General features: G+C 61.7%; 53 protein-coding genes, 1 tRNA gene and 2 pseudogenes (1 of these 56 running past the window's edge). 35 read left to right on the forward strand and 21 right to left on the reverse strand.

Features of this window, described 5'->3' with window-relative positions:
• The first annotated feature begins 43 nt into the window (after window positions 1-43).
• The 7 genes from POF53_RS08875 (at window position 44) to POF53_RS08905 (ending at window position 7,170) form a co-directional block, all read left to right on the forward strand.
• Window positions 44-988 carry a sugar ABC transporter substrate-binding protein gene (locus POF53_RS08875; protein ID WP_203647253.1) on the forward strand — a complete coding sequence of 315 codons (945 nt, stop codon included), beginning with the start codon at window positions 44-46 and terminating at the stop codon, window positions 986-988.
• A gap of 131 nt (window positions 989-1,119) precedes the next feature.
• Window positions 1,120-2,673 carry a sugar ABC transporter ATP-binding protein gene (locus POF53_RS08880; RefSeq protein WP_498967323.1) on the forward strand — a complete coding sequence of 518 codons (1,554 nt, stop codon included), beginning with the start codon at window positions 1,120-1,122 and terminating at the stop codon, window positions 2,671-2,673.
• On the forward strand, window positions 2,670-3,662 hold the full coding sequence (locus POF53_RS08885) for an ABC transporter permease (RefSeq protein WP_254464796.1): 993 nt from the start codon (window positions 2,670-2,672) through the stop codon (window positions 3,660-3,662). Before POF53_RS08880 ends, POF53_RS08885 begins: the two co-directional genes overlap by 4 nt.
• Before the next feature lie 4 nt (window positions 3,663-3,666).
• On the forward strand, window positions 3,667-4,692 hold the full coding sequence (locus tag POF53_RS08890) for a LacI family DNA-binding transcriptional regulator (RefSeq protein ID WP_203647250.1): 1,026 nt from the start codon (window positions 3,667-3,669) through the stop codon (window positions 4,690-4,692).
• 9 nt (window positions 4,693-4,701) lie between these two features.
• On the forward strand, window positions 4,702-5,610 hold the full coding sequence (gene rbsK, locus POF53_RS08895) for a ribokinase (RefSeq protein ID WP_254464798.1): 909 nt from the start codon (window positions 4,702-4,704) through the stop codon (window positions 5,608-5,610).
• A complete protein-coding gene (gene rbsD, locus POF53_RS08900; RefSeq protein WP_232857150.1) occupies window positions 5,607-6,011 on the forward strand; it encodes a D-ribose pyranase in 405 nt (134 codons plus the stop codon). Before rbsK ends, rbsD begins: the two co-directional genes overlap by 4 nt.
• Before the next feature lie 184 nt (window positions 6,012-6,195).
• Window positions 6,196-7,170, forward strand: coding sequence for a nucleoside hydrolase (locus tag POF53_RS08905; RefSeq protein ID WP_498967327.1), 975 nt, complete (start codon window positions 6,196-6,198; stop codon window positions 7,168-7,170).
• On the opposite strand, the gene POF53_RS08910 is transcribed toward POF53_RS08905, so the two are convergent.
• Complete coding sequence (locus POF53_RS08910) at window positions 7,142-7,354, reverse strand: hypothetical protein (RefSeq protein ID WP_475858170.1); 213 nt, start codon at window positions 7,352-7,354, stop codon at window positions 7,142-7,144. The genes POF53_RS08905 and POF53_RS08910 overlap by 29 nt on opposite strands.
• 287 nt (window positions 7,355-7,641) lie before the next feature.
• Between POF53_RS08910 and POF53_RS08915 the strand changes: the two genes are divergently transcribed.
• Window positions 7,642-7,962: an I78 family peptidase inhibitor gene (locus tag POF53_RS08915; protein WP_186732542.1), complete on the forward strand. Its 321-nt coding sequence runs from the start codon at window positions 7,642-7,644 to the stop codon at window positions 7,960-7,962.
• 210 nt (window positions 7,963-8,172) lie between these two features.
• On the opposite strand, the gene POF53_RS08920 is transcribed toward POF53_RS08915, so the two are convergent.
• Together POF53_RS08920 and POF53_RS08925 are read right to left on the reverse strand one after the other, a co-directional pair.
• Window positions 8,173-8,385, reverse strand: a complete 213-nt coding sequence (locus POF53_RS08920) for a cold-shock protein (RefSeq protein WP_007956027.1) — start codon at window positions 8,383-8,385, stop codon at window positions 8,173-8,175.
• Window positions 8,386-8,548: 163 nt separating this feature from the next.
• Entirely contained in the window at window positions 8,549-8,854 is a 306-nt protein-coding gene (locus POF53_RS08925; protein ID WP_110738971.1) for a hypothetical protein, read from the reverse strand.
• A gap of 333 nt (window positions 8,855-9,187) precedes the next feature.
• Here POF53_RS08925 and thrS point away from each other — a divergent pair, with 333 nt between their 5' ends.
• The 12 genes from thrS (at window position 9,188) to POF53_RS08985 (ending at window position 21,051) form a co-directional block, all read left to right on the forward strand.
• On the forward strand, window positions 9,188-11,110 hold the full coding sequence (gene thrS, locus POF53_RS08930; RefSeq protein WP_232857146.1) for a threonine--tRNA ligase: 1,923 nt from the start codon (window positions 9,188-9,190) through the stop codon (window positions 11,108-11,110).
• Window positions 11,110-11,661, forward strand: a complete 552-nt coding sequence (gene infC / locus POF53_RS08935) for a translation initiation factor IF-3 (RefSeq protein WP_172670897.1) — start codon at window positions 11,110-11,112, stop codon at window positions 11,659-11,661. Before thrS ends, infC begins: the two co-directional genes overlap by 1 nt.
• Window positions 11,662-11,724: 63 nt before the next feature.
• Complete coding sequence (rpmI, locus tag POF53_RS08940; RefSeq protein ID WP_003250667.1) at window positions 11,725-11,919, forward strand: 50S ribosomal protein L35; 195 nt, start codon at window positions 11,725-11,727, stop codon at window positions 11,917-11,919.
• A gap of 27 nt (window positions 11,920-11,946) precedes the next feature.
• Complete coding sequence (rplT, locus tag POF53_RS08945) at window positions 11,947-12,303, forward strand: 50S ribosomal protein L20 (protein ID WP_003250671.1); 357 nt, start codon at window positions 11,947-11,949, stop codon at window positions 12,301-12,303.
• A gap of 111 nt (window positions 12,304-12,414) precedes the next feature.
• Window positions 12,415-13,431 (forward strand): phenylalanine--tRNA ligase subunit alpha, encoded by a 1,017-nt coding sequence (gene pheS, locus POF53_RS08950; protein WP_028691467.1) that lies wholly within the window; start codon window positions 12,415-12,417, stop codon window positions 13,429-13,431.
• A 31-nt stretch (window positions 13,432-13,462) separates the two neighbouring features.
• The gene (gene pheT / locus POF53_RS08955) at window positions 13,463-15,844 is read left to right on the forward strand and encodes a phenylalanine--tRNA ligase subunit beta (protein ID WP_498967333.1); all 2,382 of its coding nucleotides are present in this window, start codon (window positions 13,463-13,465) and stop codon (window positions 15,842-15,844) included.
• A 4-nt stretch (window positions 15,845-15,848) separates the two neighbouring features.
• Window positions 15,849-16,151, forward strand: a complete 303-nt coding sequence (gene ihfA, locus POF53_RS08960) for an integration host factor subunit alpha (protein WP_009394049.1) — start codon at window positions 15,849-15,851, stop codon at window positions 16,149-16,151.
• Window positions 16,132-16,488 (forward strand): MerR family transcriptional regulator, encoded by a 357-nt coding sequence (locus tag POF53_RS08965; RefSeq protein WP_011533210.1) that lies wholly within the window; start codon window positions 16,132-16,134, stop codon window positions 16,486-16,488. The genes ihfA and POF53_RS08965 overlap by 20 nt, the downstream gene beginning before the upstream one ends.
• Window positions 16,489-16,590: 102 nt before the next feature.
• Window positions 16,591-16,667, forward strand: a tRNA-Pro gene (locus POF53_RS08970).
• A gap of 134 nt (window positions 16,668-16,801) precedes the next feature.
• Window positions 16,802-17,833, forward strand: coding sequence for a DNA cytosine methyltransferase (locus POF53_RS08975; RefSeq protein WP_498967336.1), 1,032 nt, complete (start codon window positions 16,802-16,804; stop codon window positions 17,831-17,833).
• A 12-nt stretch (window positions 17,834-17,845) separates the two neighbouring features.
• Window positions 17,846-19,825 (forward strand): ATP-binding protein, encoded by a 1,980-nt coding sequence (locus tag POF53_RS08980; protein ID WP_498967338.1) that lies wholly within the window; start codon window positions 17,846-17,848, stop codon window positions 19,823-19,825.
• A 5-nt stretch (window positions 19,826-19,830) separates the two neighbouring features.
• Window positions 19,831-21,051 (forward strand): PP_RS20740 family protein, encoded by a 1,221-nt coding sequence (locus tag POF53_RS08985; RefSeq protein ID WP_498967340.1) that lies wholly within the window; start codon window positions 19,831-19,833, stop codon window positions 21,049-21,051.
• Window positions 21,052-21,492: 441 nt separating this feature from the next.
• Here the strand turns inward: POF53_RS08985 and POF53_RS08990 are convergent, their stop codons facing one another.
• From POF53_RS08990 to POF53_RS09015, 6 genes and pseudogenes are all read right to left on the reverse strand, one after another.
• Entirely contained in the window at window positions 21,493-22,095 is a 603-nt protein-coding gene (locus POF53_RS08990) for a hypothetical protein (protein WP_498967342.1), read from the reverse strand.
• Window positions 22,096-22,652: 557 nt separating this feature from the next.
• Window positions 22,653-22,901 (reverse strand): annotated as a pseudogene (locus POF53_RS08995) (IS5/IS1182 family transposase); the annotation flags it as partial.
• A 74-nt stretch (window positions 22,902-22,975) separates the two neighbouring features.
• Window positions 22,976-23,305: a DUF3077 domain-containing protein gene (locus POF53_RS09000; protein ID WP_498967344.1), complete on the reverse strand. Its 330-nt coding sequence runs from the start codon at window positions 23,303-23,305 to the stop codon at window positions 22,976-22,978.
• Between the two features lie 72 nt (window positions 23,306-23,377).
• Window positions 23,378-23,620, reverse strand: coding sequence for a hypothetical protein (locus tag POF53_RS09005; protein ID WP_498967346.1), 243 nt, complete (start codon window positions 23,618-23,620; stop codon window positions 23,378-23,380).
• 839 nt (window positions 23,621-24,459) lie between these two features.
• Window positions 24,460-24,849: a hypothetical protein gene (locus POF53_RS09010; RefSeq protein WP_232857137.1), complete on the reverse strand. Its 390-nt coding sequence runs from the start codon at window positions 24,847-24,849 to the stop codon at window positions 24,460-24,462.
• Window positions 24,846-25,409: a hypothetical protein gene (locus tag POF53_RS09015; protein WP_232857136.1), complete on the reverse strand. Its 564-nt coding sequence runs from the start codon at window positions 25,407-25,409 to the stop codon at window positions 24,846-24,848. The genes POF53_RS09010 and POF53_RS09015 overlap by 4 nt, the downstream gene beginning before the upstream one ends.
• Window positions 25,410-25,690: 281 nt before the next feature.
• On the opposite strand from POF53_RS09015, the gene POF53_RS09020 reads away from it, so the two are divergent.
• The 13 genes and pseudogenes from POF53_RS09020 (at window position 25,691) to POF53_RS09080 (ending at window position 39,407) form a co-directional block, all read left to right on the forward strand.
• Window positions 25,691-25,912: an AbrB/MazE/SpoVT family DNA-binding domain-containing protein gene (locus POF53_RS09020; protein WP_498967348.1), complete on the forward strand. Its 222-nt coding sequence runs from the start codon at window positions 25,691-25,693 to the stop codon at window positions 25,910-25,912.
• Window positions 25,913-26,033: 121 nt separating this feature from the next.
• Complete coding sequence (locus POF53_RS09025; RefSeq protein ID WP_232857133.1) at window positions 26,034-26,294, forward strand: helix-turn-helix transcriptional regulator; 261 nt, start codon at window positions 26,034-26,036, stop codon at window positions 26,292-26,294.
• A 2-nt stretch (window positions 26,295-26,296) separates the two neighbouring features.
• Window positions 26,297-27,092: pseudogene (locus POF53_RS09030) on the forward strand (HipA domain-containing protein).
• A gap of 462 nt (window positions 27,093-27,554) precedes the next feature.
• Window positions 27,555-28,787 (forward strand): MFS transporter, encoded by a 1,233-nt coding sequence (locus POF53_RS09035; RefSeq protein WP_498967350.1) that lies wholly within the window; start codon window positions 27,555-27,557, stop codon window positions 28,785-28,787.
• Window positions 28,784-29,779 (forward strand): LLM class oxidoreductase, encoded by a 996-nt coding sequence (locus POF53_RS09040; protein WP_498967352.1) that lies wholly within the window; start codon window positions 28,784-28,786, stop codon window positions 29,777-29,779. The genes POF53_RS09035 and POF53_RS09040 overlap by 4 nt, the downstream gene beginning before the upstream one ends.
• 155 nt (window positions 29,780-29,934) lie before the next feature.
• Window positions 29,935-30,858 carry a LysR family transcriptional regulator gene (locus tag POF53_RS09045; RefSeq protein ID WP_203647229.1) on the forward strand — a complete coding sequence of 308 codons (924 nt, stop codon included), beginning with the start codon at window positions 29,935-29,937 and terminating at the stop codon, window positions 30,856-30,858.
• A gap of 359 nt (window positions 30,859-31,217) precedes the next feature.
• A complete protein-coding gene (locus tag POF53_RS09050) occupies window positions 31,218-32,462 on the forward strand; it encodes an FAD-dependent monooxygenase (protein WP_498967354.1) in 1,245 nt (414 codons plus the stop codon).
• Window positions 32,463-32,498: 36 nt separating this feature from the next.
• Complete coding sequence (locus POF53_RS09055) at window positions 32,499-33,098, forward strand: chorismate--pyruvate lyase family protein (protein WP_232857128.1); 600 nt, start codon at window positions 32,499-32,501, stop codon at window positions 33,096-33,098.
• A gap of 41 nt (window positions 33,099-33,139) precedes the next feature.
• Window positions 33,140-34,558, forward strand: coding sequence for a 3-deoxy-7-phosphoheptulonate synthase class II (locus POF53_RS09060; RefSeq protein WP_203647221.1), 1,419 nt, complete (start codon window positions 33,140-33,142; stop codon window positions 34,556-34,558).
• 57 nt (window positions 34,559-34,615) lie between these two features.
• Entirely contained in the window at window positions 34,616-36,385 is a 1,770-nt protein-coding gene (locus tag POF53_RS09065; protein WP_203647219.1) for an FAD-dependent oxidoreductase, read from the forward strand.
• Window positions 36,382-37,173, forward strand: a complete 792-nt coding sequence (locus tag POF53_RS09070; protein WP_498967357.1) for an SDR family NAD(P)-dependent oxidoreductase — start codon at window positions 36,382-36,384, stop codon at window positions 37,171-37,173. The genes POF53_RS09065 and POF53_RS09070 overlap by 4 nt, the downstream gene beginning before the upstream one ends.
• Before the next feature lie 41 nt (window positions 37,174-37,214).
• Window positions 37,215-38,993, forward strand: a complete 1,779-nt coding sequence (locus POF53_RS09075; RefSeq protein WP_232857127.1) for an FAD-dependent oxidoreductase — start codon at window positions 37,215-37,217, stop codon at window positions 38,991-38,993.
• Window positions 38,994-39,407, forward strand: coding sequence for a hypothetical protein (locus POF53_RS09080; protein ID WP_232857126.1), 414 nt, complete (start codon window positions 38,994-38,996; stop codon window positions 39,405-39,407).
• 64 nt (window positions 39,408-39,471) lie between these two features.
• Here POF53_RS09080 and POF53_RS09085 read toward each other — a convergent pair whose 3' ends face one another.
• From POF53_RS09085 to POF53_RS09120, 8 genes are all read right to left on the reverse strand, one after another.
• Window positions 39,472-40,419 (reverse strand): carbohydrate kinase family protein, encoded by a 948-nt coding sequence (locus tag POF53_RS09085; RefSeq protein ID WP_254464812.1) that lies wholly within the window; start codon window positions 40,417-40,419, stop codon window positions 39,472-39,474.
• A 41-nt stretch (window positions 40,420-40,460) separates the two neighbouring features.
• Window positions 40,461-41,951: a xylulokinase gene (gene xylB / locus POF53_RS09090; RefSeq protein WP_254464813.1), complete on the reverse strand. Its 1,491-nt coding sequence runs from the start codon at window positions 41,949-41,951 to the stop codon at window positions 40,461-40,463.
• A 16-nt stretch (window positions 41,952-41,967) separates the two neighbouring features.
• Window positions 41,968-43,443, reverse strand: a complete 1,476-nt coding sequence (locus POF53_RS09095; protein WP_254464814.1) for a mannitol dehydrogenase family protein — start codon at window positions 43,441-43,443, stop codon at window positions 41,968-41,970.
• Between the two features lie 365 nt (window positions 43,444-43,808).
• Window positions 43,809-44,921 (reverse strand): ABC transporter ATP-binding protein, encoded by a 1,113-nt coding sequence (locus POF53_RS09100; protein WP_232857122.1) that lies wholly within the window; start codon window positions 44,919-44,921, stop codon window positions 43,809-43,811.
• Window positions 44,922-45,101: 180 nt separating this feature from the next.
• Entirely contained in the window at window positions 45,102-45,935 is an 834-nt protein-coding gene (locus POF53_RS09105; protein ID WP_011533227.1) for a carbohydrate ABC transporter permease, read from the reverse strand.
• A gap of 10 nt (window positions 45,936-45,945) precedes the next feature.
• On the reverse strand, window positions 45,946-46,869 hold the full coding sequence (locus tag POF53_RS09110; RefSeq protein WP_203647207.1) for a carbohydrate ABC transporter permease: 924 nt from the start codon (window positions 46,867-46,869) through the stop codon (window positions 45,946-45,948).
• 70 nt (window positions 46,870-46,939) lie between these two features.
• The gene (locus POF53_RS09115; protein WP_254464816.1) at window positions 46,940-48,250 is read right to left on the reverse strand and encodes an ABC transporter substrate-binding protein; all 1,311 of its coding nucleotides are present in this window, start codon (window positions 48,248-48,250) and stop codon (window positions 46,940-46,942) included.
• A gap of 264 nt (window positions 48,251-48,514) precedes the next feature.
• A complete protein-coding gene (locus POF53_RS09120) occupies window positions 48,515-49,420 on the reverse strand; it encodes an AraC family transcriptional regulator (protein ID WP_232857120.1) in 906 nt (301 codons plus the stop codon).
• 408 nt (window positions 49,421-49,828) lie between these two features.
• Between POF53_RS09120 and POF53_RS09125 the strand changes: the two genes are divergently transcribed.
• A complete protein-coding gene (locus POF53_RS09125) occupies window positions 49,829-50,125 on the forward strand; it encodes a DUF3077 domain-containing protein (protein ID WP_203647204.1) in 297 nt (98 codons plus the stop codon).
• A gap of 184 nt (window positions 50,126-50,309) precedes the next feature.
• Here POF53_RS09125 and lpxO read toward each other — a convergent pair whose 3' ends face one another.
• The gene (gene lpxO / locus POF53_RS09130; protein ID WP_028691801.1) at window positions 50,310-51,209 is read right to left on the reverse strand and encodes a lipid A hydroxylase LpxO; all 900 of its coding nucleotides are present in this window, start codon (window positions 51,207-51,209) and stop codon (window positions 50,310-50,312) included.
• A gap of 215 nt (window positions 51,210-51,424) precedes the next feature.
• Between lpxO and thpR the strand changes: the two genes are divergently transcribed.
• Window positions 51,425-51,970 carry an RNA 2',3'-cyclic phosphodiesterase gene (gene thpR, locus POF53_RS09135; RefSeq protein ID WP_254464817.1) on the forward strand — a complete coding sequence of 182 codons (546 nt, stop codon included), beginning with the start codon at window positions 51,425-51,427 and terminating at the stop codon, window positions 51,968-51,970.
• 7 nt (window positions 51,971-51,977) lie between these two features.
• Here the strand turns inward: thpR and POF53_RS09140 are convergent, their stop codons facing one another.
• The 3 genes from POF53_RS09140 to POF53_RS09150 all read right to left on the reverse strand — a co-directional run.
• Window positions 51,978-54,404 (reverse strand): TonB-dependent siderophore receptor, encoded by a 2,427-nt coding sequence (locus POF53_RS09140; protein WP_498967364.1) that lies wholly within the window; start codon window positions 54,402-54,404, stop codon window positions 51,978-51,980.
• A 91-nt stretch (window positions 54,405-54,495) separates the two neighbouring features.
• Window positions 54,496-55,473 carry a FecR family protein gene (locus POF53_RS09145; RefSeq protein WP_254464819.1) on the reverse strand — a complete coding sequence of 326 codons (978 nt, stop codon included), beginning with the start codon at window positions 55,471-55,473 and terminating at the stop codon, window positions 54,496-54,498.
• Window positions 55,470-55,519: the 3' portion of a sigma-70 family RNA polymerase sigma factor gene (locus POF53_RS09150; protein WP_498967366.1), read on the reverse strand. It continues 457 nt past the right edge of the window; the window shows 50 of its 507 coding nt (coding positions 458-507); its start codon lies off the right edge, out of view; its stop codon occupies window positions 55,470-55,472. Before POF53_RS09150 ends, POF53_RS09145 begins: the two co-directional genes overlap by 4 nt.

Below are 55,519 nucleotides of genomic sequence, written 5' to 3' on the forward strand. Positions count from 1 at the left end.
CGTTTGCGATCCGATAAAAACCACAAGATTCGGAGTCATTTCCATGAAACTGCCGTTCCCCGGCCGTCCGCTGGCCCTCGCCGTTTTCTCCTCGCTGGTCTTCTCCCTGTCCACTGCCCACGCCGAGGAAGCGCCCAAGGTCGCCCTGGTGATGAAGTCCCTTGCCAATGAGTTCTTCCGCACCATGGAAGACGGCGCCAAGGCCTACCAGAAAGACCACCCCAACGATTTCACCCTGGTGGCCAACGGCATCAAGGACGAGACCGACACCGGCAACCAGATCCGCATCGTCGAGCAGATGATCGCCACCGGCGCCAAGGCCCTGGTCATCGCCCCGGCCGACTCCAAGGCGCTGGTGCCGGTGATCAAGAAGGCCATGGACGCCGGCATCACCGTGATCAACATCGACAACCGCCTCGACCCCGCCGTGCTCAAGAGCAAGAACATCAGCGTGCCGTTCGTGGGCCCGGACAACCGCAAGGGCGCGCGTGAGGTCGGTGACTACCTGGCCAAGAAGCTTAAGGCCGGTGACCAGGTCGGCATCATCGAAGGCGTGCCGACCACCACCAATGCCCAGCAGCGCACCGCCGGTTTCAAGGACGCCATGCAAGCCGCGCAGATGAAGATCGTCTCGGTGCAATCGGGCAACTGGGAGATCGACAAGGGCAACGCCGTGGCCGCCTCGATGCTCAACGAATACCCCGACCTGAAGGCGCTGCTGGCCGGCAACGACAGCATGGCCCTGGGCGCCGTCTCGGCCGTGCGCGCCGCCGGCAAGACCGGCCAGGTGCAGGTGGTCGGCTACGACAACATCAACGCCATCAAGCCGATGCTCAAGGATGGCCGCGTGCTCGCGACCCTCGACCAGGCGGCCAGCCAGCAGGCGGTGTTCGGCATCCAGGCGGCGCTGAAGATGCTCAAGGGCGAGCAGCCGGGCGTGGATGCCGACAATGTCATCCAGACGCCGGTCGAGCTGATTACCCAGTGATGTTGCGATCCCTGTAGGAGCGGGCTTGCCCCGCGATCACCGGCGTAGCCGGTGCCATGCACCGCGTCGACTGCTTCGCGGGGCAAGCCCGCTCCTACAGGGGTGTTGTGCCAACCTAGGAGAGAATGGCCATGTCAGTACCGGCCAATGAAACCGTGCTAGCCGTCAGCGGCCTGGGCAAGACCTACGCCCAGCCTGTGCTCGGCGACGTCACCCTCGAGCTGCGCGGCGGCGAGGTGCTGGCCCTGACCGGCGAGAACGGCGCGGGCAAGTCGACCCTGTCCAAGCTGATCAGCGGCCTGGAGCTCCCCACCACCGGGCAGATGCTCTATCGCGGCCAGCCCTACAGCCCCGGCAACCGCGCCGAGGCCGAGCGCCTCGGCGTGCGCATGGTGATGCAGGAGCTCAACCTGCTGCCTACCCTGACCGTGGCCGAGAACCTGTTCCTCGACAACCTGCCCAGCCGCCTCGGCTGGGTCAACCAGAAGCGCCTGCGCCAGCTGGCCAGCGCGGCCATGGCCCAAGTCGGCCTGGATGCCATCGACCCGGACACTCCCGTGGGCGAGCTCGGCATCGGCCACCAGCAGATGGTCGAGATCGCCCGCAACCTGATCGGCGACTGCCATGTGCTGATCTTCGACGAACCCACGGCCATGCTCACCGCCCGCGAGGTGGAGCTGCTGTTCACCCAGATCGAGCGCCTGCGCCAGCGCGGCGTGGCCATCGTCTATATTTCCCACCGCCTCGAAGAGCTGCAGCGCGTGGCCCAGCGCATCGCCGTGCTGCGCGACGGCAAGCTGGTGTGCGCCGAGCCGATCCAGCGCTATAACAGCGAGCAACTGGTCAACCTGATGGTCGGCCGCGAGCTGGGCGAGCATATCGACCTCGGCCAGCGCAGCATTGGCGCGCCGCTGCTCAGGGTCGACAAGCTCAGCCGTGGCGACAAGGTGCGCGAAGTGTCGTTCGAGGTCAGGGCAGGGGAGATCTTCGGTATCTCCGGCCTGATCGGCGCCGGGCGTACCGAACTGCTGCGCCTGATCTACGGCGCCGACCGCGCCGACAGCGGCCAGGTCGCCCTCGGCCAGCCGCCGCTGCCGGTGACCATCGATTCGCCCAAGGCCGCGGTCAAGGCCGGCATTGCCCTGATCACCGAGGACCGCAAGGGCGAAGGCCTGCTGCTGACCCAGTCGATCAGCGCCAACATCGCCCTGGGCAACCTCGGCGCCGTGTCTAGCGCCGGCGTGCTCGACCGCGACGCTGAGCGCGAACTGGCCGAGCGCCAGATCGGCGCCATGCGCATCCGCAGCGCCAGCCCCGCCCAGGCCGTGGGCGAGCTGTCCGGCGGCAACCAGCAGAAGGTGGTGATTGGCCGATGGCTGGAGCGCGACTGCCAGGTGCTGCTGTTCGACGAGCCCACCCGTGGCATCGACGTCGGCGCCAAGTTCGACATCTATGGCCTGCTCGCCGAGCAGGCGCGTCAGGGCAAGGCCATCGTCGTGGTGTCCAGCGACCTGCGCGAGCTGATGCTGATCTGCGACCGCATCGCCGTGCTCAGCGCCGGACGCCTGATCGACACCTTCGACCGCGATCATTGGACCCAGGACCAACTGCTTGCCGCCGCCTTCGCCGGCTACCAGAAACGTGATGCCCTGCTGCACGACGCAGCCCCCAGGATGGACGCATGAAAACCACAACAAACATTTCGGGCAGCGCGCCCGTGCGCCGCAGCGGCACCTATTTCGGCCTGGGTACCTACCTGGGCCTGGCCGGCGCCTTGCTGGCGATGATCGTGCTGTTCTCGATGCTGAGCAGCCACTTCCTGTCCTACGCCACCTTCAGCACCCTGGCCAACCAGATCCCCGACCTGATGGTGCTGGCGGTGGGCATGACCTTCATCCTGATCATCGGCGGCATCGACCTGTCGGTGGGCTCGGTGCTGGCCCTGGCCGCCTCGACGGTCAGCGTGGCGATCCTCGGCTGGGGCTGGAGCGTGCTGCCCGCCGCGCTGCTGGGCATGGCCGTGGCGGCGCTGGCCGGCACCGTCACCGGCAGCATCACCGTGGCCTGGCGCATCCCCTCGTTCATCGTCTCGCTGGGCGTGCTGGAGATGGCCCGTGGCCTGGCCTACCAGTTCACCGACTCGCGTACTGCCTACATTGGCGATGCCTTCGCCTGGTTCTCCAACCCCATCGCCTTCGGCATCTCGCCGGCCTTCATCATTGCCTTGCTGGTGATCGTCGCCGCCCAGCTGGTGCTGACCCGCACCGTGTTCGGTCGCTACCTGATCGGCATCGGCACCAACGAAGAGGCCGTGCGCCTGGCTGGCATCGACCCGCGCCCGTACAAGATCCTGGTGTTCGCCCTGATGGGCGTGCTCGCCGGCCTCGCCGCGCTGTTCCAGATATCCCGTCTGGAAGCCGCCGACCCCAACGCCGGCTCCGGCCTCGAGCTACAGGTGATCGCCGCCGTGGTGATCGGCGGCACCAGCCTGATGGGCGGGCGCGGCTCGGTCATCAGCACCTTCTTCGGTGTGCTGATCATCTCGGTATTGGCCGCCGGCCTGGCCCAGATCGGCGCCTCGGAGCCGACCAAACGCATCATCACCGGGGCGGTGATCGTCATCGCCGTGGTACTCGACACTTACCGCAGCCGGCGCGCGAACCGGCGGAACTGAAACCATGGCAACCATCAAAGACGTCGCGGCACTGGCGGGGATTTCCTACACCACCGTGTCCCATGTACTGAACAAGACCCGCCCGGTCAGCGAGCACGTGCGGGTGAAGGTCGAGGCGGCGATCGCCGAGCTCGACTACGTGCCCAGCGCCGTGGCCCGCTCGCTCAAGGCGCGCAGCACCGCCACCATCGGCCTGCTGGTGCCCAACAGCGTCAACCCGTACTTCGCCGAGCTGGCCCGGGGTATCGAGGATGCCTGCGAGCGCAACGGCTACTGCGTGATCCTGTGCAACTCCGACGACAACCCGCAGAAGCAGCGCAGCTACCTGCGCGTGCTGCTGGAAAAGCGCATCGACGGGCTGATCGTCGCCTCGGTGGGCGAGGACCAGGACCTGCTCGACAGCCTCGGCGGCGTGCGCACGCCGATGGTCATCGTCGACCGCGCCCTGGACGGCGTCGAGGCTGACCTGGTGCGCATCGACCACGAGCAGGGCGCCTACCTGGCCACCCGCCACCTGCTGGAGCTGGGCCACCGCGAGATCGCCACCATCGGCGGCCCGGTGGACACCGGTGTCAGCCAGCTGCGCCTGGCCGGTTTCCGCCGGGCGATGGCCGAGGCCGATGTGCGCATCGCCCCAGGCCATGTGCTGCACAGCGACTTCACCAGCCCCGGCGGGCATGCCGCCGCGGCGCGCCTGCTCGATGGCGAGCGGCCCACGGCGATCTTCGCCGGCAACGACATGATCGGCTTCGGCGTGTTGCGCGCCGCCGCCGAACGCAATATCGACGTACCCGGCGAGCTGTCGGTGATCGGCTTCGACGACATCGAGCTGAGCCGCTACGTGTACCCGTCGCTGACCACCGTCGGCCAGTCGATCCGCGAGCTGGGCGAGAGCGCCGCCGGCCTGCTGCTGTCGCGCATCGTCACGCCGCGGCGCGACGGCGCCGCCGAGCAGCGCATCGTCGCCCCGCGCATCGTCTTGCGTGAATCCACCGGGCCGCGCCCGGACCTGTTCAACGATTACCGTTAAGGAATACCCATGAATGCCAAGGTGGTTGTGGTCGGCAGCCTGAACATGGACCTGGTGGCCCGCGCCCAGCGCCTGCCCCGGGGCGGCGAGACCCTGGCCGGCGAAAGTTTCTTCACCGTGCCTGGCGGCAAGGGTGCCAACCAGGCCGTGGCCGCGGCGCGCCTGGGGGCCAGCGTGGCGATGGTCGGTAACGTCGGTGACGATGCCTATGGCCAGCAGCTGCGTCGAGCCCTGGAAGTGGAGGGCATCGACTGCCAGGGCGTTGGTGTGTGCAGTGGCGTCTCCAGTGGCGTGGCGCTGATCGTGGTGGATGCCGCCAGCCAGAACGCCATTGTCATCATCCCGGGCGGCAATGGCCTGCTCGGGCCTGAGTCGGTGCGCCGGTTCGACAGCCTGCTGCAGCAGGCCGAGGTGATCATCTGCCAGTTGGAGGTGCCGACGGCCACCGTGGCCTGGACCCTGGCCCGTGGCCGCGAGCTGGGCAAGAAGGTGATCCTCAACCCGGCGCCGGCCAGCGGCCCACTGCCGGTGGAATGGTTTGCCCACATCGATTACCTGATCCCCAACGAGAGCGAGGCCGAGGCCCTGGCTGGCCTGCCGGTCAACGATCTGGACAGCGCGCGCCGGGCTGGCCGGCGCCTGCGCAGGATGGGTGCGGGCAAGGTGATCGTCACCCTCGGTGCCCAGGGCGCGCTGCTGGTCGATGATGGCGATGGTCGCCACTTTCCGGCGCCGGAGGTCGAAGCGGTGGACACCACGGCGGCCGGCGACACCTTTGTCGGCGGGTTCGCCGCGGGCCTGGCCCGGGGGCTGCCGGAAGAGCAGGCGATCATCGTCGGCCAACGCGCGGCTGCGTTGTCCGTCACCCGCGCCGGTGCCCAGCCGTCGATTCCGTACCTGCGGGAGCTGACGCCATGAAGAAGACGCCACTGTTGAACATCGCCCTGTCGCGCACCATCGCCGGGCTGGGCCACGGTGACATCCTGGTGATCGGTGACGCTGGTTTGCCGGTGCCGCCGGGCGTGGAACTGATCGACCTGGCGCTGACCCCGGGCATCCCGGACTTTGTCAGCGTGCTGCGTGTGGTGCTGAGCGAGATGCAGGTCGAGCGCCATGTGCTGGCCGAAGAGGTGTTCCAGGCTTTGCCGCCGGGGTTGGCCGAGGTCGAGCAGCTGCATGCCGGCGGCGAGCTGGGCCAGCGCCAGGTGCTCAGCCATGCCGATTTCAAGACCCTGTGTCGCCAGGCTCGAGCCGTGGTGCGTACGGGGGAGTGCAAGCCCTATAGCAATATTGCCCTGGTGGCTGGCGTTACCTTTTAGACCGAATGCGAGGGCTTTGCCCTCGATCGCGGCGCAAGGCCGCTCCTACAGAGGGGGCAACCCGGTTCGTGTAGGAGCGGCCTTGTGCCGCGAAAGGGCCGCAAAGCGGCCCCTGTTGAATCCATCCCCTAGCAACAAGGAGTGCTGAATGTCCCTCAAATCCCTGCTCCAAGGAGCCGTCCTCATGTCCGCGCTAGCCGCCACCGCCGTCATGGCCGCGCCCCGCGACCTGATCATCGACACTGACCCCGGCGCCGACGACGTGGTGGCCCTGCTGCTGGCCATGGCCTCGCCCGAGGAACTGAAGATCCGCGCCATCACCACCGTGGCCGGCAACGTGCGCCTGGAAAAGACCTCGCGCAACGCCCGCCTGGCCCGTGAATGGGCCGGCCGCGAAGAAATCCCGGTGTACGCCGGGGCAGGGCGGCCGATGGTACGCGCGCCGATCTACGCCGCCAACGTCCACGGCGAGGAAGGCCTGACCGGCGTCAAGGTCCACGAACCGAAAAAGCCCCTGGCCAACGGCAACGCCGTGCAGTACCTGATCGACACCCTGGGCAGCGCCGAACCCCACAGCATCACCATCGCCATGCTCGGCCCGCAGACCAACCTGGCCCTGGCGCTGATCCAGAAGCCCGAGATCGTCAACGGCATCAAGGAAGTGGTGGTGATGGGCGGTGCCCACTTCAACGGCGGCAACATCACCCCGGCTGCCGAATTCAACCTGTTCGCCGACCCCCACGCCGCCGAGGTGGTGCTGGCCAGCGGCGTCAAGCTGACCTACCTGCCGCTGGACGTCACCCACAAGGTGCTCACCAGCGACGCCCGCCTCAAGCAGCTGGCGGCAGTGAACAACAACGCCAGCAAGCTGGTGGTGGACATCCTCAACGCCTACATCAAGTTCGACATGGACAACTACGGCATGCCCGGCGGCCCGGTGCACGACGCCAGCGTCATTGCCTACCTGCTCAAGCCGGATCTGTTCGAAGGCCGGCAGGTGCACATGGTGGTCGACAGCCGCGAAGGCCCGACCTTCGGCCAGACCGTCGCCGACTGGTACGGCGTGCTCAAGCAACCGGCCAACGTGACGTGGATCAAGGAGGGCAACGCCCAGGGCTTCTTCGACCTGCTCAGCGCCCGCCTGGCTCGATTGAAATAGCCCCCTGCGGCGCGTGGCGCTCGAGCAGCTGCTCGATGAAGCTGCGCGCCGCGTCACCACCGCGGTCGCGCACCAGCAGGTCGACGGCGATCAGCATCAGTTCTTCGGGCGTCCTCGGGCTGTAGGCGCTCTGGCCCTCGTCCCACTTGACCTTGATATCGGCGTCGATGCTGTGGCTGCTCATGGGGCGGTTCTCGCTGGGGCCTGGTGATAGGTCGAATACCGCGTCCTGGCGTTCGAAGGGGAGGCGTTTCGCGCTCCGCTTCTTGCAGTAAATCATGCCTTTGCGTGACGGGACCTGCGACTTAAGCATAAGGAGCGCAGTTGGCCGAACCGACGGTTCGGTGCAAAATCCGGTCACGATTGCCTTTCGCGTCAAGTGGCCGAGTCAGGCAGAATCGTGCGGTTGTGCAACAAATGCCTGGAGGAATTGTCGCATCAGGCAGTTCCCGGATTTATTTAGGAGGATTCATGTTCCGTACCCGCGCTTCCCTGGCGACCTTGCTGGTGGCTTCCGTTCTGGCAGGTTGCAGCACCGGTGGCTCCTCGGGCGGCAGCAGTGCCCAGGCCACCCCGGCCGGCAATGACGGCCGCTGCGAAGCCAGTGGCGCCGACTTCACCATCGGCAAGCTGGCCTCGCCAGAGCTGCTGGAGCAGGCGCGCAAGGCCAGTGGCTCGCAGATGGCGCGCATCCTCAAGCCCCACGACATGATCACCCTGGAATACCGTTCCGAGCGGCTGAACCTGAATGTCGACGACAAGGGTGTGGTTACCCGCGTCAACTGCGGTTGATCCCCCGGCGCTGCCGCCCCCTGTAGGAGCGGCCTTGCGCCGCGAAAGGGCCGCAAAGCGGCCCCAGGTTCTTCGCCACAACACAGATCGCCGGGGCCGCGTTGCGGCCCTTTCGCGGCACGAGGCCGCTCCTACAAAGGTGCTGCGTGATTCTGGCAGGCAATAAAAAACCCGCCACAAGTGGCGGGTTTTTTTGCAGCTATCCGAAAATTACTCCGGACGAACCTGCGCGGCCTGCATGCCCTTCTGGCCTTTTTCGGCTACGAAGGAAACAGTTTGGCCTTCTTTCAGGCTTTTGAAACCGTCGGTTTCGATGGCCTTGAAGTGTACGAACAGGTCGTCGCCGCCGCCTTGAGGAGTGATGAAGCCGAAGCCTTTCTCATCGTTGAACCACTTGACGGTGCCGGTTTGGCGATTGGACATGGGGTGAATCTCCAGAAACATGATTTTTTATCGGGGTGCAATGTCGCGGTAGCTTCAGTAGCACCGACGACACTATAGTCCATTTCTGCGTATCTAGCGCCTTTTACCTTCGCAGGATGTTGATCCAGCGCAAAAGATGCGTGCAATGGCCAGTCAACCCTGCCTATTTTGCGGTGCAGGTGGCCCGTACTGCCTGCTGGGCCTTCTGCATCAGATTGGCGTCAACGCCATCCTCCGCGGTGGTGAGGTCATTGATTTCCTTGTCGGTGAATTTCTCCTTGATCACTTTGGCGCCACATTCGCAGTGCTTCTTCGCCGTCGCCGCGTCCACGCCCTGGCCGCTCGCCACCTGTTGGCATTGAGCCATGTAGGGCGCCTCCTTGCCGGCGGGAAAATTGCCTGCGTTGGCAGCCAGCGGCAGCAGCAGGGCGCTTGCGGCGCAGGCAGCCAGAAGGGACTGAAGTCGCATAACCGAACACTCCTTGGGTAAAGGTCTCATCAAGAGTAGGTTGCTTCAGAAGGTCTGATAGGAAATTTTCTGCACAAGTTCACCCCGGCGGCGTAATTTCCAAATATTTCTGCGACCGGGTGCAACCCGCGTGCTAGCATGCTCGGCTTGCGGCTCGCCACTGGCGGCCTGCAACTTTTACCTTCCAGTCACTCTGGTTCGTCCCTGGCAGGCCGAAAGGTCTCTGCCACTGTGAGGCAGGCTTTCCCGCGGGAAAGGCAGGGCGGATCTTGTACTGGCTCATCCCAACCCACGTGACCTTTGGTAGGGGTCACCACTAGGAGAGGAGGCGCCATGCCCGTTATTACTCTTCCCGATGGCAGTCAACGCACGTTCGACCAGCCGGTATCCGTAGCCGAAGTCGCCGCCTCGATTGGCGCGGGCCTGGCCAAGGCCACCCTGGCCGGCAAGGTCGACGGCAAGCTCGTCGATGCCTGCGACAAGATCGACCACGACGCCACCCTGCAGATCATCACCCCTAAAGATGAAGAGGGACTGGAGATCATCCGTCACTCGTGCGCCCACCTGATCGGCCACGCGGTGAAGCAGCTGTACCCGACCGCCCGCATGGTGATCGGCCCGGTGATCGACGAAGGCTTCTATTACGACATCGCCTACGAGCGTCCCTTCACCCCGGACGACCTCGCCGCCATCGAAAAGCGCATGCAGCAGCTGATCGACACGGACTACGACGTCGTCAAGAAGATGACCCCGCGCGCCGAAGTCATCGACGTGTTCACCCAGCGTGGCGAAGACTACAAGCTGCGCCTGGTCGAGGACATGCCGGATGAACAGGCCATGGGCCTGTACTACCACGAAGAATACGTCGACATGTGCCGTGGCCCGCACGTGCCGAACACCCGTTTCCTCAAAGCGTTCAAGCTGACCAAGCTGAGCGGCGCCTACTGGCGCGGCGACGCCAAGAACGAGCAGCTGCAGCGTGTGTACGGCACCGCCTGGGCCGACAAGAAGCAGCTGGCCGCCTACATCCAGCGCATCGAAGAAGCCGAAAAACGCGACCACCGCAAGATCGGCAAGCAGCTCGACCTGTTCCACCTGCAGGAAGAAGCACCAGGCATGGTGTTCTGGCACGCCAACGGCTGGACCGTGTACCAGGTGCTCGAGCAGTACATGCGCCAGGTCCAGCGTGAAAACGGCTACCAGGAAATCAAGACCCCGCAGGTCGTCGACCGCATCCTCTGGGAGCGTTCCGGCCACTGGTCCAACTACGCCGAGAACATGTTCACCACTTCGTCGGAAAACCGCGACTACGCGGTAAAACCGATGAACTGCCCGTGCCACGTGCAGGTGTTCAACCAGGGCCTGAAGTCGTACCGCGACCTGCCGCTGCGCCTGGCCGAGTTCGGTGCCTGCCACCGTAACGAGCCGTCCGGCGCCCTGCACGGCATCATGCGCGTGCGTGGCTTCGTGCAGGACGACGCGCACATCTTCTGCACCGAAGACCAGGTGAAGAAAGAAGCCGCCGACTTCATCAAGCTGACCCTGGACGTATACAAGGACTTCGGCTTCACCGACGTCGCCATGAAGCTCTCGACCCGCCCCGCCAAGCGCGTGGGCTCCGAAGAGCTGTGGGACCGCGCCGAAGGCGCCCTGGCCGACGCCCTGAACGAGTCGGGCCTGGAGTGGGAATACCAACCGGGCGAGGGCGCGTTCTACGGTCCGAAGATCGAGTTCACCCTGCGCGACTGCCTCGGCCGTAACTGGCAGTGCGGCACCCTGCAGTACGACCCGAACCTGCCTGAGCGCCTGGACGCCAGCTACATCGCCGAAGACAACAGCCGCGTGCGCCCGGTGATGCTGCACCGCGCCATCCTCGGTTCGTTCGAGCGCTTCATCGGCATGCTGATCGAACACTACGCCGGCGTGTTCCCGGCCTGGCTCGCGCCGACCCAGGCGGTGATCATGAACATCACCGACAAGCAGGCCGATTTCGCCCTCGAGGTGGAAAAAGACCTGAACGGTAGCGGATTCCGTGCCAAGTCGGACTTGAGAAATGAGAAGATCGGCTTTAAAATCCGCGAGCATACGTTGCTGCGGGTCCCTTATCTTTTGGTTATAGGGGATCGCGAAGTCGAAACGCAAACCGTCGCTGTGCGCACCCGCGAAGGCGCAGACCTGGGCTCGATGCCCGTCGCGCAGTTCGCTGAGCTGCTGTCGCAAGCGGTTTCCCGGCGTGGTCGCCAAGAATCGGAGTAATGACTATTAAGCGTGAAATGAGAAACGATAAACGAACTGCACCGAAAGCCCCGATCAACGAGAATATCTCGGCACGCGAGGTTCGGTTAATTGGTGCTGACGGCGAGCAGATTGGCATCGTCTCGATTGATGAAGCGCTGCGTATCGCTGATGAAGCGAAGCTGGATCTGGTGGAAATCTCTGCAGACGCGGTACCGCCCGTCTGCAAGGTGATGGACTACGGCAAGCACCTCTTCGAGAAGAAGAAGCAGGCCAACGAAGCCAAGAAGAACCAGAAGCAGATCCAGATCAAAGAAATCAAGTTTCGTCCAGGGACGGAAGAAGGGGATTACCAGGTAAAACTACGCAACCTGGTACGTTTCCTTAGCGATGGGGACAAGGCCAAGATCTCTCTGAGATTCCGCGGCCGTGAGATGGCCCACCAGGAGCTGGGCATGGAGCTGTTGAAGCGGGTCGAAGCTGACCTCGTGGAATACGGCACCGTTGAGCAGCATCCGAAGATGGAAGGACGCCAGCTTATGATGGTCATCGCCCCCAAAAAGAAGAAGTAATCTCCCGGGCACGGCAGGCCTGATGATTATTGTGTAATTTTTATTCGAATGCGGAGTTCCAACATGCCAAAAATGAAAACCAAGAGCGGTGCTGCGAAGCGCTTCCTGAAGACGGCTTCCGGCTTCAAGCACAAGCACGCTTTCAAGAGCCACATCCTGACCAAAATGTCGACCAAGCGTAAGCGTCAACTGCGCGGTGCCAGCCTGCTGCACCCGTCTGACGTGGCAAAAGTCGAGCGCATGCTGCGCGTTCGTTAATTCTGGTTAAGATAGAGGAAGTTACTCATGGCTCGTGTTAAGCGCGGCGTTATCGCTCGTAAGCGTCACAAAAAAATTCTGAAACTGGCTAAAGGTTACTACGGTGCACGTTCGCGCGTATTCCGTGTTGCCAAGCAAGCGGTCATCAAGGCAGGCCAATACGCCTACCGCGACCGTCGCCAGAAGAAGCGTCAGTTCCGCGCACTGTGGATCGCTCGTATCAACGCCGGTGCCCGCACCAACGGTCTGTCGTACAGCCGTCTGATTGCTGGCCTGAAAAAGGCGTCGATCGAAATCGACCGTAAGGTTCTGGCCGATCTGGCAGTGAACGAAAAAGCGGCGTTTGCTGCGATTGTCGAGAAGGCTAAAGCCGTACTGGCTTAAGTACCCACGACAATCATCCGGCGGCGCCTGCGCCGTCGGGTGTAAAACGTCATCGGATAGGGGAAGAGCCTTCAAAAGCTCTTCCCCTATTTTCGTATCTGGAGTCTGTACATGGAAAACCTGGACGCGCTGGTCGCCCAAGCCCTCGAGGCCGTGGAACGCGCTGAAGACATCACTACCCTGGAACAGATCCGGGTTCAATTCCTCGGCAAGAAAGGCGAGCTGACCCAGGTGATGAAGACCCTGGGCAACCTGCCAGCCGAAGAGCGCCCCAAGGTTGGCGCGCTGATCAACGACGCCAAGGAACGCGTCACCGACGTGCTCAACGCACGCAAGGCCGGTTTTGAAGAGGCCGAGCTCAACGCTCGCCTGGCCGCCGAATGCATCGACGTCACCCTGCCAGGCCGTGGCCAGACCACCGGTGGGCTGCACCCGATCACCCGTACTCTCGAGCGCATCGAGCAGTTCTTCACCCACATCGGCTACGGCATCGCCGAAGGCCCCGAGGTCGAAGACGACTACCACAACTTCGAAGCGCTCAACATCCCCGGCCACCACCCGGCCCGGGCGATGCACGACACCTTCTATTTCAACGCCAACATGCTGCTGCGCACCCACACCTCGCCGGTCCAGGTGCGCACCATGGAAAGCACCCAGCCGCCGATCCGCATCGTCTGCCCAGGCCGTGTGTACCGTTGCGACTCGGATATCACCCACTCGCCGATGTTCCACCAGGTCGAAGGCCTGCTGATCGACCGCGGCATCAACTTCGCCGACCTCAAGGGCACCATCGAAGAGTTCCTGCGGGTGTTCTTCGAGAAAGAACTGGCCGTGCGCTTCCGCCCGTCGTTCTTCCCCTTCACCGAGCCTTCCGCCGAAGTCGACATCCAGTGCGTGATGTGTTCCGGCAAAGGCTGCCGCGTCTGCAAGCAGACCGGCTGGCTGGAAGTGATGGGCTGCGGCATGGTCCACCCGAACGTGCTGCGCATGTCCGGCATCGACCCGGAAGAGTTCCAGGGCTTCGCCTTCGGCATGGGCGCCGAGCGCCTGGCCATGCTGCGCTATGGCGTCAACGATTTGCGTCTGTTCTTCGACAACGACCTGCGGTTCTTGGCTCAATTCCGCTAGGCCCAATCGACGCAACTTTCAGGAGAACAGCATGAAATTCAGTGAACAGTGGCTGCGCGGTTGGGTAAACCCGCAAGTCTCCCGTGACGAACTGGTCGCCCGCCTGTCCATGGCCGGCCTCGAAGTCGACAGCGTGACCCCCGCTGCCGGCCAGTTCAGCGGCATCGTGGTGGGCGAGATCCTCACCACCGAACAACACCCGGACGCCGACAAGCTGCGCGTGTGCCAGGTGAGCAACGGCGCAGAGACCTTCCAGGTGGTCTGCGGCGCCCCCAATGCCCGCCCAGGCATCAAGATCCCGTTCGCCATGATCGGCGCCGAACTGCCGGGCGACTTCAAGATCAAGAAGGCCAAGCTGCGCGGCGTCGAGTCGTTCGGCATGCTCTGCTCGGCGGCTGAACTGCAGATCACCGAAGAGAACGACGGCCTGCTGGAACTGGCCGCCGACGCCCCGGTGGGCCAGGACATCCGTCAGTACCTGAACCTCGACGACGCCAGCATCGAGATCGGCCTGACCCCGAACCGTGGCGACTGCCTGTCCCTGGCCGGTCTGGCTCGTGACGTCAGCGCCCTGTACGACGTACCGGTCACCCGCCCGGTGGTGCCGGCCGTACCGGCCGCCCACGACGAAGTGCGTCCGGTCGAAGTCAGCGCCCCGGCCGCCTGCCCACGCTACCTGGGCCGTGTGATCCGCAACGTCGACCTGAGCAAGCCGACCCCGCTGTGGATGGTCGAGCGCCTGCGCCGCAGCGACGTGCGCAGCATCGACGCCGCCGTCGACATCACCAACTACGTGATGCTCGAACTCGGCCAGCCGATGCACGCCTTCGACCTCGCCGAAATCAACGGCGGCATCCGCGTACGCATGGCCGAGGAGGGCGAGAAGCTCGTCCTGCTGGACGGCCAGGAAGTCGCCCTGCGCGCCGACACCCTGGTGATCGCCGACCACACCCGCGCCCTGGCCATTGCCGGCGTGATGGGTGGCGAGCACAGCGGCGTCAACACCGAGAAGACCCGCGACCTGTTCCTCGAGAGCGCCTTCTTCGAGCCGATCTCCGTCGCCGGCAAGGCCCGTTCCTACGGCCTGCACACCGACGCCTCGCACCGCTACGAGCGCGGCGTGGACTCGCAACTGGCCCGCGAAGCCATGGAGCGCGCCACCGCCCTGATCCTCGAGATCGTCGGCGGCGAAGCAGGCCCGGTCGTCGAGACCGTGAGCGAGCAGCACCTGCCGAACATCGCGCCGATCACCCTGCGCGCCGAACGCATCACCCAGATGCTCGGCATGCAGATGGACGCCGCCCAGGTCGAGCAGTTGCTCAACGCCCTGGAGCTGAAAACCAGCGCCAATGGGGCAGGGGAGTGGACTGTCACCGTTCCAAGCCACCGCTTCGACGTCAGCCTGGAAGTCGACCTGATCGAAGAGCTGGCCCGCCTGTACGGCTACAACAACCTGCCGGTGCGCTACCCGCAGGCCCGCCTGGCCCCGCAAGCCCGCCCGGAAACCCGCGGCGAGCTGCCGAACCTGCGCCGCCTGCTGGTCGCCCGCGGCTACCAGGAAGCCATCACCTACAGCTTCATCGACCCGAAACTGTTCGAGCTGTTCACCCCAGGCGTCGAGCCGCTGCTGCTGGCCAACCCCATCTCCAGCGACATGGCCGCCATGCGCGCCTCGCTGTGGCCGGGCCTGGTCAAGGCGATGCAGCACAACCTCAACCGCCAGCAAGACCGCGTGCGCCTGTTCGAAAGCGGCCTGCGCTTCGTCGGCCAGCTCGGTGACCTCAAGCAGCAGCCGATGATCGCCGGCGTCGTCACCGGCAGCCGCCAGCCAGAAGGCTGGGCCAACGGTCGCGACGGCATCGACTTCTTCGACGTCAAAGCCGACGTGGAAGCCCTGCTGGGCTACTCGGGCGCGCTGAGCGACTTTAGCTTCGTCGCCGGCAAGCACCCAGCCCTGCACCCCGGCCAGACCGCCCGCATCGAGCGCGACGGCAAGGAAGTCGGCTACCTCGGCGCCATCCACCCGGAGCTGGCCAAGACCCTCGGCCTCGACCGCTCGGTGTTCGTCTTCGAGCTGGTGCTCGGTGATGTAGTCGAAGGCCGCCTGCCGAAGTTCAGCGAGCTGTCCAAGTTCCCGGAAACCCGCCGTGACCTGGCCTTGATCGCAGGTCGTGATGTCGCTTCGAGCTCGGTGCTTGAAGTAATTCGTGACAATGCAGGCGAATGGCTCACAGACCTCAGGCTGTTTGACGTCTACCAGGGTAAAGGCATTGATCCTGATAGAAAAAGCCTGGCCGTCGGCTTGACCTGGCAACATCCATCGCGCACTCTTAACGACGATGAGGTGAATGAAACCCTGCAGACTATCCTCACCTCGCTTGAACAAAGGTTGAACACCACGTTAAGGAAATAACGGCATGGGTGCTCTGACGAAAGCTGAGATGGCCGAAAGGCTGTACGAGGAGCTGGGGCTTAACAAGCGTGAGGCCAAGGAGCTGGTCGAGCTGTTTTTCGAAGAAATTCGGCACGCGCTTGAAGACAACGAGCAGGTCAAGTTGTCCGGTTTCGGCAACTTCGACCTTCGCGACAAACGCCAGCGGCCGGGCCGCAACCCTAAAACAGGGGAAGAGATCCCGATCACCGCGCGCCGCGTCGTCACCTTTCGTCCAGGGCAGAAGCTGAAAGCCCGGGTAGAGGCCTATGCTGGAACCAAGCCATAACGACGAGCTGCCCCCCATCCCGGGCAAACGCTACTTCACCATCGGTGAAGTCAGCGAGCTCTGTGCGGTAAAACCGCACGTGCTGCGCTACTGGGAGCAGGAATTTCCGCAGCTCAACCCGGTGAAGCGCCGTGGCAACCGGCGGTATTATCAGCGCCAGGACGTGCTGATGATTCGCCAGATCCGCGCTTTGCTGTATGACCAGGGCTTTACCATTGGCGGGGCGCGGTTACGGCTCTCCAGTGATGAGGTCAAGGATGAGTCCAGCCAATACAAGCAGCTGATTCGGCAAATGATTGCGGAGTTGGAGGATGTGTTGGTGGTGCTCAAGAAGTGACCAAAGCCGATGGGTGGAAAATTTTTTTAAAAAAAGCTTCCATTAATCAAAAGGTTAGGGTACATTTCTTCTCGTTCTCGGCAACATTGAGAACCGCCTTGTCGGGGCGTAGCGCAGCCCGGTAGCGCACTTGCATGGGGTGCAAGGGGTCGAGTGTTCGAATCACTCCGTCCCGACCATTATTGAAACGAAAAAGCCCAGTCGGTAACGACTGGGCTTTTTTGTGCTCGGGACAATATATGAAATGCAAAACAGGTAGGTCGGAAGCCTCAAATAATGGTAAAATTCTGAGATTTACCGGTTATTAATTTTCATGGTTCCCAATTCTGTTCTGAATAGCCTGCCGGGCTCTTCAAGTCCTAAACCCAAGCTTATTAGCCTTTTCTGCGGAGCCGGTGGATTAGACCTCGGATTCTCTCAGGCCGGTTTTGATGTTTGTTTTGCTGCAGATTTTGATAAAGCTGCCGTAAAAAGTTACAACAACAACCATGCTGGTGAACTGGGGCATGTAATAGATTTGCTTGAAACATCCCCTAGAGATCTGTGCGACAAGGTGCGATCGGCTTGTGGCAAGAACTCTAATGTCGCGGGACTCATTGGTGGCCCCCCCTGTCAAGGATTTTCACGCGGCAATACGGCTCGGAGTCAAGACGATCCTCGCAACAAGCTTGTATTTAGATATGCTGAGATTGTGAATCTATTCTCAAGTGAATTTGGGATTAAGTTTTTTGTATTTGAGAACGTTCCTGAGATAAAAGCTAAAAAAAATGCTGATCTGCTATCTGAGCTTAGACTAAAACTTTCTGAGAATTTTCATATATTTGAAAAAGAACTAAACTCTAGATTTTTTCAAGTTGCCCAGTCCCGTCGGAGACTATTTATCGTTGGCATACACAAAAGCTTGAACATTTCACAGTTTAGTTTTCCTGAACCCTCAAGTTTGTCTGAGAAAGTGGTTGCGGATGTTATTTCTGGGCTTCCTGCTCCAGCTTTTTATAAAAATAATATATTGCCATCGGAGATCCCATATCATCCCAATCATTGGACCATGACTCCTCGGTCGAAAAGATTCGTCAATGGTGATATGCCTGCCGGAGGAAGATCGTTTATAAAACTTGACTGGTGGAAGCCTAGCAGAACTGTCGCGTATGGAAATAGGGAAATTCACGTTCACCCTGACGGTACGCGTAGAGTAAGTATATATGAAGCGCTACAGCTGCAAGGCTTTCCGAAATCGTATGTTCTTTTAGGCAATCTAAGTGAGCAGGTTCGCCAAGTTTCGAATGCTGTACCTCCGCCTGTGGCAGAGAAAATCGCTAAATCAGTAATGGAACAGATACTGTAAATAGGAGCGCATATGGATAGCTCGAATATAGGTCATGAGCAGAATCGGGACGAAGAAGCTTTAGCTGGTCAGTTGCGAGGAGTTCGTTTTTATGATGCTCCCGTTTCTGCAGTATTAAAAACAAATCAGCGGGTTTTTGCTCGAATAACCGATGGCATTTATAGAGAGCCGGCTTCAGCTCTGCGTGAGCTTATAGCTAATGCTTATGATGCCGATGCGACGGAAGTTAGAATTTATACTGATGCGCCGCGGTTTTCAAAGATCGTTATTCGTGATAACGGGCATGGTTTAGACGGCGACACACTTGCTCATATAATTTGCAATATTGGTGGTAGCCTAAAGCGCACCTCAGGGGGGAAGTCTCATAATGTTACCTCAAGTGATGATAAGCTTTTAAGTCCAGGGCTTCGTCCGTTAATTGGTAAACTCGGAATAGGCCTTTTTTCCGTATCTCAACTCACACACCACATGGTTATTGTCTCTAAGACAAAAGGGGATAATAAAAGGTTGGTGTGTGATATTTTATTACGTCCGCAGGCAGAGGTTGTTGCTGATGTGGATGAGGAAACTTATGTAACCGGTAAGGCTGAGATAACATATGTTCCGGCGGAAGACGTAGACTCCTCAGGGACAGAGATAACCTTGCTTAATGTTCGTCCTTTTGTTCGTGAGAGCTTGCAGTCTAGGATTTTATGGGCTGGTGTTCAATACGGTCGAAAAATTGAATCGGGTGAGATCGAACAAAGTGAAGATGATATCGAGCTGGATGATGAGTTAAAAGATATTCCCAGGGAGCCAGATTTCCATATTGGCGAAATTGATCCCGAAGATGTTAGTAAACTCCTTACCACAGCCAGACTCCCTTGGGATTCTACTGACACACCACTTTCAAAGTTTAAAAAATTAGTTTCGGCTGTTTCTGATTTGACCGCAGATTCCAAGCGCGGAAATGTAAAGCTCAAGGAAAGTTTAGATTCATACTTGAGAATGATCTGGTCTATAAGCTTATCTGTGCCTCTTGACTATATTGATAAGCATCCGTTTTCGGTGACCTCCTCTGATCCAGTGGATGTATACCTGGTTAGTAATGGCGGGCGGGGTAGCGTAGCAGAGAAGGTTGAGATTTCAGAGGGAAAAAGTTTAAGTCAGACTCTTGGGCTGAAAGCGGAAGAAAGACTGTCGGAGCTTCCGTTTTCTGTTTTAGTTGATGATATAGAGTTGCGTAGACCAATTGCTATTGCGGCCTCCAAGTTTTCCACGGATCGTCAGCTTATGTTTGTAGGCAAGGCCTCGCCAGCATTGAATAGTGTGCCTGAAGCTTATCGAGGAGGCGAGCTATCTTTTGAGTACTATATGCTATGGTCTCCAAAAGTAGTCCCTCTTGAGCATAACGGTAGTCTTATACGGATAAATGGGGCAAATGGTACGCTTTTTGATTCGAGTTTCATGGAATATCAAATATCGGAACAAACTCGCTTAAGGCAGCTGACTGGCGAAGTCTTTGCTATCAAAGGTTTGGATTCTGCTTTAAATATTGATAGAGAGTCTTTCAATATCGCTCATCCGCATTATCAGTATTTAAAAAAATGGTTGCACAATACCCTTCGTCAGTTTATGAGCAAGCATAAATCCTTGAATAAGGAAGGTGCGGATCAAAAAAATGCGGAGAAATTTGCGGAGGTTTTGTCTGCTATTGAAAGTATTAGCCTTTCGTTTGAGACCATATCTCAAGTTAAATTTTTGGCCAGCAATGAATCTCCTTCTTTGTTAGACGCACCGTCTACTGTATATATTGCCAAAGATAAAATTATCGAGCTTCGTAAAAGTGCCAGTAAGCTGGAGCGTTCCCGACATGAACTCCATGCTACGAAGCTTGCAGCAGTGGCCCGGATTTTGGAATCGTATGGTCTTTTATCTAGCCTATCTTCTTCGGAAGTTGAGAGGCTGGTAAAAGCGATTAGCGACATTTTTTTGCTTGAGGCTAAGAAATGAATCTCATGGATGATGATTTGGATGTTGATCTAGGGTATGAGAGTGTAGAGCATGCCAAAGTAGTCCTGAAAACAAAATTCTTGCCATGGCATAAACCAAGAAAAGAGTATATTCGAACTAATCAATGGAATTTTTTTGCGAAGAGCTTAGTCAAATCGCTCGGGATCAGTGAGGAAGGTAGGGGGAGGGCGCTAGAGTATCTAAGTTTGCCTGGCGCAGATTTACTAGATGTGCGGTCTTTGTATTCAGTTTGCGCAGGTATGAAAGTTAAGATTAAGTTTAAAGGTCTTAACTTTATTCCTCCGGAAGATCGTGAGTCTATCACTGATCAGCTGATCTCTATCAATGAACTTCGGGGGCTTGAGTATATCGACCCTGCTTCTGATGTTTATCCTGATCACTTAGAACAGCTCGCGAATAACAAGTCTATTGCATATCAGCAAATAATTAATCAATCGTCAACGTACGATGTTGTAAATATTGATTTATGTGGAAGTTTTCTTGAGGCGCCGCCTCAGGATAAACAACTAAATTACTACAAAGCGCTCTATCACCTTCTTCGATACCAAGCTGATCGGCGAACGGAGGATTGGTTGTTTTTCATTACAACGCGCACGAATAAAGACATGGTCCACTCTGATACATTCAGAAAGTTTGTAGAGGTTATGGAGGGGGTCTTTGGGGCTGATAACTCAATTTATGAGAAGTTTAATGAGTTAGGCTTGATTAATGCATCGGCCTTAGATGGGAAGAGAATTATCATTGATAATGTTGATGGTTTATCCTATTCAAACTTGATTAGTGCTGGTATCGGCAAGTGGGTGTTGAGTGCATTAACTGATCATGCGCCAGCACACGATTCAAAAATGCTTAAAACCTATGGATATAATGTCCATTCAAATTCAGATACTCCTTGTGATATGGTTTCATTTGGTTTCTGGTGCAAGCGACTTCCTACTAAGGCGATAGATACTTTTGGTCTCGCTGAAGGTGGGCTCAATCTGAATGTTAGGGAAATATCAGAGGTAGTTAGGGCTTCCCGAACTGTAATCCTGAACTCTGTTTCATCGATGGCAAATGTAGACCATATTCTGAATGATGAGGAAGAGTTTTCTAAAGCTTTGGGTGCCTCTTCCGTTCTTATGAAGTCTGCACGCTATAATATTCAAGAGTACGAAGCTTGGGCTAGAATAGAACATGAGAAAACTAGAGCTAGAGTTGGCTAGATAAATCTTGTTTTCTTGAAAGACCGTGCCAGGCCTCTATGGCCTGGTATGCATTATGATTTGATGCGGGTTTGTGGTTTTCTAATGTTACGTTTATTTGCTTATCTATTCACATGGCTCGCTGGTTTTCACTATGTTTTTATCCTGGGCTAGATGAGAGGCTGGTCGTTTTGGTTGGCACTGAGTCAATAAACCAGTCACCAATATTTCTCTACCGTTAGCCTTCAGTTTGCCTTGCACGACTGATGTGGCTATTGGCTCTACTGTATCGAGATATATCTGTTTTATCTGATCTGTTTTACTTTGATGTCGATCTCTATTAACAGGGGCAAGCCGTTGGTTACTTTTGAAGGCGGAATTAGGCTCCATTGTCTAAGTGGGCTTAAGTGGTTTGTGGTTTGTGGTTTGTGGTTTGATGTGAAGATTTAATGTGGGGTTGAATTAAATGTTCTCATAGTACTCGATTAGCTCCTTGCAGAACTTCTTCCCTGCTTTTTGTGCGCCAAATTGGCCCAGGGCTTTTTTAAGTTTCCAGGTGTTTAGGCCTATTCGATGGTTGTAATCCAAGGTCTGATGGTTTAGCTCAGGTCTTAAATTGTGATAGAAGAATAGTGTTTGATATTCACCTATGTGATTTACAAGAAGCTGTCTGTCAATAGCCCTGGAAACTCCGTAGATTAAAGTCTGATATTCTGTGGTTTTATCTCTCTTGAGACGTTCCATGTCCTTGATGTCAATTACGTTATGCGCACGACTAGCTTGAATATCTCGGCCAAATGAGTGGCCGACATTGTTTCTAAGTTTTCTGAGTCGCTCCAGATCAGAAATGTTGTTTTTTAAAATTTGAGGTGCTTTTCCAAAAATTTTTTCAAACGCAGAAATTCTACTTGCCCAGTCCCCTTTTGTACATGATGTTAACTTATCTTCAAAGTCAAAGGGATGGGCGCCGCCATGCTTTATTATTTCTATGCCATCTATTCTTTTGCTCGCTCCAAACAATACCCCTACGTCAGATTCCAAAGCTAATTTAATTGCGGTTGACATGTACGTTTCGAGATTTGAGCTCATTGCCATGACGGTGTTTAAGTTTATCCAGTTGTCAAAGTCGTTGAATGATTTTGACCACGATTTAACATCTTTGAATGTATGTAGATGCCTGCTGTTTTCGATCGTCAGGTGGGAGGATAGCGGATCTTCCCACTTGGCTGACTTTCCTAGATTTTGGTATGAGTATTTATGAGCCAAAATGTGAGAAATTAACATCCTGCTAAGCTCGGCGTTGTATTTTTGAAATACTTGATGAGGCCATGTCGTATACTCTCGGGAAGACCATCGTTCAAAACATATTTTACTTTGTGGCATTCGTGCCTCAGCGATATCAGGGAAGTTATTTTTGTCTGGATAAAGTTGTCGTGCTTGCGTATGGGACCATAGATGTGGTGCGGATGCAAGTCATCAAATCTCCAGGATGCTCATCTGTATTAAGATGTTTGCACCTAATTTAAGTTGTATGGTGCTCGGCTTCATGTGAGAGGTGGAAATTCCTAAGAATTTTTGATTGTCCAGATTTCCAAGCAATCTCACGGTATTACGGTGCGTTACCTCGGCAAGCCCGGCTTCGGTTTGCGTCCCATGTCACGCAGTGAAATCACAGGCTTTATCTGAATAGAGGCCGTGAGGATTTCGCGCCATAGCCCTTGTCGGCCAGGAGTCAGCTGTGGCCAGCCTCGGTTCGAAAGGGTGTGGACAACGTTCAGCACTCGCTGATCATGGAAGAAATCGCTGGCGTTATCACCTGAAAATATGAAGTGGAACGGGGTGCCACGGGCGTCGCTGAATATGTAAATTTTTCCCGGTCGGCGCCTTCAGAATTAGGCGGCTCGTTTGATCTCCAAAAGCGCTCCGGGAGCGTAAAATATTATCTCTAGTGCGTCATACCTAATTCGGCGTCATCCATTAATGCTTTAGCCAAAGCGCAGAGGTAATGGGAGGCCCAGATTAGCTGCGGTTTTTCTTCCATCAGGCCGTCAATAGTCAAATCACGTGCACATCCCATTAGTTCCGAAGCTTGTTCCCGTGCGTGCTTGCAAGGTATACCAGCTTCGATACGGAATAAAGGGGAGGTCTGTTTTTCACCCTGATAGAATACGGTTTTGCCAACTGTATATTTTGTGTCTTCTGAGGTCACTGTGCGTTCTCCTTGAAAAACTTCTGCATGGACTGGTTTACTCTCAGAAACAGCCAGCTTGCTCATAGTCACTATCCACGAAGTACTGCCGAGAGCTCTGGAGAGTAGGGTAGTCCAAATGGCATTTTTGTTTGGATTTTAATAATGAGTCCTAGGCTCACTAGGCATCTGTAATTGGATCAGCGCAGACTCAAGCAATGCTTTCAGCGCCTCTATCTCATGCATCGAGGTCATCATCAGAATCGACACCGGCGACTTGGGCTGTAATAACAACGCCTGTTGCACAACTGTCTCCGCACACAGTGCATAGTCGGTGGCTTGGATCAGGGTGTCTTCAAGGGTGAGCATATTGTGAGGAGGATCGGGAACGATCTTAAGCATGGTGTGGCTCCTGTCGTGATGGAGCGACCACCAAACGCGGCTAAACGAATAGGTGGCAGCTGTACGCGGGTTAGCCGACCGGGACGTCAGGCACCCGGCGCACCCGAAGGTGCCCCACGTACAGCCGCCATAAAGACGCAGATGTCGATTATTCGGCATTGCACGGCTGTGGTGTCTGACGATGTCGGGCGGCTAAACCCGGTCGTTGAATAGCAACGACATGCCGAGACTAGAGCCCACTTCTGGCGCGTGCAACGGAAAATCAGCGGAGAGAGTATCTTTGGGAAATGGACTACAAGGAAGGGGCTAAATCTGATTTTTTCACAACTCAACACCTTCGATGCCGCTTACCTGTAACGACCTGCAAGCTGAAGTCAAGTCACTAAACTTTGTGGCTCCGCATAAGCCGACGACTCGATAAATTTCACTCGTGACACCAGATATTACGGGGTGGGGTGAGGCGTGTTACAACGTTCGTGCACGAATAATAGGTCTATACCTAATCTTGAACATGTGTTAATTGCCGCATGGGTTGCGTAGGTAAGCATCGCACCGATTGTTCAATGGTTGAGCATCGCCACGCCGGTGCACAAGATCAGTGATCTGGCGATGGTGGAGACTGATCATCTGCCTACGCTGCTGACGGCGGTGCATTACCTCAGTGGCATGGCCAAGGCGTTGGCCCAGGATGTGAATCATGGGTTGATGGTTGGGCGGGGGGCTGAGTAGGGGGAGGGCATCTGGCTGGGGGCTTGGTTGTCTGGGCGGGCGCTATCGCGGGGCAAGCCCGCTCCCACGATCCTGCTCCAATAAGTCCGCTGCCACGTTTCGGCTAGCCGTTATGGCGCCAGGTTCACCCCGTTACAGCGGCCCTTGGTGGAGAAATCGTTGATCTGCCGCGCCTTGTTCACCGACATCAGGATCGTGCAGCCACCAGGATGGGCCACGTCGTCCCAGTAGTTGGTATGGACCATCACGTTACCTTGCATCTCGGCGGTGCTGCCGACCACCTCCTTTTGCACGTAGGTGGTATCGCGGTACCAGCCCAACTGCACCCCTGCGCCGCCGGGCAACGGCTCCATGCGCATGGGCGGGCCGAAGAAGTCGATGGCCTGCTTGGCGTCGCGCCCTTGCCATTGGTTGCCCGCCATCAGCTCCGGCAGGGTCGGGATGCAGCCGGCCAGCGCAGGCAATAACAGGCCAAGGACCAGCAGAGGGCGCGTGTTCATCGTGGGGTGTTCGCCAGCATGTCGTCCAGCTCCTGCACCGCCTGGCTGTTGGCCTGCACGCCGATCAACTGGATGAACATGGCCTGGATGGTGGCGACCATCTTCGCCGCCGGCATCTTGCCGATCGACAGCATCTGGTTGCGCGCGCGGTTGTCGGGGGCGCAGACGAAGGCGAAGGTGCGCTGCAGCCAGTAGTCCTTTGGTGCGACCCAGTCTTTGGCGTTGGTTTTCACATCGCGCACGGCACCGTCAAAGCGACGTATCGCCCGAGCGCTGTCCAGGCGGATCTGGCGCTGTTTGCATTTGACCTGCACTTCATAGGCGGCGAGGGTCGGGAAGGCCGGGTCTTCGAACAGCTGCATGACCTGGGCCGATTGCACGCCACCGGGCTTTTGCACGATGCCGGCGGCATCGGCGACGTAGACCTCGTTGTGCAGGCGTTCGCCTTTGCCGTAGATGATCCAGTAGTCGCCCGAGGCGGGTGCGGCCAGGGCTGGGGTGCTGCAGGTGAGGGCCAGGATGGCCAGCCATTGGCAGAGGGGGGGAAGTTTGTGACCCATGGTGTCCTTTCCTGGTTTTTGTAATCAAGAAGGGACTATACGAGCGCTGGGTGAGTAGGGTCGATTAGGGCGGTTGTGCTAATGGCTAAAGGCCTGCGGCGTTCAGGTGCGGTTTAGAGCAAGCGCCTGTGCCGATCGATCGGCAATGGGTATGTAGTCCCGTTCTGAAACATGTAGCGGTGGGCTTGTGCCTCATTTCCCTCAAGTCATTCTGCTGTACATTCCCTTGGTCAGACCGCACAGGTGGCAGTTGTCGCAGGGGCCGGATTAAGGAGCAAACCATGTCCAAATCAAGGGTGAAAGTGGCTCTTCTAGCCGAGCACGAAGCGCAGGAGACTAAAAAAGCCTTTCTCGAGCTTGTGCACGCTGACATTACCGAGCACCCGGAACGTATCCAGCCCATCCCGGCATCGTTGCTGAATCGGACGGCTCATCTTCGGGCCCGGGCGCAAGCTAATCTTGAGCGTCTCTCTAATATTGTGGCCCCTGAGCTACTAAAGTGAGGATCTCTACAAATTTTGTAGCCTATGTGACACAAAGCTATCTGGATGAGAGGTTGTCGCTATGTGGCTCAAGGGCTACATCATTCGGAGAAACGCTTCTTTTTGATGCCCGGAGCTACAAATGTCCTCTCTCTATGATGTCGCTGAAATGCTTAAAACCGTCCGGCGTGAAGCAAAGCTAAGCCAAGATGCGTTGGCCAGCCGCGCGGGTGTTTCCCGTTCCACAGTGGCGAGGATGGAGACCCTGGCCAAGGGGGACATGAGTGTCTTGGCGCTTGTCCGGCTCCTGGAAGCCGCAGGCTATGACTTGAAGCTGGTGAAGGCTGGTCACGCACGTACGGTCGAGGACATCCTCAAGGACCAACGGTCTGGGGTTGCTTGACCATGATCCTTGACGTCCATGTCCGTTCAAGGCACGTGGCCAAGCTTTATCGGGACCGTGACGAATATGTACTGCACTATCTTCCCGGAACAGCCCGGGAGGACTTTGTCAGCTTGGCCCTGCCTGTTCGTGAAGCGCCTTGGCGCTGGCCCCGTGATTTGTTTCCTTTCTTCCGGCAGAACCTTCCTGAAGGGTATTTGCTGAACGTCATCCGCGAAGCGTTCGGCCCGCTGCTCGATGGTACCGATCTGTCGATGCTGGGCTTGGTGGGGGGTACGTGGCTGGCAGCTATTGACCAACTATGTGGTGCGCAATGCGGACTGCCACTCGAAGAATATTGCGCTGCTTTACACCTCGCTGACTGATGTGGCATTCACGCCAGTCTTTGATCTGGTTACCACGCAAGCCTACCCTCGCTTCGCCAACAATCCGCCTGGACTCTCCGTTGGTGGAAGGCAGACCTGGACACCTGGGCGCTCACTGGAGTCATTTTTCAAAGGTGTTCTGAGCATCTCGCCACGGCAGTACGCGGCGATGATCGAGCAGCTTTGCGAGTCTGCCGTGGAGGTTGGAAAGGAAGTCATCGAAGCGTCGAAAAACGAACCTGCGTGGCGTGAGGTTGCCAAGAACATGGTGCATGCCTGGAACGTCGGCATGGAAGCCTTGCGCAGCCCGAAAGCGGCTCCACATTTTCGAGGTTTGGATGCCGCTATTGCGGGCGCTGGCTTTTCTGGGCCGGGCAGGCCCGAACGCAGCGGTGAGGTGATTGGCCGTTCTGAATTGCTGGGCAAAAGGTGATGCCGCTCGGGGTTGCCGGGTGAGGCTTCAGGCGCATTGCGAAAGATCATGCTCCCCCTAGTGCAATCCACCTGCTCCTATTCCAGCACCCGGCGCAGCCGGGCACCGCGATAGTTGCTGGACAACCCAGCGAGCATCATTCAAGTGCGGGAGACTACCTGTACCGTTTTGCAGCAAGTGGGCTCCAGTGGCCCATCGAGATATCTGATGCGGAACTGAGTCGTCGCCTGTGCCGCCGACAACGCCGGCGCCAAGCGAACAGCGTCTGATACCGCCTCAGGATGGCCGCCCTGTTCGGCTTTGGCTGGGGTGATCGGTCAGCAGGCGCTGCGTGGCTCAGGTTTCCACAAGGGCAAGGGAGATTGTGGAAATTGGGGAAACAATCAGCGGAATAATTACCCGAGATAGGAATTTTTTGCTTTCCTAGACTAGCGCGATCTACCTTGCCTGGATCGCATTGCCATGACACACGCCACTTCGTCTCCCACGTCCGCTTCGGGGGCGCGACACAGCGCCTTCTCTATCACGCTGCTGGCCATCGCCGCCTTCGTGATCGTCACCACCGAATTTCTGATCATCGGGCTGCTGCCGGCACTCGCTCGGGACCTGGACATTTCCATTTCCGCCGCCGGCCAGTTGGTGACGCTGTTCGCCTTTACCGTGATGCTGTTCGGCCCGCCCCTGACTGCCGCCCTGGCCCATTTCGAGCGCAAGCGGCTGTTCATGGTGATCATGCTGATTTTCGCCGCCTCCAACGCCCTGGCGGCCGTGGCACCGAACATCTGGGTGCTGTGCATTGCCCGGTTCATCCCGGCACTGCTGTTGCCGGTGTTCTGGGGCACGGCCAGTGAAACGGCCAGCCAACTGGTTGGCCCCGATCGGGCCGGTCGCGCCGTCGCCCAGGTCTACCTGGGCATCGCTGCGGCCACGCTGTTCGGTATCCCGCTGGGCACGGTGTTCGCCAACCTGATCGGCTGGCGTGGCGCGTTCTGGGGGCTGTCCGCGCTGTCGCTGCTGATGCTGCTGTTGCTGGCGCTGTACATGCCGACCCTGGCCCGTCCGGAGCGCAGCAGCATCGGCCAGCAGATGCGCATCCTGCGCGATGGCCGCTTCATCGGCAACATCGTGCTCTCGGTGGTGGTGTTTACCGCCATGTTCACCGCCTACACCTACCTGGCTGACATGCTCGAACGCCTGGCCGGTATCGCGCCGGTGGCAGTGGGCTGGTGGCTGATGGGCTTTGGTGCCATCGGCCTGGTCGGCAACTGGCTGGGCGGCCACTTCGTCGACCGCAACCCGCTGGGCGCCACGGCGGTGTTCGTGTTGATCCTGGCCGCAGGCATGTCAATGAGCATTCCCCTGGCCGGTTCGTATGTCGGCCTGGCGGTGGCGCTGACCGTCTGGGGCATCGCCTACACCGCGCTGTATCCGGTGTGCCAGGTACGCGTGATGAAAGCCGCCAGCCACGCCCAGGCCCTGGCCGGCACCCTGAACGTCTCTGCCGCCAACGCCGGCATCGGCCTGGGTGCCATCATCGGGGGCTACAGCATCGAGCAGACCGGCCTGGCCAGTCTCGGCTATATCGCCGCCACGATTGCCCTGGCCGCCGCGGTGATCTGCCTGCTGCTGGTGCAGTTCAAGGAGCGCCGCGCCACCGATGCGGGCCTCGAGCGCGCCGGGACGCTGCGCCGATGACCGCGCCGCACACCCTGCCGGCCCACGGCACGCCGGCGTACCCTGGAATGGACGCTGCGTTGGCCGCTCACCCTGCGTATGCCCGGGTGTTCCGCCCGGGACAACTGACCTTCGGCCTGATCGCGCCGCTGGAGGCCTATCCCGACAGTGCCGTTCCGCCGCTGCGCCAGCACCTGCAGCTGGTACAGCATGCCGAGGCCCTGGGCTTTTCCGCCATCTGGTTGCGCGACGTGCCGTTTCACGACCCGGATTTCGGGGACGTCGCCCAGGTCCATGATCCGATGGTCTATGCCGGCTGGCTGGCGGCGCATACCCAGCGCATCGCCATTGGTACTGCCGGGATCATCCTGGCCTTGCGCAACCCGCTGCTGGTCGCCAAGCAGGCCTGCAGTGTCGACCAGCTGCTGCAAGGGCGTTTCCTGCTGGGCTTGTCCACAGGCGACCGACCCAGCGAGTACCCGGCGTTCGGCGTGGACTACCAGCAGCGTGCCGAGCGCTACCGGGATGCCTACCAGATGCTGCAGAGCGTGGTGAGCCAGGACTACCCGGTGCATTACTCGCACTTCCACGGCACGCTGGACGGCACTCTGGACCTGGTCCCCAAACCGGTCACTGGCAGGTTGCCAACGTTGGCCGTGGGTCGCTGCGGTCAGGAGCTTTCCTGGCTGGCCCAGCACACCGATGGCTGGATCTGGCACCAGAGCGATGCCCAGGCCTTGCCCTGGGTCCTCGAGCAATGGCGCGCCTGCCAGGAGCCGGGGCAGTTCAAGCCGTATGGCTACGGCGCGTTCTTCGATCTGGAGCAGGACCCGGGCGCACCCTTGCGAGCGGGGCGGGGGCTGCGTGGCGGACGGCAGGCCCTGCTCGATCTCTGGCTGCGCCAGCGCGAGCAGGGCGTTTCGCACATCGCCCTGAACCTGCGCATCAGTCGACGCCCTGTACAGGCGGTTCTGGATGAACTCGCCGAGCATGTGCTGCCCCAGTTCGCCTGACGAGGAGGGCAGTTCGGTTTCGACCTGTTGCGCTTGCTGCTACCCTGACCGCCGTCACTACGCTGTCCGCCCTCGCAGGGCGGATGGCGAGCCCCTCGCAATCTACGCATGAAGCGTGTGCGCCCATCGCGGGCGCGGCAGTAAAAGGATTTTCAATGAGGCTTACCGAGCACCTCAAAGGCATCGAAGTTTTCGTCACCACTGCGGACGCCGGCAGCTTCACCGCCGCCGCCGCGCAACTCAACCTTTCGACTTCGGCTGTGAGCAAGGGGGTTGCCCGCCTTGAAGGCCGGCTGGGCACCCGACTGTTCGAGCGCACGACCCGCAGCCTTTCCCTGACCGACACGGGCGAGGCCTTCTATCGTACCTGCGCACGTATCCTGGCCGAGCTGGAGGAGGCCGAGACGGTCCTGGCCGCAGAGCGCCAGGAACCGGCCGGACGCCTGCGCATCGATGTGCCGGTGACCTTCGGCAAGCAACATGTGCTGCCGTTGCTGCTGAACTTCACCGAGCACAATCCACGCTTGCGCCTGCATGCCTCGTTCACCGACCGCTTCGTCGATGTGATAGAGGAGGGGATCGACCTGGCGGTGCGCATTGGCAGCGTCGACCAGCTGTCGAACTTGCTGGCGCACCAGCAGATCGGCCAGGAGCGCCTGATCTTCTGCGGGGCGCCGCAGTACCTGCGCCAGCATCTGAACATCCAGCACGGACATGAACTCGACCAGTTCGACTGCGTGATGTATGGCCGCGCCGATGGCAGCGTCAGCCCCTGGATGTTCAGTGGCCCCGATGGCCAGATCGAACGGCGCACCATGAATGGCAGGATCATCGTCGGCAGCGGCGAGGCCCAGGTGCAGGCGGTGAAGGGCGGCTATGGCATATCGCAGCTGGCGACCTGGATGATCCGCGACGAACTGCAGCGCGGTGATCTGGTGGAAATCATGCCGCACCTCTCGACACCCGGGCTGCCGGTACACCTCATCTGGCCACGCAGCCGGCAACTGCTGCCCAAGGTCGACATCATGCTGCGCTTTCTTTCCCGGCATTTGACGCCCTTGTTCCTCGATCATAATTAATTCAATTATTTCATTACTGCCGGCGCCCAGAACTTTAAGTTAGGCCGCTGGCTTTTTTGTGCCCGCCTGTTATCGCTGACTCTTCAGTCACTTTTCCCGCGCCTGCAATTGAGTGTGTGTGCTGCTCATTGCGTTCTCATTTGGTTGTATTTCCAATTGTTGCCTGAAAATTGAAACAGTTTTGTCGTTTCCGCAACGGCCGGCCTGGAAACGCCTAAATTGTGGAAAAATATTCAAAAATCACTGGAATAAACAACTGAAATCAACGCCTTGATTATAAAAAAATGCACATGCTAGGATTCCTGGGAACAAATAGAACAATTCAATACTTAAACTCCATACAGCGCGTAGAGCACGTCATGAATCAAATGATTATTGTCGGCGCGGGGATAGCAGGGCTTACGCTCGCACTCTCACTGCATAAAAAAGGCTTCCGGGTAAAAGTTTACGAGTCGGCAAAAACCATTGAGCCGCTGGGCGTAGGTTTGAACCTTCAGCCCTATGCGATGAAAGTGTTTGCCGAACTTGGCTTGCTGGAAAAGTTGCAGGAAAATGCCGTCACCACCCAGGAGATGGTGTTCTTCAACCGATATGGCCAACGCCTGCACAGCCTGCCGTTGGGGCTGCGCAACGGTCACTCGGTGCCGCAGCTGTCCATTCACCGCGGGGTGCTTCAGCAGACCCTGCTGGACGCCGCCCGCCAACGCCTGGGCGCCGACTTCCTGCTGACCGGGCACACGCTGCGCGATGTCGTCCAGGATGACCAGGGTGTGATCGCAACCTTTTCCCAAGGGCCGCAGGCCCCCCTGGTCCAGGTGCACTGCAGTGCGCTGATCGGTGCGGACGGCGTGCGTTCGCAGGTCTGTCGCAGCCTGTTCGGCGAGCACCTGGCCCCGGTCGACCGGGCCGTGCACATGTGGCGCGGGGTGACGGTGGCGCCGCCGTTCCTGAGCGGTGCCAGCATGGTGCGCATCGGTGTGCCAGCACATGGCAAGCTGGTGATCTACCCCATTCGCGACCAGGTCAACGAACGTGGCGAGCAACTGATCAACTGGGTCGCCGAACTGGACCGTGCGCTGTTCGAGCACGACCCGGAGTTCGCCCCCGACCGCCTCGAGGACCTGGCGCGTTTCTTCGCTTCGCGCAGTTTCGACTGGCTGGACATCCCGCAATTGCTCATGCGCAGCAACCAGCCGATCATCCAGACACCGATGGCCGACCGCGATCCGCTGCCACGCTGGACGGTGGGGCGCATCACCCTGATCGGCGACGCCGCGCACCCCATGGTGCCGGTGGGCTCCAACGGTGCCGGCCAGGCCATTCTCGATGCCCACTGCCTGGCAGAGGCACTGGCCAGCGGCGATTCACTGGAGCAGGCCCTGCAGCAGTACGAGGCCCAGCGCAAACCGCTGACCTCGGCCATCGTGCTCGGCGACCGCCAAGAGCTGCCCGACGCACTGATCCACGAGGCCGACCGGCGTGCGGATGGCCTGCCGTTCGCCGACTTTGACGCCTTGATGAGTTTTGCCGAAGCCCGCCGCCTGGCCTTGCCGGACTATGCCAGCGTGACCCAGACGAACACTCCACGGACTACCTGCGCCTGACCACCGCCTTGCGCGCCTCTTGAAGGGATTCAAGTGATGAACACCGACTCGTGCACCCAGTGGCAGCGTGCGCCCTTGCCCTGGCTTTCCACCGAACAATGCCACTGGCTGTTCCTGCCCGGCTCGCTGACCCTGCACCTCAAGGCGCTGGGCCAATATCGCCTCGAGCTGATCGATCAGTACCCGACCCAGGCCTGCGTCGCCGATGCCCAGGCGTTGGGCATCGCCGCCGGCACCCCGCTGTGGGTGCGCACGGTGCTGATGCGCCTTGATCAACGCCCCTGTGTACTGGCGCGCAGCATCGCTCCGCTCGGTGCCCTCGACCAGGGTTGGGCGGTGCTTGACGGTTACGGCTCCCAGCCTCTGGGCATGATGCTGTATCAGGACCCGGACATCGTCCGAGGGCCGTTCGAATGGGGCGTGCTGGCCCTGGACGAGCCCTTGGGCAGGCTGTCGCGCTGCCTTGACGACAGCGGTCCTTGGCTGGCGCGACGCTCGCTGTTCCACCGTCACGGCGCGCCGCTGCTGATTGCCGAGTGCTTCCTGTCAGGCTTCTGGCACCACGAGGGCCGTGCCCCGTCTCCCGCTGCACGGCCCCTTGCCCGGCCTGCCGGAGCGCTGACGCAACATCTGTGAGTGCAGTGCCTTCGTCCACCCAACTTGAGAGCAGGATCCCCATGGTTTCTCTGAATCTGCAAGACGCTGTTCCTCCTTCGCGCAGCGCAACGGTGCCGTTCACTGCCGATATCGCTGAACCACGCCGTGATCCCGACTGGTCACCGGCGTCGTGGCAACAACGGGTCGCCCTGCAGCAACCCCGCTATGCCGACCGCCAGGCCATGGAGCAGGCCCTGGAGGAGCTCGCCCGGCAGCCGGCGCTGGTCATGGCCGAGGAAGTGGTCCAGCTCAAGCAGGCGCTGGCGCGAGCCCAGGAAGGCAAGCTGTTCCTGCTGCAAGGCGGCGATTGTGCCGAACGCTTCGAGGACTGCACCGGCGCGGCGATACACACGCGCCTGGAACATATGGAGCAAATGGGGCTGCTGCTGACCCATGGCCTGCGTCGCCCGATCATCCGTGTCGGGCGTCTGGCAGGCCAATATGCCAAGCCACGCTCGGCCGACAGCGAATGCATCGATGGCGTCGAACTGCCGGTGTACCGCGGCGATATCGTCAACGGGCACCGTTTCGAAGCCAGTGCGCGCGAACCCGATCCGCAGCGCATGCTGCAGGCCCATGCCCGCTCGGCACTGACCCTGAACCTGGCCCGCGCGCTGATGCGCAAAGGCTTTGCCGACCTGTACCAGCCGTCGCGCTGGGCCTTCGACTGGCTGCGCCAGAGCCCCCGGGCCGATGCCCAGGAACGCTTGCTGGGCTCCCTGCGCGAAGCCTTGCAACTGCTCGAGGCCTTGCGCCAGGAGGGTGGCGGCAGCGAGCCATCGGCGCACCTGCATATCTCCCATGAAGCCCTGCTGCTGCCCTATGAACAGGCACTGACGCACTATGTGCCGTCCCATCATGGCTGGTTCAACCTGTCGACCCACTTCCCGTGGATCGGTGTGCGTACCGCCGACCTCGAGGGGGCCCATGTCGAATACCTGCGCGGCATCGAAAACCCGATCGCGGTCAAGGTTGGTCCGGCAACCGGCAGCGACCAGTTGCTACGCCTGATCGAACGCCTCAATCCGGACGACGAACCTGGCCGTCTCACCCTGATCACCCGCATGGGCGCACAAACCATAGGCAACGCCTTGCCTGCGCTGATCGACGCGGTGCGTCGCGAGGGACGTCGCGTGTTGTGGGTGTGTGACCCGATGCACGGCAATACCTGCAGTCTCGGCAACGGCTACAAGACCCGCTACTTCGAGCACATTCTCGCCGAGCTGGAACAGGCCGCCGAGTTGCATGCCGCCCACGGCAGTCACCTGGGTGGCGTGCATCTGGAGATGTCCGGCGAAGCCGTCACCGAATGCCTGGGCGGCGCGGGCAACCTCACCGAAGCCGACCTGCCGCGCAACTACCGCAGCAGCGTGGATCCACGCCTGAATCGTGAGCAATCGCTGGAACTGGCCCTGCGCCTGGCACAGAAGTTCGCTTGACCACGCCCCTGAAGCCTGTCGCGTGCGGGCAGTGCCCACACGTTCAAGGAAGAGACCATGATTGAAACCGAAGTCCTCGTCATCGGCAGCGGCCCGGCCGGCGCCTCGGCCGCGCTGTTTCTCGCCCGCCACGGTATCCAGACCCTGGTGGTGACCAAATACCCCTGGCTGGCCGATACCCCACGCGCGCACATCATGAACCAGCGCACCATGGAGATCCTCGACGACGCCGGAGTGGTCGAGGAAGCACTGCGCGATGCCGTGCCCAATCACCTGATCGGTGACAGCATCCTCTGCGAGTCGCTGACCGGACGCGAGATCGGACGCATCCGCTCCTGGGGCGCGGCCCCCGAGCGTCTGTCGGAATACCGCCTCACCAGCCCCCACGAAATCTGCGATATCCCGCAGAATTTCCTGGAGCCGGTGCTGGTGGCCAACGCGGTCAAGGCCGGGGCGAAAATCCGTTTCAGCAGCGAGTTCCTCTCGCTCGAGCAGGACGAGGAGGGCGTCACGGCCCAGGTGCTCGACCACCTGACCGGCGAGCAGTTCGCCATTCGCGCCAAGTACCTGATCGGTGCCGATGGCGGCCGCAGTCGTGTGGCCGAAGCCATCGGGCTACCGATGTCCGGCGAGATGGGCCTGGCCGGCAGCATCAACATCCTGTTCAAGGCCGACCTCAGCCGCTACGTCGCCCACCGCCCCAGCGCCCTTTTCTGGATGCTCAACCCGGAAGCCCGTATCGGCGGGCTGGGGGTCGGCCTGCTGCGCATGGTGCGCCCGTGGAATGAATGGCTGTGCGTCTGGAGCTACGACATCAACCAGCCGGCCCCGCGCCTGGGCAATGCCGAAGCGGCGGACATCATTCGCAAGGTCCTGGGGACCGACGATGTCGAGCCGGACATCAGCTCGATTTCCACCTGGACCGTCAACCGCGCCTATGCCACCGAGTACGCCAGCGGGCGGGTGTTCTGTGCCGGCGACTCGGTGCACCGGCATCCACCGAACAACGGCCTGGGCTCGAACACCTCGATCCAGGACGCCTACAACCTGGCCTGGAAGCTTGCTTACGTGCTCAAGGGCATCGCCGCTCCACGCCTGCTTCACAGCTACAGTGATGAGCGTGCGCCGATCGGCCGCCAGATCGTCACCCGGGCGATCCGCAGCATCGGTCAGACCCGTGAGCTGCTGGCGGTGCTCGAGCCGGACGGCCAGCAGGGGCAGTTGGACCTGCAGGCGGTATTCGCTGACGACGTCGGCGGTGCTCAGGTCCGTGAGCGGCTGGCCCAGGCCATCTGGCAGAAGAACTACGAGTTCAACTGTCTCGGCGTCGAAAGCAATCTGCGTTATCGCTCCGCCGCCATCCTCGAAGCGGCCGACGCGCCGCCCGAACCGCTCGACGAGCTGGCGGGCGCCTACCATTCGCAGGTGGTCGCCGGCGCACGCTTCCCCCATGCCTGGGTGACGCGTCGGGGCGAGCGCGTGTCGACCCTGGCCCTGCTGGGCAAGGGCCGCTTCACCCTGATTGCCGGCAGTCAGGCAGGTGCCTGGGTCGAGGCGGCGGGCGAGCTGGCCCGAGCGCGCGGCATACCCCTGCACGGGCTGCGCCTGAGCGCAGCCGACGGCTTCGACGATATCTACTTCGACCTGCGTAACCGCGTGGGCTTCACCGACACCGACCTGGCCCTGGTCCGCCCGGACGGCCATGTCGCCTGGGCCGCCAAGGCCGAAGGGACGCCGCGCCAGGTACTGGCGCAGGTGCTCGAGCAACTCCTGCCCACGGCGCGCACCCACAGCACTCACGAACACCTGCACAAGGAGCTTGCATGAAACTGTTCAGTCAACCCCGCCTGGCCGTCGTCTCCGGATCGAGCAAAGGCATCGGCCTGGCCATTGCCGAGGCACTGTATGCCGAAGGCGTCAACGTGATCATCAATGGCCGTGACGCCGATGCCGTGCATACCGCCATTGCCGGCCTTCGCCAACGCGTCGGCGAGCACCAGGCCGAACTGATCCCGTTCGTTGCGGACCTCAGTCGTGCCGATGCGGTGCAGCGCCTGCACCAGGCGCATCCTCAGGTCGACATCGTGGTCAACAACCTGGGGGTGTACGGAGCCGCCGAGTTCGACGAGATCAGCGACGAGCAATGGCAGGAGATCTTCGACATCAACGTGCTAAGCGGAGTGCGTCTGTCGCGTCAGTACCTGGCCGGCATGAAGCAGCGCAACTGGGGGCGGATCGTGTTCATCAGCAGTGAAAGCGCCATCCAGATTCCCAGGGAAATGATCCACTATGGCATGACCAAGACCGCCCAGCTGGCCATTGCCCGCGGCCTGGCCGAGACCTGCGCCGCCACCGGTGTCACGGTCAACTCCGTGCTGCCCGGACCGACCCTGACCGACGGTGTGCGCGATTTCGTCCAGGGCCTGGGCGGCGGCAACCTGGAAGCCTTCACCGAGGAATACTTCCGCACCCTGCGCCCCAGCTCGCTGATCCAGCGCTTCCAGGAGCCGGCCGAGATCGGCTCGGCGGTGGCCTTCGTCTGCAGCGAGCACGCCGCCTCGATCAATGGATCCGCCCTGCGCGTGGACGGTGGTGTGGTACGCGCCTGCTTCTGATCGCGCTCCCGTCGCAGCTCTCGAATCAAGGAACAACCCGCATGTCCAAGAATGCTTCGCGTATTTCCCGGCGCTCGCTGCTCAAGGCCAGCGCCGCCGGTGCCGCCGTCTCCTCCCTGGGCATGGCCGCCAGCGCCCGGGCGGCCACGCCACAATCCCCGCAGTGGCACGAGGAGTTCGATGTCATCGTCGTCGGCAGTGGTGCCGCCGGTGTCAGCGCCGCACTGTTTGCCCATGAGGCCGGTGCCAAGGTCGTGGTGCTGGAGAAAGCTCCGTTCTTCGGTGGCACCTCGGCCAAGTCGGGCGGCGCCTACTGGATTCCCGACAACTTCCACATGAAGGCCAAGGGACTTGCGGACAGCGAGGCCGCCTGCCTGGCCTACATGGCCCGCTACAGCTACCCCCAGCTGTTCAACCCGGATCACCCCACCCTGGGCATCCCGCAAGCCACGTATGAGCTGATGCGCACCTTCTATCGCGAAGCGTCGCCGACCATCGACAAGCTCGCGCAGATGAATGCGCTGCAGTCGATGCGTTACTCGATCTTCCCGGACGATGTGCCTGACCAGCCCGACTACGGTGACGTCATCGCCGGCTCGGTTGGCCTGCGCGGCCGGGCGCTGGGGCCGAAGCAGCCGGACAACAGTCTCGGCCTGGGAGCGGAGCTCATGCGCCAACTGCGTGGCGCGCTCGACAGCCGCGCAATCCCGGTGCGCCTGGCCAGCAGCGCCGAACGCCTGCTGACCAACGCCCGTGGCGAAGTCATTGGCCTGCAGGTGTCCACCCTGGACGACAACGACGAGCCACGCCAGGTGCTGCTGCGTGCGCGCCGAGGGGTCGTCTTCGGTACGGGCGGCTATACCGCCAACCGCCAGTTGCGCGCCCAGTATCAGGTCAACCCGGTGTTCGGTGGCTGCGGCATCCCCACCTGCACGGGCGATTTCATCCGCATCGGCGGTGCCATCGGTGCACAGCTGGGCAACATGGGTGGCGCCTGGCGTGCCCAGACCCTGCTCGAGGAAGCCATCGCCTTCCCCAGCGTACCTCGGGAAATCTGGGTACCGCCAGGCGACAGCATGATCCTGGTCAACCGCTACGGGCGTCGCGTGGTCAACGAGAAGCGCAACTACCATGACCGCTCGAAGGTTCATTTCACCTGGGACCCAAGCACCGCCAGTTATCCCAACCTGCTGATGTTCATGGTCTACGACCAGCGCACGGCCGACCTGTTTGCCGGTCATCCCCCCATTCCGGCGCCGGGTACCACCGAGCGTTATGTGCTGCGCGGCGAGACTTTCGCCGAGCTGGCCAAGGCCCTCGATGAACGCCTGGCCTCGCTGGCCAGTCACACTGGTGGCTTGCGCCTGGACCCGGGCTTCGCCACGCAGATGAAGGAGACCTTGGCGCGTTTCAACCGCTTCGCCGAGAGCGGCAGCGACGAGGACCACCAGCGCGGCAAGTTCGCCTACGACCGCGACTACATGTATTTCTACCCCAGCCCCCCGCGCAAGGACCCGCGCCACCCGGCCAACGAAAAGGAAAACTTCACCATGTTTCCGCTGGCGGGCAAGGGGCCGTACTACGCGATCATCATGTGCCCGGTGACGCTGGATACCAATGGCGGTCCGGTAATCGACAGCCATGGCCGTGTGCTCGGCTACGATGACCAGCCCATCCCTGGCCTGTATGGTGCCGGCAACTGCATCGCCAGCCCCGCCCACGATACCTATTGGGCGGCGGGGGCGACCCTTGGCACGGCCATGACGTTCGGTCGCCTGGCCGGCGACCACGCGGCCCGCGAACCGATCAGGGAGGCATGAATGGACGGCATCGGCGTTTGCGCGCGGCGTTGGCGCGTGGCATGGCTGTGTGCACTGGTGACGTCTGCCTCGCCGGTGCTGGCCGACGAGGTGCCGAGTTTCAGGAAGACTATCCAGCCCATGCTCGACACCTATTGCGTGTCTTGCCATCTGCAGGGTTCGGCCCCGGAAGATCTGGTGTTGCAGCGCGGTAGCGCCTATCGGCAGCTGGTGGGCATCGCTTCGGTACAAAGCACGCTCAAGCGTGTCGTGCCCGGCGATCCGCAGGCCAGCTATCTGCTGCACAAACTCACAGGCGACCAGTTGTCGGTGGGGGGCAAGGGTGTGGCGATGCCTTTCGGCCAGGCGCAAGCCGACACCCAGCTGATACAGGCCGTGCAGGCCTGGATCGCCAGTGGCGCACCGAACAACTGAGAGCGCTGGCGCTCATGGACAGCCTGGGCGTGCCTCATCGCGGGGCCAGCCCAGGCTGCTGGCATCATGAGCGCATGGGCGGCAGTTCGCGTTCGAAAGGCAGATCCGGGCCTGCCCGTGAGCAGGTGATCGCGGCGGCATGGATCGCGTAGGCGAGGATTGCATCAATGGTTTCATGGGGGAGCTTCGCCACACCGGCCGGGCTGTCTGCACCGAGGCGAGCCAGGTGGGCGAGCACGGCGGCTTGGAAGGTGTCACCGGCGCCAACGGTGTCGTGTACCGGCAATGAGGTATCCGCCGGGCGCTGCCATGAACCCTGTGCGCAATGCACACTGGCACCGTCAGCACCGTGAGTGACAAAAACCAACCGGCAGCGTTCGTTAAGCCAGCCTCGCGCCACATCACGAGTCTCCCGCCCCGGATAGAGCAAGGCGATGTCTTCCTCACTGGCCTTGATCACATGCGCATGGCCGGCAAAAGCCTCCACCTGCCGCCGCCACAGCGCTACATCCGGCTGCGGATCAAGCCGCACATTCGGATCCAGGCTGATCAGCCGCCGGTCCCGCTCGCGCTCTACCAGCGTCATCAGGGTATCGGCCACGGGCTTCACCACCAGGGTGTAGGAGCCCACATGCAACCCCCGCACACGCTCATCCAGCTCCGGCAGATGCGCCAGCGTCACCTGCCGGTCCGCACACCCTTCACCGCGAAACTGATACTGCGCCGAGCCATTGGCATCCAGCCCGACCATGGCCAGGGTGGTCGGTGCATCGCTGGTCACCACGTAGCGGCAGTCCACCCGTTCCTCGTCCAGCACCCGGCGTAGCCGGGCACCGAGGTAGTCGCTGGACAACCCGCCAAACAACGCCGACGCCACGCCCAACCGGCGCAGGCCGACGGCCACGTTGAACGGCGATCCGCCGGCAATCGCGGTAAACCCCAGCTCGCTGCTGCGGCTGCTGTTTTCCACGCTGAAGACATCGAACAGGGCCTCGCCACACACCAGGTACATGCAGTTCTCCAGAACGAAAGATTAGGGAAGGATACCCGCACTCAGCGTGCAGGCAGTTGCTCCCGATAGCGTTGATAGGCGGCCTCGTACTCGGCCTGTTGCGCCGGGCGGGGCAGGGTTCGGGTGCTTTCGTCGAGGGCGACGCAGCGTTTGCACAGGGTTTCGAGGCTGTCGCCCTGGCCCAGTTGGCGACCGAGGCTCCAGGCGGCCTGGATCGCGGCGCCCAGGGCGGCGGCTTCGGTCTGTTGGGGGCATACCACCGGCAGGCCCAGCAGGTCGGCCAGTGTCTGGCGCCACAGCGGGCTTTTCGCCGCGCCGCCGACCAGGCGGATTTCGCTGCCTGGCAGGCCGCTGGCGCGCAGCAGGTCGAGGCCGTAACGCAGGCTGAAGCAGGTGCCTTCGAGCACGGCGCGGCAGAGGTTGGCGCGGGTCAGGTTGGCGCTGGTCATGCCGTGCAGGCTGGCCGTGGCTTCGGGCAAGGCGGGCACGCGTTCGCCGTCGAAGAAGGGCAGCATCAGCAGGCCGTCGGCGCCGATCGGGGCTTGGGTGGCGAGGGCGCTGAAACGGTCGAGGTCGAGCTCCAGCAGGTCGCGCACCAGGGCGCAGGCGCTGGTGAGGTTCATGGTGCAGATCAACGGCAGCCAGCCGCCGCTGGAGGCGCAGAAGGTCGCGACTTCGCCCTGGGCGCTGACGTGGGGCTGGTCGGCGTAGGCGGCCAGGGTGCCGGAGGTGCCGAGGCTCAGGGTGATCATGCCGGGGGCGATATTGCCGGTGCCGATGGCGCCGAGCATGTTGTCGCCGCCGCCCGTGGCCACCCAGGTCTGTGGGCTCAGGCCGAGTGCAGTGGCGATCTGTTCGCGCAGGGTGCCGATGCAATCGCCTGATTCGACCAGCTCAGGTAGCGCCGCCAAAAGACGCTCGCCGGGCTCGATGTGCTGAAGGACATCGGGCGCCCAGGTTCTTTGGCGCACATCGTAGTAGCCGGTGCCGGAGGCGTCGCCGGGCTCCGTGCAGGCACGACCGGTCAGCCAGTAATTCAGGTAGTCGTGGGGCAGCAGGACATGGGCGAGGCGGGCGAACAGCTCGGGGTGTTTGCGCTTGGTCCACAGTAATTTGGACAGGGTATAGCCCGGCGCGATCACCAACCCGAGGCGTTCGAGCGAGCCTTGGGCGCCGCCGAGGGCATCGAGCAGTGTCTGGTTCTCGGGCGCGCTCTCGGTGTCGCACCAGAGCTTGGCCGGGCGCAGCACCTGGCCCTGGGCGTCGAGCATCACCAGGCCGTGCTGCTGGCCGGACACCGCCAGTGCGCGGATCGCCTGGCCATCCACACGGGCTTCTCGCAAGGCAGCGGACACCGCCCCACGCAGGGCCTCCAGCCAGTCGGCGGGGGCCTGCTCGCGCCTGCCATCGCGGCCTTGGGGCGGCGCATGGGCGGCGCTGCCCAGGCCGAGCACCTGGCCGTTGCCGGCGTCCAGCGCCAGGACCTTGGTGCCCTGGGTGCCGCAGTCGATGCCGAGGAACAATCCGTCCATTTCGAAACACTCCGTATCAGTCACCGAGGACCTGGCGCAGGGTTTCACCCACGCCGACTTCGCGCAAGCTGTCGTACAGGCGCTCGAAGGCGCTGACAAAAGCCTTGGACGCAGGGATGGCGCTACCGAAGATCGCCTCGTCGCCCAGTACCCGGGCGGCCAGGCCGTCGCGCTGCACCACCCGGGCCTGGCAGTCGGCGGCGCGGGGGTCGGGGATGCTGTAGCGGTTGCCGTGCTCGTCTTCGCCGCGCAGGTACAGGGCCCAGGCGGCCACCACCAGGGCCACGCGCTCCAGCGGCTTGCCGTCGGCGATCAGGCGGTTGGCGGTGGGCACGATGAACTTGGGGAACTTCGACGAGCCGTCGGAGCACACGCGCTCCAGCTGGTCGGCGATGGCGCGGTTGGCGAAGCGTTCGCCGAGGCTTTGCTTGTAGCGCTCAAGATCAATGCCGGGCACCGGGGCCAGTTGCGGGGTTACGTCCTGGTCCATGAAGGTGCGCATGTAGCGGCGCAGCAGCGGGTCGGCGAGGGTTTCGTGGACGAAACGGTAGCCTTGCAGGAAGCCCAGGTAGGTGAGGGCCAGGTGGCTGCCATTGAGCAGCTTGATCTTCATCTCTTCATAGGGGGTGACGTCGCGGGTGAACTGCACGCCGACCTTTTCCCAGGCCGGGCGACCGGCGACGAAGTTATCTTCCACCACCCATTGCAGAAAAGGCTCGCACACCACCGGCCAGGCATCGTCGACGCCGTGGCGCTCGCGCAGTTGCTGGCAGTGGGCGGGGCTGGTCATCGGGGTGATGCGGTCGACCATGGCGTTGGGGAAGCTGACGTGGCTGGCGATCCAGTCGGCCAGGTCGGGGTCGAGGCGCTGGGCGAAGGCCAACAGGGCCTTGCGGGCGACGTCGCCGTTGTGCGGGAGGTTGTCGCAGGACATTACGGTGAACGGGCCGGTGCCAGATTCGCGGCGGCGGCGCAGGGCTTCGCAGAGGTAGCCGAACACGCTTTGCGGGGATTGCGGGTTGGCCAGGTCGTGCTGGATCTGTGGCAGGTCGGCGCGGAACTCGCCGGTGCTGTCGTCGATGCAGTAGCCGCCTTCGGTGATGGTCAGCGAGACGATGCGGATGCCGGGTTCGGCCAGTTTGGCGAGCAGCGGTTCGGCGCCGTCCTCGGCCAGCAGCATGCCGTTGATGGCGGCGATTGCGCGTACCTTGGTGTCGGGCTGGTCGCCCAGTTCGAACAGGGTGTAGAGGTGGTCCTGGCCGGCCAGGGCGTCGCGCATGGCGCGGTCTTCACTGCGCAAACCGACGCCGCAGATGGCCCAGTCGAGGCCTTCGCCGCAGTTCATCAGGGCGTCGGTGTAGGCGGCCTGGTGGGCGCGGTGGAAGCCGCCGACGCCGATGTGGGCGATGCCCTGGCGTAGTTGGGTTGGGTCGTAGCTGGGGCGGGCGACGGAGGGGGGCAATTGGGTGAGGTTGGGGTGGTTCAATTTCATCCTGGAGCATCCCTTTGGAGGTCATGTGTGGATCGCGTGATGGCGGCGATGTGCCTGGCGGGAGCCTTGTGGCGTTCTTGAGATCGAGCGCCGCCCGCGCGGCGCATCGCGGCACAAGGCCGCTCCTACATCTGTTTCGGGCCAGTCAATCCTGCGCCATTGCCTGGTCCGCCTTGTTGGCTCGACGCGCTTTCAGCGTGGGCACCACTGCCGCTCCACCTGTCTCAAGGCATGCGCCAAGGCGGGCAGAGGTACCCTTACAGGACTCACTGGCCCGAAACAGATGTAGGAGCGGCCTTGTGCCGCGATGCGCCGCGCGGGCGGCGCTCGATCTCATAGGCGCCACAACCCTCCCGCCGAACACCTCAGGCCACCTGCCGCAATCGCTTGTCGATCGCCTGCCCATTGCTATCAAACAGATGGCAATGGCCCGGATCGAAGCTCAGTTCCAACCCCTCACCAAACCCCGGCGCAAAGTCCCCGCGCACCCGCACGGTCAGCATCTCTCCGGAGGCCGCGCGCACATGGCAATAACTGTCGCTGCCCAGTCGTTCGCTGACATCGGCAGTCACCTGCAACGAGCCCTGGGTACCTTGCCCGGCGCGATCAATGTTCAGATGCTCGGGGCGAATCCCCAGCGTCACCTGGCTGCCGGTATGCAACTCCCCCGCGCACAGCGGCAAGGCGATGCGAGCGCCGCACTCCAGCGCCACCTCGCACTGGTTGCCTTGGTTGCGACTCAGGTGCCCACGCAAAAAGCCCATCTTCGGTGTCCCCAGAAACCCCGCGACAAACAGGTTGGCCGGATGGTGGTACAGCTCCAGCGGCGAGCCGACCTGCTCGATGCGCCCGCCGTTGAGCACCACCACCTTGTCGGCCAGGGTCATCGCCTCGACCTGGTCATGGGTCACGTAGATCATGGTCGCGGCCAGCTCCTGATGCAGCCGCGCCAGTTCCAGGCGCATCTGCACGCGCAGGGCGGCGTCGAGGTTGGACAATGGCTCGTCGAACAGGAAGATCTTCGGATTGCGCACGATCGCCCGGCCGATCGCCACCCGCTGGCGCTGGCCGCCGGAAAGCTGGCGGGGCTTGCGTTCGAGCAGCGGTTGCAGTTCGAGGATGCGCGCGGCGTTGTCGACCTTGGCGCTGACTTCCTGCTTGCCGACCCCGGCCAGGTCCAGGGCGAACGACAGGTTCTTGCGCACGGTCATGTGCGGATACAGGGCGTAGGTCTGGAACACCATGGCCAGGTCGCGCTTGGCCGGGGCGGTGTCGGTGATGTCGGCGCCGTCGAGGGTGATGCTGCCGCTGCTGACCTCCTCGAGACCGGCGATCAGGCGCAGCAGGGTGGACTTGCCGCAGCCGGAGGGGCCGACGAACACCACGAACTCGCGGTCGCGCACGTCCAGGTCAATGCCCTTGATGATGGCGTGGCCATCGAAGCCTTTGTGCAGGTTGCGGATTTTCAGGTCAGCCATGGGGGGTGTCCTTCAGGGGAGTGGGGTAAGGCCTTTGGGCATGTATGAAGGCTGCTGATGCTGGGACCGCTTCGCGGTCCTTTCGCGGCGCAAGGCCGCTCCTACAGGAGATCGCGCGCCCCTGTTGTAGGAGCGGCCTTGTGCCGCGAAAGGGCTGCAAAGCAGCCCCAGATAGCGGGATCATTTGACAGCCCCAAACGAAAGCCCGCGCACCAACTGCTTCTGGCTGATCCAGCCAAAGATCAGGATCGGCGCGCAGGCCAGGGTCGAGACGGCCGAGAGCTTGGCCCAGAACAGCCCTTCAGGGCTCGAATAGGAAGCCACCAGCGCCGTCAACGGCGCGGCGGCGGACGAGGTCAGGTTCAGCGACCAGAACGCCTCGTTCCAGCACAGGATCAGCGACAGCAGCAGGGTCGAAGCCAGCCCGCCGCGGGCGATCGGCAGCAGCACGCGGACGATCTCCTGCCAGGTGCCGGCGCCATCCAGCCGCGCGGCTTCGAGGATGTCCACGGGGATGTCCTTGAAGTAGGTGTACACCATCCACACCACGATCGGCAGGTTGATCAGGGTGTAGACGATGATCAGCGCCAGGCGCGAATCCAGCAGGCCGAACTGCTTGGCCAGCAGGTAGATCGGCATCAAGACGCCCACCGGCGGCAGCATCTTGGTCGACAGCATCCACAGCAGCGTGCGCTTGGTGTGGCGGGTCTCGAAGAAGGCCATCGAGTAGGCCGCAGGCACCGCGATCAGCATGCATAGCAAGGTGGCGGAGAACGAAATCAGCACCGAGTTCCAGGCGTAGGCGAAGTAGTCGCTGCGCTCGTTGATGTGCAGGTAGTTCTCCAGCGTCGGCGCAAAGATGAACTGCGGCGGCGTGGCGAAGGCGTCCAGCTCGGTCTTGAAGCTGGTCAGCAACATCCAGAAGATCGGGAAGAAGATCACCAGGGCGATGGCCCAGCACAGCAGGCCGAGCAGCGCGTTCTTCAGGGTGCGGGTTTGCTTGAGTGTCAGCATGGCGGGCTCCTCAGCTGCGCGCGGTGAGGTTCTTGCCGATCATGCGAACCAGCACGATGGCGGCGATATTGGCGATCAGCACGGCGATCAGGCCACCGGCCGAGGCCATGCCGACGTCGAACTGCAGCAGCGCCTGGTTGTAGATCAGGTAGGCGAGGTTGGTGGACGCGTATCCGGGGCCGCCGCTGGTGGTGGTGAAGATCTCGGCGAACACCGACAGCAGGAAGATGGTCTCGATCATCACCACCACGGCGATCGGCCGCGCCAGGTGCGGCAGGGTCAGGTGCCAGAAGATCGCCAAGGGGCCTGCGCCATCCAGGCGCGCGGCTTCCTTCTGTTCCTGGTCCAGCGACTGCATGGCGGTCATCAGAATCAGGATGGCGAATGGCAGCCACTGCCACGACACGATCAGGATGATCGACAGCAGCGGGTAGTGCGCCAGCCAGTCCACCGGTTGCGCGCCGAACAGGCGCCACACGGCGGCGAGGATGCCCGACACCGGGTGGAAGATCAGGTTCTTCCACAGCAGCGCGCTGACCGTGGGCATGATGAAGAACGGCGAGATCAGCAGCACCCGCACCACGCCGCGGCCCCAGAACTCGCCGGCCTCCAGCAGCGCGGCGATCAGCACGCCGAGCACCACGCTGATCGCCAGCACGCTGCCGACCAGGGTCAGGGTGTTGAGGGCGCCGGGCATGAAGCCGGCGTCGGTGACGAAGAAGGCGAAGTTCTCAAGGCCCACGAACTGGTTTTCGCCCGGGTACAGCAGGTTGTAGCGGATCAGCGAGAAATACAGGGTCATGCCCAGGGGCACGATCATCCACAACAGCAGCAGCGCCACCGAAGGGCTGACCAGGAACCAGCCGGGGCCGACGCGGCGTTTGCCGGGGCGCGCGGTGGCGAGGCTCGGGGTGTCGAGGGCCGAGGTATTCATGGCGACTCCGTGTGCTTCGGAAAGGGGCGGTCACCGCGCCGCAGGCTGGCGCGGTCTACGGCGGTGCGAGCTACTTGGGGTAACCGGCGCGTTTCATCTCGCGTTCGGTGGACTGCTGGGCCGAGGCCAGCACCTGGTCCACTTTCATCTGCCCGGTGAGCGCGGCGGCGAACAGCTTGCCGACCTGGGTGCCGATGGCCTGGAACTCGGGGATGGTCACCAGCTGGATGCCCACGTAAGGCACGGGCTTGAGGGTGGGGTGGTTGGGGTCGACGCGCTTGAGCGATTCCAGCGTGACCTTGGCGAACGGCGCGGCGGCCAGGTACGCGTCGCTGTAGGTCGAGGCGCGGGTGCCCGGTGGCACGTTGGCCACGCCTTCCTGCTCGGCCACCAGCTTGCCGTAGGCCTCGGAGGTGGCCCAGGTGGCGAAGGTCCTGGCGGCGTCCTTGGCCTTGGAGCTGGTGGGGATCGCCAGCGCCCAGGAATACAGCCAGGTGGCGCCCTTGTCGGTGACTTCCTTGGGCGCGAAGGTGAAGCCGACCTGGTCGGCGACCTTGCTCTGGGTCTTGTCGGTGACGAACGAGCCGGCGACGCTGGCATCGACCCACATCGCGCACTTGCCGCTGTTGAACAGCGCGAGGTTTTCGTTGAAGCCGTTGCTGGAGGCGCCGGGCGGGCCGTATTGCTTGAGGGTGTTCACATAGAAATTCAGCGCGTTCTTCCACTCGCTGCCGCTGAACTCGGGCTGCCATTGCTCATTGAACCAGCGCGCGCCGAAGGCGTTGGCCACGGTGCCGATCAGTGCCATGTTTTCGCCCCAACCGGCCTTGCCGCGCAGGCAGATGCCGTACTGGCCCTGGTCGGGGTGGTTGAGCTTGGCGGCGAACTCGCCGAGCTGGGTCCAGGTGGGTTGCTCGGGCATGCTCAGCCCGGCTTTCTCGAACAGGTCCTTGCGGTAGTAGGTGATCGAGGCTTCGGCGTAGAAGGGCAGGGCGTACAGCGTGCCGTTGGCCGACAGGCCGTTGCGCACCGAGGGGAATACATCCTCGAGGTGGTAGTCGGCGGGCAGGTCGGTCATTGGTGCCAGCCAGCCCTTGACGCCCCACAGCGCGGCTTCGTACATGCCGATGGTCAGCACGTCGAACTGGCCGCCCTGGGTGGCGATATCGGTGGTCAGGCGCTGACGCAGCACGTTCTCTTCGAGCACCACCCACTTGAGCTGGATGTCCGGGTGCTGCTGCTCGAACACCTTGGCCAGGCGCTGCATGCGGATCATGTCGTTGTTGTTGACCGTGGCGATGGTCAGGGTCTCGGCGGCCTGGACGTGCAGCGGCAGGCTGAGGCAGGCGGCGGCCAGGCAGGCCTTGATCGAGTCGTTCATCGGTGAACTCCCTCGGGGATGACGTTATTGTTTTTGTGTCGCTCGCTGCCGATTACACCCGCGTACGGCGATGCCGACAAAGCCTGGCCTGCACCAGGACTGATACTTTTTTGCTGTGCGCGCGCCCCCTGTAGGAGCGGCCTTGTGCCGCGAAAGGGCCGCGCAGTGGCCCCAGGATTTCAGCCTTGACGCATCAATCGCCGGGGCCGCTGCGCGCCCCTTTCGCGACACAAGGCCGCTCCTACAAGAGATCGCGTACGACGTTCAGCCCCGGTTCTGCTCGGTCAGCCGCTGCGTCACCAGGCTGCGGTAATCGGAGGGTGTCATGCCCTTGAGCTGCAAAAACCGCCGGTTGAAGTTCGACAGGTTGCTGAACCCCGACTCGAAGCACACCTCGGTCACCGGCAGCTCGCCCTTGGCCAGCAACTCGCACGACTTGCTCACCCGCAGCCGGTTGACGAACTCGACAAAGCCGCGCCCGGCGGCCTGCTTGAAGAACCGCGAGAAGTACGTCGGCGTCATCCCCAGGTGCTCGGCCACCGCGTTCTGGCTCAGGTCCTGGGCGTAGTGCTGGAAGATGTAGTCCACCGCCCGGTTGATGCGCTCGACATTGTGCTCGTCGGCCAGCTGCGAGGAGGTGACGGTGGACAGCAGTTGGTAGTCGTCACAGGCGGCCAGCTGCTCCATGAGGATAAAAAAGTATCCCAGGCGGGTCATGCCGCGGCTGTCGGCGATGCGTTGCAGCAGCTGGCGGCTCTCCTGGATCAGCGCCGGGTCGCGGAACTCGATGCCATAGCGCGCCCGGGCCAGCAGCGGGGCAAGCTGGGTGAGCTCGGAGAACACCTGGCCGCCGTCCTCGAGCACCTCGTCGGTGAAGTTGACCAGCATGTCGCGCTTGCCCACCACTTCGTCGGGGCCGACCTGGCTGATCCAGTTGTGCGGCAGGTTGGGGCCGGTGAGAAACAGCGTGTCGGGGGCGAAGTTGCCGATGTAGTCGCCGATGAACACCTTGCCGGCGCTGGCGACGATCAGGTGCAGTTCGTATTCCTTGTGAAAGTGCCAGCGCACCAGCGGGCTTGGGAAGCCGTGCTGGCGGTAGATCAGCGAGGCGCCTTCGTGGTCGTCCATCAGCTCGTAGGACGGATCGGTGACTTTGCTCGGTCTGGGCATGGCGGTGGCTGGGCCTGGAGGGCGAGGTGTCATCGTAGCCTGAAGTGCTGGAGCAGGGCAGATGCTTGAAGCGGGTTCCACTCGATGCTGGCCAACATGGCCCTTGTGTGTGGCGATGCGACTTGCCCCGCGATGGGCCTAAGCCGACAACATCTGCAGAAAATTTTGCAGGTCCTACAGCTTTTCTTCCGTTGTTTATGTAGTCCTTTTCCTAAAGGCACCTTTTCCCCTCGGTAGCCCGTTGTAGTGGATTGGCGCTCGCTTTAGTCTCGGCCTGCTCGTCGCGCTTCACCCTCCGGGGTCGACCGGGCCACTGGGCAGCTTACCGCGCAGGGATCGCGCGGTTTGGTCTGGCGGCTCCGAGGGATGAACCGCGACGGGCTCTTTCTTTTTCCAGGGGGCAAGGTCATGGACAAGGACGAACACGCAAAGGGCACCGCAGATCTGAAGATCGTCAGCCTGGCAGGCCGCACCAAGCGCTACTCGGTGCGTGACTGGGTACAGGCGATCCCGGGGTTGCCGACCGAGGACGTGCTGCAGGAGACAACGATCATCCTGGGCTGCATCACCGGGCTGACCTACCAGGCGTTGAGCCAGCCGAAAGACGCACAGACGCTGATGCGGGCGACGTACTACCTCAGCGGCATGGCCAAGGCGATGATCGATGGGCAGTTGCCGGTGAAGCGAGAGCAAGGCGACAGCTGAACTGTCGGCACCAAGGCAAGGGCCGCTTTCGAGCAATCGAGAGCGGCTTTTTTGTCGCTGATTTCGTCAGGCAGCATGGCCGAGGATGGCAGCACAGCAAGCCATATTCAGTTGCTCATGGGGCCAGAGTATCCGGGGCAGGGCAAACCCGCTCGCACGTTGCGGGAGCGGGTTTGCTCCGGCGTCAGATGTAGATGAACACCAGCACCAGCGCCGCGACCACCGCCCACTTCTCCAGGTAGTAGCGGGTGCGGTTGCGTTTCTTCATCGCCTTGCCGCGCTCGCGGATCTTGTAGATGCGCGTGAACAGGCGGTTGATGCCGCCGGTCTTGTCGCTGGCATCGTTGGGCGCGGCGGCGGCGGCCATGACGTTGCGGCTGAACCAGCGGTTGAACGCCGCGGCCCAGCGGTACTTGAGCGGGCGCTCGACGTCGCAGAACAGGATGATGCGGTTGTGCTCGGTGGTGTTGGCGGCGTAGTGGATGTAGGTCTCGTCGAACACCACGCCCTCGCCGTCACGCCAGGAGTACTTTTCACCGTCCACGTCGATGTAGCAGCCATCGTCGTTGGGCGTGTCCAGGCCCAGGTGGTAGCGGTAGGAACCGGCGTACGGGTCACGGTGGCGCACCAGCTTGGCGCCTGGCGGCAGGGTGGCGAACATCGCCGCCTTGACTGTGCCGATGCCGGCGAGCAGTTCGGTGGTGCGCGGGCACAGGGTCATCGCCGACGGGTGGCTCTCGCCGTACCATTTCAGGTAGAAGCGCTTCCAGCCGGTCTTGAAGAACGAGTTGAAACCGACGTCGTCGTAGTTGTCGGACTTCTTGATCTCGCCGGCCTGCAACAGCTGCTGGCCTTCCTTGCGGATTTCCTGCCAGTGGTCCTGCAGCACCTGCAGCTCGGGGAAGGCGCTGACCGGCAGGTACGGCTTGGCCGGATGCTTGGAGAACAGGTACAGGAAGGCGTTGACCGGGGCCAGGAAGCTGGAATGATCGCCCAGCTGGCGGGTCAGCTTGTGACGAACCCGACCGCGCAGGTGAACATAGGCGATCGAGAGGACGAAGATCAGTACGAGTGCAATTTTCATGGACGTTTACTTGTCGAAAAATGGCCATGCGCCATGGCGTAAGCCCGCCAGCATAAACAATCGTGGCGCGGGTTTGTACTTATTGTTACGTCTTGTCTGGCCGACTTAGGTGCAATGGCTGACAGGTTGCGCAAACGATTCAACAGCTTGCGTCGCCGTTACGACTGGGTAAAGCACTACACTCGATGGCTCGAACCGCTGTCAGGGAGATTCACATGGTCCAGGATCCGCGCCCCAGCGGCGCGCCGTTCAAACGGCTGTTCTTCGCCTTGCCGGTAGGCGAAGAACAATGCCGTGCGCTGGCGCAGTGGCGACGAGAGCTGAACTTGCGCAGCGGTAAACCTGTGCCTGCGGAGAATTTCCACGTCACCTTGTTGTTCCTCGGTGACGTGGACGCCGAGCAGGTGCCGGCGATCTGCGCGGCGGTCGATCAGCTCAGGCGGCCGGTCGCACCGCCACGCTTGCTGCTCGACCGCCTGCAGGTCTGGCCGCGGGCCAGTGCACTGGTGCTGGAGGCGCAGCAGGCGCCTGCGGCGCTGCTGCAACTGGTGTATGGCCTGCAGCAGGCGCTGTTGCCCCTGGGCGTGGAGGCGGCAAACCGTGAGTATCGCCCGCACCTGACCCTGGCCAGGGACTTTCGCGGCCAGCCGCCAGAGGCCGGCACGGCGCCGGAATTCTTCCTTGCCGCCCGGCACTTCACGCTCTACGAATCGCGCAAGGGCCGTTACTGGCCCTTGGCGCAATGGCCGTTGAGCGCCTGAGCGGCGATCAAAACTCAGGCGTGTACTTGACCGAGAACATCAGGTTGCGCGGCTCGCCGTAGTTGTTGCTGCCGTTGAGCTGGTTGAAGCCTGCCACCCAGTACTTCTTGTCGAACAGGTTGTAGGCGTTGACCGCCAGACTCACTTCCGGTGTCAGCTGGTAGGCCAGGCGGGCATTCCACACGGTGTAGCCGGGCACCTCATAGGTGCGCTCGTAACCCAGGGTGTGGCTCTGGCTGGTGAAGCCCAGCCCGGTGCTCCAGCGCTGGCCGTCCACGGGTAAGGTGTAGTCGGCCCAGGCGCGCAGCATGTGCTTGGGTGTCCATTGGCTGAATACACGGCCTTCCTCTTCCGGATCGTCGAGGAACTTGGTGGTGTTGTAGGTGTAGCCGGCGAACAGTTGCAGGCCGCTGAGCACTTCGCCGCTGATCTCGGCTTCAATCCCCTGGCTGCGTACCTTGCCCGCCGCCTTGGAGCAGTACCAGTCGTCGCAGGCGAAGCCCGAGGCGACATCGGTGACGGCACGGTTTTTCTGGTCGTAGCGGAACACCGCCAGCGAGGCGTTGACGCGGCCATCGAGCAGTTCGCCTTTCAGGCCGGTTTCATAGTTGCTGCCCAGTACCGGTTTGAGCGCGGCGTTGCCCACGGCGCGTTCGGTCTGCGGAACGAAGACATCGGTATAGCTTGCGTACCAGGCCCATTCGCGGGTCAGGTCGTAGACGAATCCGGCATAGGGCGTGACTTGTCCGGTCTCGGTCATGCGGCTGGTGGGGTAGCGGTTGCCGGGGTCGGTCGGGCTGTTGAAGTCGATCGAATCCCAGCTGTAGTCGAACCAGCTGACCCGGCTGCCGAGTATCAGCGTCAGGTCCTCGACCGGCTTGACGCGCCAGGCGCCATACAGGCCCTTCTGGCGGATATCGTAGCTGGCGCGGTTGGCGCGCGCATTGCTGGAGGCGAGCAGGCCGTCGCGGCTAGGTTCCGGACGGTTGTGATCGATGTCGAAGATGCTGTCATCGGCATCGGCGGCGAAATTTCGCCAGTAGGCATCGTCCGAGGTCAGCTTGGAGTAGTTGCCGCCGAAGGTCACCTCGTGGGCCACGGCACCGGTGTCGAAGTGCCCGACCAGGTTCATGTCCAGGCCCAGCTTGGTGTTGTGAAAGTCGGTGATCCAGTCGGCGTAGGTGATACCGGTGCCGTCGGGCGCCAGGCCTTGGCGGGTGCTCTGCACGCGTTGGTGGGTGGAGGTGTTGGTCTCGTCCATGCGCACGGCGGCGGCCTTGAACGTCCAGTCATCGTCGAAGCGGTGTTCGAGGTCGAGGTAGTAGGTGGTGACGTCGGTTTGCGCGCGGCTCCAGCGCGCGCCGGTGTAGGTCGAGCGGGGCAGGTCGATCGCCTTGCCGTTGGCGTAGCGGGGGATGCCGCGCAGCATTGGCCGCGACTGCTGGCGGTTGTAGCTGATGCCGGCGCCGACGGTGGTGTCGTCGCTCAGGTCGATATCCAGCGCGCCGTACAGGGAGTGCGACTTGCTCCAGGCATAGTCGATGAAGCTGTCGCTCTGGTCCTCGTCGGCGACCATCCGCCCGCGTACCCGGCCATCGGCGGTCAGCGGGCCGCCGGCATCCAGTTGCAGGCCATAGTGGTCCCAGGAACCGGCCTTGCCGGTGACGGTGACGGTCGGTGCGGCCTGGCCACGCTTGCGCACCAGGTTGATCGCGCCGCCCGGGCTGCCGGTGCCTTGCAGCAGGCCGGAGGCGCCGCGCAGGATTTCAACCCGGTCGAAGAACACCAGGTCCTGGGTCGCCCAGTTGCCCAGCGAGTAGTTGTTGCGCGGGATCGGCACGCCGTCGTACTGCCAGTCGTCGATCTGGAAGCCTCGCGAGGTCACCACCACGCCAGGGCCGATGCCCTGGGCGCCGACCAGGCCGGTGGTGTGGTTGAGCGCATCCTGCAGGTCGGTGATGCCCTGGTCGTCCAGCTGCTTGCGGGTGATCACCGTCACCGACTGGGGGATCTCCTTGAGGGTGTGCACGCCCTTGCCCAGGGTCACCGCCCGCGCCGCGTAGGAGCCACTGCCTTCGCTGGTGGCGTCCAGGTAGTTGTCGGTGATGCTGGTGCTGCCCAGCTCCAGCGCCTCACCGCCCTGGCTGACGGGGGCCACGCTGAAGTGGCCGCTGCCGGTGATGCGCAATTGCAGGCCACTGCCGGCCAGCGCGGCCTGCATGGCTTGCTCGGCGCTCATCTGGCCGACCACCGCGGGGGCCTGCTTGCCGCGTACCAGCCCAGGTTCCAGGGCGATGATGGTGCCGCTCTGGCTGGCGATGCGGTTGAGGGTGGTTGCCAGGCTCGCGGCGGGCAGGTCGAACGACAGGGTCTGTGCCTGGGCGAACAGGCTGAAGCTGGTCAGGACGGCGGCAATGGGCCAGGGGTTGCGCACGGAAATCTCCCGGATGTTGTGAGTTGTCAGGAGATAGGTGGGCCGAGAAATGAAAACCGGACACCTTTGCGAATGATTTTCAAAAAAAGTTTCACGTAGCCGCTTTTGGGCCGATCAAGGTCAGCCAGGGGCCGAAGTGCTCGATGCTGACCGGCAGGGTTTCGGCCAGTGCCGAGAGGGCTTGTTGCGGCTGCTCGAGCGGGAACACGCCCTGTACCCGCAAGTCGCGCACCGCCGGGGCCAGGCGCATGTAGCCGCGCTGGTAGGGGCGCAGGGCGTCGACCACCACATGCAGCGGTTCGTCGAGCACTTCCAGGCGGCCCTCCACCCAGGCCGCGCGCTGTTGTTGCTCGCTGCCCAGCCGCTCGATGCCGTTGCTGCGCAGCAGCGCCGCCTGGCCTTGTTGCAGGTCTTGCCAGCGCCCGTCGGGCAGGCTCAGGCGCACGCTGTGTTCGAGTACCACCACGCGGGTTGCGGTGTCTTCCTGGCGGACCAGGAAGCGGGTGCCGAGGGCCTGCACCTGGCCCTGCGCGGTACGCACGCGCAACGGTCGTGCGGCGTCGGCGGCGACCTGGATGACCAGTTCGCCGTGGCGCAGCAGCACCAGGCGTTGGCGGGCATCGAAACGCAGGTCCACGGCGCTGGCGCTGTTGAGGCTCAGCCGGCTGCCGTCGGCCAGGGTGAAGCTGCGCCGCTCGCCGCTGGCGGTGTGCAGGTCGGCCAGCCAGCCCTGGGTGGCGTCGCTGCGCCAGCCGCCCCAGAGCGCCCCGCCAAGCAGGCCGAGGCTGGCCAGGGCGCCCAGCACTTCGCGACGTGAATGGCTCGGTTGCAGCAGCACCCGGCGCGCCTCGGCGGCCTGTCCGGGGGCCCGTTGCTCGAGGGCGCGCAGGGTCGCGCAGGGCTTGCCCAGGCGCTGTTGCAGCCGGTCCCAGGCTTGCTGGTGCGCCGGGTCCTGGCGCAGCCACTGCTCCAGCTGGCGCAACAGCGCATCGTCCGGCGCGCGGGCATTGAGTGCCACCATCCAGTCGATGGCCTGCTCGCCGATCGGGTCCAGGCTGCGGGCGCTCATGGTTGTACTTCGCACAGGTAGCATTGGCGCAGGGCCTGCTTCATGT

This window comes from Mitsuaria sp. RG (genome assembly GCF_028369275.1).
Lineage (GTDB): Bacteria > Pseudomonadota > Gammaproteobacteria > Pseudomonadales > Pseudomonadaceae > Aquipseudomonas > Aquipseudomonas peradeniyensis.

Excerpts from the sequence above, each read along its gene's own strand:
- POF53_RS08875 (WP_203647253.1), top strand. The coding sequence starts at position 44 with ATGAAACTGCCGTTCCCCGGCCGTCCGCTGGCCCTCGCCGTTTTCTCC.
- POF53_RS08880 (WP_498967323.1), top strand. The coding sequence starts at position 1,120 with ATGTCAGTACCGGCCAATGAAACCGTGCTAGCCGTCAGCGGCCTGGGC.
- POF53_RS08885 (WP_254464796.1), top strand. The coding sequence starts at position 2,670 with ATGAAAACCACAACAAACATTTCGGGCAGCGCGCCCGTGCGCCGCAGC.
- POF53_RS08890 (WP_203647250.1), top strand. The coding sequence starts at position 3,667 with ATGGCAACCATCAAAGACGTCGCGGCACTGGCGGGGATTTCCTACACC.
- rbsK (WP_254464798.1), top strand. The coding sequence starts at position 4,702 with ATGAATGCCAAGGTGGTTGTGGTCGGCAGCCTGAACATGGACCTGGTG.
- rbsD (WP_232857150.1), top strand. The coding sequence starts at position 5,607 with ATGAAGAAGACGCCACTGTTGAACATCGCCCTGTCGCGCACCATCGCC.
- POF53_RS08905 (WP_498967327.1), top strand. The coding sequence starts at position 6,196 with ATGTCCGCGCTAGCCGCCACCGCCGTCATGGCCGCGCCCCGCGACCTG.
- POF53_RS08910 (WP_475858170.1), bottom strand. The coding sequence starts at position 7,354 with ATGAGCAGCCACAGCATCGACGCCGATATCAAGGTCAAGTGGGACGAG.
- POF53_RS08915 (WP_186732542.1), top strand. The coding sequence starts at position 7,642 with ATGTTCCGTACCCGCGCTTCCCTGGCGACCTTGCTGGTGGCTTCCGTT.
- POF53_RS08920 (WP_007956027.1), bottom strand. The coding sequence starts at position 8,385 with ATGTCCAATCGCCAAACCGGCACCGTCAAGTGGTTCAACGATGAGAAA.
- POF53_RS08925 (WP_110738971.1), bottom strand. The coding sequence starts at position 8,854 with ATGCGACTTCAGTCCCTTCTGGCTGCCTGCGCCGCAAGCGCCCTGCTG.
- thrS (WP_232857146.1), top strand. The coding sequence starts at position 9,188 with ATGCCCGTTATTACTCTTCCCGATGGCAGTCAACGCACGTTCGACCAG.
- infC (WP_172670897.1), top strand. The coding sequence starts at position 11,110 with ATGACTATTAAGCGTGAAATGAGAAACGATAAACGAACTGCACCGAAA.
- rpmI (WP_003250667.1), top strand. The coding sequence starts at position 11,725 with ATGCCAAAAATGAAAACCAAGAGCGGTGCTGCGAAGCGCTTCCTGAAG.
- rplT (WP_003250671.1), top strand. The coding sequence starts at position 11,947 with ATGGCTCGTGTTAAGCGCGGCGTTATCGCTCGTAAGCGTCACAAAAAA.
- pheS (WP_028691467.1), top strand. The coding sequence starts at position 12,415 with ATGGAAAACCTGGACGCGCTGGTCGCCCAAGCCCTCGAGGCCGTGGAA.
- pheT (WP_498967333.1), top strand. The coding sequence starts at position 13,463 with ATGAAATTCAGTGAACAGTGGCTGCGCGGTTGGGTAAACCCGCAAGTC.
- ihfA (WP_009394049.1), top strand. The coding sequence starts at position 15,849 with ATGGGTGCTCTGACGAAAGCTGAGATGGCCGAAAGGCTGTACGAGGAG.
- POF53_RS08965 (WP_011533210.1), top strand. The coding sequence starts at position 16,132 with ATGCTGGAACCAAGCCATAACGACGAGCTGCCCCCCATCCCGGGCAAA.
- POF53_RS08975 (WP_498967336.1), top strand. The coding sequence starts at position 16,802 with ATGGTTCCCAATTCTGTTCTGAATAGCCTGCCGGGCTCTTCAAGTCCT.
- POF53_RS08980 (WP_498967338.1), top strand. The coding sequence starts at position 17,846 with ATGGATAGCTCGAATATAGGTCATGAGCAGAATCGGGACGAAGAAGCT.
- POF53_RS08985 (WP_498967340.1), top strand. The coding sequence starts at position 19,831 with ATGGATGATGATTTGGATGTTGATCTAGGGTATGAGAGTGTAGAGCAT.
- POF53_RS08990 (WP_498967342.1), bottom strand. The coding sequence starts at position 22,095 with ATGTCAACCGCAATTAAATTAGCTTTGGAATCTGACGTAGGGGTATTG.
- POF53_RS09000 (WP_498967344.1), bottom strand. The coding sequence starts at position 23,305 with ATGAGCAAGCTGGCTGTTTCTGAGAGTAAACCAGTCCATGCAGAAGTT.
- POF53_RS09005 (WP_498967346.1), bottom strand. The coding sequence starts at position 23,620 with ATGCTTAAGATCGTTCCCGATCCTCCTCACAATATGCTCACCCTTGAA.
- POF53_RS09010 (WP_232857137.1), bottom strand. The coding sequence starts at position 24,849 with ATGAACACGCGCCCTCTGCTGGTCCTTGGCCTGTTATTGCCTGCGCTG.
- POF53_RS09015 (WP_232857136.1), bottom strand. The coding sequence starts at position 25,409 with ATGGGTCACAAACTTCCCCCCCTCTGCCAATGGCTGGCCATCCTGGCC.
- POF53_RS09020 (WP_498967348.1), top strand. The coding sequence starts at position 25,691 with ATGTCCAAATCAAGGGTGAAAGTGGCTCTTCTAGCCGAGCACGAAGCG.
- POF53_RS09025 (WP_232857133.1), top strand. The coding sequence starts at position 26,034 with ATGTCCTCTCTCTATGATGTCGCTGAAATGCTTAAAACCGTCCGGCGT.
- POF53_RS09035 (WP_498967350.1), top strand. The coding sequence starts at position 27,555 with ATGACACACGCCACTTCGTCTCCCACGTCCGCTTCGGGGGCGCGACAC.
- POF53_RS09040 (WP_498967352.1), top strand. The coding sequence starts at position 28,784 with ATGACCGCGCCGCACACCCTGCCGGCCCACGGCACGCCGGCGTACCCT.
- POF53_RS09045 (WP_203647229.1), top strand. The coding sequence starts at position 29,935 with ATGAGGCTTACCGAGCACCTCAAAGGCATCGAAGTTTTCGTCACCACT.
- POF53_RS09050 (WP_498967354.1), top strand. The coding sequence starts at position 31,218 with ATGAATCAAATGATTATTGTCGGCGCGGGGATAGCAGGGCTTACGCTC.
- POF53_RS09055 (WP_232857128.1), top strand. The coding sequence starts at position 32,499 with ATGAACACCGACTCGTGCACCCAGTGGCAGCGTGCGCCCTTGCCCTGG.
- POF53_RS09060 (WP_203647221.1), top strand. The coding sequence starts at position 33,140 with ATGGTTTCTCTGAATCTGCAAGACGCTGTTCCTCCTTCGCGCAGCGCA.
- POF53_RS09065 (WP_203647219.1), top strand. The coding sequence starts at position 34,616 with ATGATTGAAACCGAAGTCCTCGTCATCGGCAGCGGCCCGGCCGGCGCC.
- POF53_RS09070 (WP_498967357.1), top strand. The coding sequence starts at position 36,382 with ATGAAACTGTTCAGTCAACCCCGCCTGGCCGTCGTCTCCGGATCGAGC.
- POF53_RS09075 (WP_232857127.1), top strand. The coding sequence starts at position 37,215 with ATGTCCAAGAATGCTTCGCGTATTTCCCGGCGCTCGCTGCTCAAGGCC.
- POF53_RS09080 (WP_232857126.1), top strand. The coding sequence starts at position 38,994 with ATGGACGGCATCGGCGTTTGCGCGCGGCGTTGGCGCGTGGCATGGCTG.
- POF53_RS09085 (WP_254464812.1), bottom strand. The coding sequence starts at position 40,419 with ATGTACCTGGTGTGTGGCGAGGCCCTGTTCGATGTCTTCAGCGTGGAA.
- xylB (WP_254464813.1), bottom strand. The coding sequence starts at position 41,951 with ATGGACGGATTGTTCCTCGGCATCGACTGCGGCACCCAGGGCACCAAG.
- POF53_RS09095 (WP_254464814.1), bottom strand. The coding sequence starts at position 43,443 with ATGAAATTGAACCACCCCAACCTCACCCAATTGCCCCCCTCCGTCGCC.
- POF53_RS09100 (WP_232857122.1), bottom strand. The coding sequence starts at position 44,921 with ATGGCTGACCTGAAAATCCGCAACCTGCACAAAGGCTTCGATGGCCAC.
- POF53_RS09105 (WP_011533227.1), bottom strand. The coding sequence starts at position 45,935 with ATGCTGACACTCAAGCAAACCCGCACCCTGAAGAACGCGCTGCTCGGC.
- POF53_RS09110 (WP_203647207.1), bottom strand. The coding sequence starts at position 46,869 with ATGAATACCTCGGCCCTCGACACCCCGAGCCTCGCCACCGCGCGCCCC.
- POF53_RS09115 (WP_254464816.1), bottom strand. The coding sequence starts at position 48,250 with ATGAACGACTCGATCAAGGCCTGCCTGGCCGCCGCCTGCCTCAGCCTG.
- POF53_RS09120 (WP_232857120.1), bottom strand. The coding sequence starts at position 49,420 with ATGCCCAGACCGAGCAAAGTCACCGATCCGTCCTACGAGCTGATGGAC.
- POF53_RS09125 (WP_203647204.1), top strand. The coding sequence starts at position 49,829 with ATGGACAAGGACGAACACGCAAAGGGCACCGCAGATCTGAAGATCGTC.
- lpxO (WP_028691801.1), bottom strand. The coding sequence starts at position 51,209 with ATGAAAATTGCACTCGTACTGATCTTCGTCCTCTCGATCGCCTATGTT.
- thpR (WP_254464817.1), top strand. The coding sequence starts at position 51,425 with ATGGTCCAGGATCCGCGCCCCAGCGGCGCGCCGTTCAAACGGCTGTTC.
- POF53_RS09145 (WP_254464819.1), bottom strand. The coding sequence starts at position 55,473 with ATGAGCGCCCGCAGCCTGGACCCGATCGGCGAGCAGGCCATCGACTGG.